General features: G+C 57.0%; 49 protein-coding genes (2 of these 49 running past the window's edge). 23 read left to right on the plus strand and 26 right to left on the minus strand.

Annotated features, from left to right (window positions below; genetic code table 11):
• A protein-coding gene (locus tag OHL22_RS09140) for a TonB-dependent receptor (RefSeq protein WP_263335856.1) crosses the window boundary here: on the plus strand, positions 1–1,922 show its 3' portion. Its footprint begins 1,735 nt before the window's first position; the window shows 1,922 of its 3,657 coding nt (coding positions 1,736–3,657); the start codon falls outside the window, past its left edge; the stop codon is at positions 1,920–1,922.
• Here the strand turns inward: OHL22_RS09140 and OHL22_RS09145 are convergent.
• Positions 1,913–2,431, minus strand: coding sequence for an SRPBCC family protein (locus OHL22_RS09145; RefSeq protein WP_263335859.1), 519 nt, complete (start codon positions 2,429–2,431; stop codon positions 1,913–1,915). The genes OHL22_RS09140 and OHL22_RS09145 overlap by 10 nt on opposite strands.
• Before the next feature lie 288 nt (positions 2,432–2,719).
• Between OHL22_RS09145 and OHL22_RS09150 the strand changes: the two genes are divergently transcribed.
• From OHL22_RS09150 to OHL22_RS09170, 5 genes are all read left to right on the plus strand, one after another.
• Positions 2,720–4,126, plus strand: a complete 1,407-nt coding sequence (locus OHL22_RS09150) for a serine hydrolase domain-containing protein (RefSeq protein ID WP_263335862.1) — start codon at positions 2,720–2,722, stop codon at positions 4,124–4,126.
• A 284-nt stretch (positions 4,127–4,410) separates the two neighbouring features.
• Positions 4,411–6,450 (plus strand): hypothetical protein, encoded by a 2,040-nt coding sequence (locus OHL22_RS09155; protein WP_263335865.1) that lies wholly within the window; start codon positions 4,411–4,413, stop codon positions 6,448–6,450.
• 22 nt (positions 6,451–6,472) lie between these two features.
• Positions 6,473–7,276 carry a class I SAM-dependent methyltransferase gene (locus OHL22_RS09160; RefSeq protein ID WP_263335868.1) on the plus strand — a complete coding sequence of 268 codons (804 nt, stop codon included), beginning with the start codon at positions 6,473–6,475 and terminating at the stop codon, positions 7,274–7,276.
• Between the two features lie 54 nt (positions 7,277–7,330).
• Positions 7,331–8,782 carry an amidohydrolase family protein gene (locus OHL22_RS09165; protein WP_263335871.1) on the plus strand — a complete coding sequence of 484 codons (1,452 nt, stop codon included), beginning with the start codon at positions 7,331–7,333 and terminating at the stop codon, positions 8,780–8,782.
• Positions 8,779–9,630, plus strand: coding sequence for an alpha/beta hydrolase (locus OHL22_RS09170; protein WP_263335875.1), 852 nt, complete (start codon positions 8,779–8,781; stop codon positions 9,628–9,630). Before OHL22_RS09165 ends, OHL22_RS09170 begins: the two co-directional genes overlap by 4 nt.
• Positions 9,631–9,777: 147 nt before the next feature.
• Here the strand turns inward: OHL22_RS09170 and OHL22_RS09175 are convergent, their stop codons facing one another.
• The 3 genes from OHL22_RS09175 to OHL22_RS09185 form a co-directional block, all read right to left on the minus strand.
• Positions 9,778–10,446: a hypothetical protein gene (locus tag OHL22_RS09175; RefSeq protein WP_263335878.1), complete on the minus strand. Its 669-nt coding sequence runs from the start codon at positions 10,444–10,446 to the stop codon at positions 9,778–9,780.
• Positions 10,422–10,799 (minus strand): PadR family transcriptional regulator, encoded by a 378-nt coding sequence (locus OHL22_RS09180; RefSeq protein ID WP_263335880.1) that lies wholly within the window; start codon positions 10,797–10,799, stop codon positions 10,422–10,424. The genes OHL22_RS09175 and OHL22_RS09180 overlap by 25 nt, the downstream gene beginning before the upstream one ends.
• Positions 10,800–10,954: 155 nt before the next feature.
• Complete coding sequence (locus OHL22_RS09185; RefSeq protein ID WP_263335888.1) at positions 10,955–11,638, minus strand: hypothetical protein; 684 nt, start codon at positions 11,636–11,638, stop codon at positions 10,955–10,957.
• A 579-nt stretch (positions 11,639–12,217) separates the two neighbouring features.
• Between OHL22_RS09185 and OHL22_RS09190 the strand changes: the two genes are divergently transcribed.
• The 6 genes from OHL22_RS09190 (at position 12,218) to OHL22_RS09215 (ending at position 21,176) form a co-directional block, all read left to right on the plus strand.
• Positions 12,218–13,627 (plus strand): 3' terminal RNA ribose 2'-O-methyltransferase Hen1, encoded by a 1,410-nt coding sequence (locus OHL22_RS09190; RefSeq protein ID WP_263335890.1) that lies wholly within the window; start codon positions 12,218–12,220, stop codon positions 13,625–13,627.
• Positions 13,624–16,179 carry a polynucleotide kinase-phosphatase gene (locus tag OHL22_RS09195; protein WP_263335893.1) on the plus strand — a complete coding sequence of 852 codons (2,556 nt, stop codon included), beginning with the start codon at positions 13,624–13,626 and terminating at the stop codon, positions 16,177–16,179. The genes OHL22_RS09190 and OHL22_RS09195 overlap by 4 nt, the downstream gene beginning before the upstream one ends.
• Before the next feature lie 479 nt (positions 16,180–16,658).
• On the plus strand, positions 16,659–18,578 hold the full coding sequence (gene dnaK / locus OHL22_RS09200; protein ID WP_263335896.1) for a molecular chaperone DnaK: 1,920 nt from the start codon (positions 16,659–16,661) through the stop codon (positions 18,576–18,578).
• Positions 18,579–18,882: 304 nt separating this feature from the next.
• Positions 18,883–19,176, plus strand: a complete 294-nt coding sequence (locus tag OHL22_RS09205; protein WP_263335900.1) for a helix-turn-helix domain-containing protein — start codon at positions 18,883–18,885, stop codon at positions 19,174–19,176.
• Positions 19,177–19,234: 58 nt separating this feature from the next.
• Entirely contained in the window at positions 19,235–20,233 is a 999-nt protein-coding gene (locus tag OHL22_RS09210) for a thymidylate synthase (protein WP_263335902.1), read from the plus strand.
• Position 20,234: 1 nt separating this feature from the next.
• The gene (locus OHL22_RS09215) at positions 20,235–21,176 is read left to right on the plus strand and encodes an alpha-glutamyl/putrescinyl thymine pyrophosphorylase clade 3 protein (protein WP_263335906.1); all 942 of its coding nucleotides are present in this window, start codon (positions 20,235–20,237) and stop codon (positions 21,174–21,176) included.
• Here OHL22_RS09215 and OHL22_RS09220 read toward each other — a convergent pair.
• The 3 genes from OHL22_RS09220 to OHL22_RS09230 form a co-directional block, all read right to left on the minus strand.
• The gene (locus OHL22_RS09220) at positions 21,166–22,197 is read right to left on the minus strand and encodes an ImmA/IrrE family metallo-endopeptidase (protein ID WP_263335909.1); all 1,032 of its coding nucleotides are present in this window, start codon (positions 22,195–22,197) and stop codon (positions 21,166–21,168) included. The two genes, OHL22_RS09215 and OHL22_RS09220, sit on opposite strands and share 11 nt — an antisense overlap.
• Before the next feature lie 941 nt (positions 22,198–23,138).
• Positions 23,139–24,125: a SpoIIE family protein phosphatase gene (locus OHL22_RS09225; RefSeq protein WP_263335911.1), complete on the minus strand. Its 987-nt coding sequence runs from the start codon at positions 24,123–24,125 to the stop codon at positions 23,139–23,141.
• 241 nt (positions 24,126–24,366) lie between these two features.
• Positions 24,367–25,392, minus strand: a complete 1,026-nt coding sequence (locus OHL22_RS09230; protein ID WP_263335915.1) for a sugar phosphate isomerase/epimerase family protein — start codon at positions 25,390–25,392, stop codon at positions 24,367–24,369.
• Between the two features lie 335 nt (positions 25,393–25,727).
• Here OHL22_RS09230 and OHL22_RS09235 point away from each other — a divergent pair, with 335 nt between their 5' ends.
• The gene (locus OHL22_RS09235; RefSeq protein ID WP_263335918.1) at positions 25,728–26,597 is read left to right on the plus strand and encodes a transporter; all 870 of its coding nucleotides are present in this window, start codon (positions 25,728–25,730) and stop codon (positions 26,595–26,597) included.
• Between the two features lie 274 nt (positions 26,598–26,871).
• On the opposite strand, the gene OHL22_RS09240 is transcribed toward OHL22_RS09235, so the two are convergent.
• From OHL22_RS09240 to OHL22_RS09250, 3 genes are all read right to left on the minus strand, one after another.
• On the minus strand, positions 26,872–27,306 hold the full coding sequence (locus OHL22_RS09240; protein ID WP_263335922.1) for a hypothetical protein: 435 nt from the start codon (positions 27,304–27,306) through the stop codon (positions 26,872–26,874).
• Positions 27,307–27,555: 249 nt separating this feature from the next.
• Positions 27,556–27,945 carry a type II toxin-antitoxin system VapC family toxin gene (locus tag OHL22_RS09245; protein WP_263335925.1) on the minus strand — a complete coding sequence of 130 codons (390 nt, stop codon included), beginning with the start codon at positions 27,943–27,945 and terminating at the stop codon, positions 27,556–27,558.
• Between the two features lies 1 nt (position 27,946).
• The gene (locus OHL22_RS09250) at positions 27,947–28,180 is read right to left on the minus strand and encodes a type II toxin-antitoxin system Phd/YefM family antitoxin (protein ID WP_263335928.1); all 234 of its coding nucleotides are present in this window, start codon (positions 28,178–28,180) and stop codon (positions 27,947–27,949) included.
• A gap of 166 nt (positions 28,181–28,346) precedes the next feature.
• On the opposite strand from OHL22_RS09250, the gene OHL22_RS09255 reads away from it, so the two are divergent.
• Both OHL22_RS09255 and OHL22_RS09260 read left to right on the plus strand, forming a co-directional pair.
• Positions 28,347–29,210 carry a TIGR03435 family protein gene (locus tag OHL22_RS09255; protein ID WP_263335930.1) on the plus strand — a complete coding sequence of 288 codons (864 nt, stop codon included), beginning with the start codon at positions 28,347–28,349 and terminating at the stop codon, positions 29,208–29,210.
• 462 nt (positions 29,211–29,672) lie between these two features.
• Complete coding sequence (locus OHL22_RS09260) at positions 29,673–30,887, plus strand: M24 family metallopeptidase (RefSeq protein WP_263335932.1); 1,215 nt, start codon at positions 29,673–29,675, stop codon at positions 30,885–30,887.
• Positions 30,888–31,388: 501 nt separating this feature from the next.
• Here the strand turns inward: OHL22_RS09260 and OHL22_RS09265 are convergent.
• Positions 31,389–34,031, minus strand: coding sequence for a protein kinase domain-containing protein (locus tag OHL22_RS09265; protein WP_263335934.1), 2,643 nt, complete (start codon positions 34,029–34,031; stop codon positions 31,389–31,391).
• Positions 34,032–34,420: 389 nt separating this feature from the next.
• On the opposite strand from OHL22_RS09265, the gene OHL22_RS09270 reads away from it, so the two are divergent.
• Positions 34,421–34,816: a DUF6677 family protein gene (locus OHL22_RS09270; RefSeq protein WP_263335937.1), complete on the plus strand. Its 396-nt coding sequence runs from the start codon at positions 34,421–34,423 to the stop codon at positions 34,814–34,816.
• A complete protein-coding gene (locus OHL22_RS09275) occupies positions 34,813–34,995 on the plus strand; it encodes a hypothetical protein (RefSeq protein ID WP_263335940.1) in 183 nt (60 codons plus the stop codon). The genes OHL22_RS09270 and OHL22_RS09275 overlap by 4 nt, the downstream gene beginning before the upstream one ends.
• Positions 34,996–35,045: 50 nt before the next feature.
• Here OHL22_RS09275 and OHL22_RS09280 read toward each other — a convergent pair whose 3' ends face one another.
• Positions 35,046–36,596, minus strand: coding sequence for a TolB family protein (locus tag OHL22_RS09280; protein ID WP_263335943.1), 1,551 nt, complete (start codon positions 36,594–36,596; stop codon positions 35,046–35,048).
• A 100-nt stretch (positions 36,597–36,696) separates the two neighbouring features.
• Between OHL22_RS09280 and OHL22_RS09285 the strand changes: the two genes are divergently transcribed.
• On the plus strand, positions 36,697–39,615 hold the full coding sequence (locus tag OHL22_RS09285) for a glycosyl hydrolase 115 family protein (RefSeq protein ID WP_263335947.1): 2,919 nt from the start codon (positions 36,697–36,699) through the stop codon (positions 39,613–39,615).
• An 18-nt stretch (positions 39,616–39,633) separates the two neighbouring features.
• On the opposite strand, the gene pcaD is transcribed toward OHL22_RS09285, so the two are convergent.
• Complete coding sequence (gene pcaD / locus OHL22_RS09290; RefSeq protein ID WP_263335949.1) at positions 39,634–40,413, minus strand: 3-oxoadipate enol-lactonase; 780 nt, start codon at positions 40,411–40,413, stop codon at positions 39,634–39,636.
• Between the two features lie 76 nt (positions 40,414–40,489).
• Between pcaD and OHL22_RS09295 the strand changes: the two genes are divergently transcribed.
• Together OHL22_RS09295 and OHL22_RS09300 are read left to right on the plus strand one after the other, a co-directional pair.
• Positions 40,490–41,386 carry a nucleotidyltransferase family protein gene (locus OHL22_RS09295; RefSeq protein ID WP_263335951.1) on the plus strand — a complete coding sequence of 299 codons (897 nt, stop codon included), beginning with the start codon at positions 40,490–40,492 and terminating at the stop codon, positions 41,384–41,386.
• Positions 41,383–42,483 (plus strand): phosphotransferase enzyme family protein, encoded by a 1,101-nt coding sequence (locus OHL22_RS09300; RefSeq protein ID WP_263335953.1) that lies wholly within the window; start codon positions 41,383–41,385, stop codon positions 42,481–42,483. Before OHL22_RS09295 ends, OHL22_RS09300 begins: the two co-directional genes overlap by 4 nt.
• Before the next feature lie 17 nt (positions 42,484–42,500).
• Here the strand turns inward: OHL22_RS09300 and OHL22_RS09305 are convergent, their stop codons facing one another.
• The 5 genes from OHL22_RS09305 to mce all read right to left on the minus strand — a co-directional run bounded on the left by OHL22_RS09305 (position 42,501) and on the right by mce (position 47,168).
• On the minus strand, positions 42,501–44,213 hold the full coding sequence (locus OHL22_RS09305) for a hypothetical protein (protein ID WP_263335955.1): 1,713 nt from the start codon (positions 44,211–44,213) through the stop codon (positions 42,501–42,503).
• A 148-nt stretch (positions 44,214–44,361) separates the two neighbouring features.
• Positions 44,362–45,237, minus strand: a complete 876-nt coding sequence (locus OHL22_RS09310; RefSeq protein WP_377819391.1) for a GNAT family N-acetyltransferase — start codon at positions 45,235–45,237, stop codon at positions 44,362–44,364.
• Positions 45,238–45,333: 96 nt separating this feature from the next.
• Positions 45,334–45,813: a ribosomal protein S18-alanine N-acetyltransferase gene (gene rimI / locus OHL22_RS09315; RefSeq protein ID WP_263335965.1), complete on the minus strand. Its 480-nt coding sequence runs from the start codon at positions 45,811–45,813 to the stop codon at positions 45,334–45,336.
• Positions 45,810–46,484, minus strand: coding sequence for a tRNA (adenosine(37)-N6)-threonylcarbamoyltransferase complex dimerization subunit type 1 TsaB (gene tsaB / locus OHL22_RS09320; protein WP_263335968.1), 675 nt, complete (start codon positions 46,482–46,484; stop codon positions 45,810–45,812). The genes rimI and tsaB overlap by 4 nt, the downstream gene beginning before the upstream one ends.
• Positions 46,485–47,168 carry a methylmalonyl-CoA epimerase gene (gene mce / locus OHL22_RS09325; protein ID WP_263335971.1) on the minus strand — a complete coding sequence of 228 codons (684 nt, stop codon included), beginning with the start codon at positions 47,166–47,168 and terminating at the stop codon, positions 46,485–46,487. It abuts the gene before it with no gap.
• Positions 47,169–47,282: 114 nt separating this feature from the next.
• On the opposite strand from mce, the gene OHL22_RS09330 reads away from it, so the two are divergent.
• On the plus strand, positions 47,283–48,020 hold the full coding sequence (locus OHL22_RS09330; protein WP_263335974.1) for a PIG-L deacetylase family protein: 738 nt from the start codon (positions 47,283–47,285) through the stop codon (positions 48,018–48,020).
• Between the two features lie 19 nt (positions 48,021–48,039).
• On the opposite strand, the gene OHL22_RS09335 is transcribed toward OHL22_RS09330, so the two are convergent.
• The 8 genes from OHL22_RS09335 to OHL22_RS09370 form a co-directional block, all read right to left on the minus strand.
• The gene (locus tag OHL22_RS09335; RefSeq protein WP_263335977.1) at positions 48,040–48,234 is read right to left on the minus strand and encodes a hypothetical protein; all 195 of its coding nucleotides are present in this window, start codon (positions 48,232–48,234) and stop codon (positions 48,040–48,042) included.
• Positions 48,235–48,362: 128 nt separating this feature from the next.
• Positions 48,363–49,823, minus strand: coding sequence for a glycoside hydrolase family 30 protein (locus tag OHL22_RS09340; RefSeq protein ID WP_263335980.1), 1,461 nt, complete (start codon positions 49,821–49,823; stop codon positions 48,363–48,365).
• 115 nt (positions 49,824–49,938) lie between these two features.
• Entirely contained in the window at positions 49,939–50,967 is a 1,029-nt protein-coding gene (locus OHL22_RS09345; protein ID WP_263335983.1) for a peptidoglycan-binding domain-containing protein, read from the minus strand.
• A 125-nt stretch (positions 50,968–51,092) separates the two neighbouring features.
• Positions 51,093–52,157, minus strand: a complete 1,065-nt coding sequence (locus OHL22_RS09350) for an NAD(P)H-dependent flavin oxidoreductase (RefSeq protein WP_263335987.1) — start codon at positions 52,155–52,157, stop codon at positions 51,093–51,095.
• A gap of 86 nt (positions 52,158–52,243) precedes the next feature.
• Entirely contained in the window at positions 52,244–53,011 is a 768-nt protein-coding gene (locus OHL22_RS09355; RefSeq protein WP_263336878.1) for an enoyl-ACP reductase FabI, read from the minus strand.
• A 182-nt stretch (positions 53,012–53,193) separates the two neighbouring features.
• The gene (murI, locus tag OHL22_RS09360; RefSeq protein ID WP_263335989.1) at positions 53,194–54,063 is read right to left on the minus strand and encodes a glutamate racemase; all 870 of its coding nucleotides are present in this window, start codon (positions 54,061–54,063) and stop codon (positions 53,194–53,196) included.
• Positions 54,060–54,695 (minus strand): GerMN domain-containing protein, encoded by a 636-nt coding sequence (locus OHL22_RS09365; RefSeq protein WP_263335991.1) that lies wholly within the window; start codon positions 54,693–54,695, stop codon positions 54,060–54,062. Before OHL22_RS09365 ends, murI begins: the two co-directional genes overlap by 4 nt.
• Entirely contained in the window at positions 54,692–55,513 is an 822-nt protein-coding gene (locus tag OHL22_RS09370) for an N-acetylmuramoyl-L-alanine amidase family protein (protein ID WP_263335993.1), read from the minus strand. The genes OHL22_RS09365 and OHL22_RS09370 overlap by 4 nt, the downstream gene beginning before the upstream one ends.
• A 442-nt stretch (positions 55,514–55,955) precedes the next feature.
• Here OHL22_RS09370 and OHL22_RS09375 point away from each other — a divergent pair, with 442 nt between their 5' ends.
• Complete coding sequence (locus OHL22_RS09375) at positions 55,956–56,981, plus strand: VWA domain-containing protein (protein ID WP_263335995.1); 1,026 nt, start codon at positions 55,956–55,958, stop codon at positions 56,979–56,981.
• Positions 56,947–57,671, plus strand: the 5' portion of a protein-coding gene (locus OHL22_RS09380) for a VWA domain-containing protein (protein ID WP_263335997.1). The gene runs 406 nt beyond the window's last position; 725 of the gene's 1,131 nt are visible here — the first part of the coding sequence; the start codon lies at positions 56,947–56,949; its stop codon lies beyond the right edge, outside the window. Before OHL22_RS09375 ends, OHL22_RS09380 begins: the two co-directional genes overlap by 35 nt.

Consider the following 57,671-nt stretch of genomic DNA (forward strand, 5'->3'; position numbering starts at 1 on the left):
GCATCGGCGGCGATCCGTATGGCAACTACAAGCAGGGGCAGGATACGGGGCAGATCACGGTGGCTATCGACAAGGTGATCGGGCCGCACGATCTGAAGATTGGATTTGAAGGCCGCCAGCACCAGATGAACTACATCCAAACGAATGCGCCCAACGGCATCTTCAACTTTGACCGGACGGGATCGGAAGGCTGCCCGTATGACTTCGGAGATTGCGGCGGCGACGGCATGGCCAGCTTCATGATGGGGCAGACGAGTGTATCGAATGTGAGCTATTACGAGATTCAGGATCAACCTGCTACCGAGGACCGCCAATATGCGTGGTATGCGCAGGAAAACTGGAAGGCGACTCGCAGACTGACCGTGAATATTGGGCTGCGGTATGACATTTCTGATCCGCGCACGGATCGTCATAATCGGCAGAACTGGTTCGATCCGAATGCGACGCTGCCGCTTCAGGTGCCCGGGCTGACGCTGAAGGGCGGCGAGGTCTTTGCAAGCTCGGGTAACCGACACATTGTGAACACAGACTGGCGCGATATTCAGCCGCGCTTTGGCTTTGCTTATCTGCTGACGCCGAAGATGGTGGTGCGCGGCGGGTATGGCATTTACTATTCGCAGTCGCGTGCGGGTGCGACGGGTGTGGCTCCGTATGGCGCGCAGGGATTTAACCAGTACACCAATATGATTCCGACGTACAACAACGATGGTGCTACGCCGTATCTGCATCTGAGCAATCCGTATCCGAATGGGCTGATTCAGCCGCCGGGCAATACCCTGGGAGTGATGAACGATGTGGGCCAAGGCGCGACGGGGCCGCTGCGCTCGATGACCGATACGCCGTATGAGCAGAGCTGGAGCTTTGGATTTGAACAGCAGTGGCCATCGAACATACTCTTCAGCCTGACTTACATTGGCAAGAAGGGCACGCATCTCTACTTCTCGGGCGCAAACTACATCAATCATCTTGGGCCGCAGATTGAAAGCTACAACTCGGACCAGATCAATAACCTGACCAACTATGTGAATAATCCGTTCTACGGCATCATTACGGACCCGACGAGCACGCTCTCTTCACCGCAGGTGCAGGAATACACGCTGGAGATACCGTATCCGCAGTTTCCGGGCGGGGTTTCGACGGAAGCGTGGCCGATAGCGAACTCGATCTATCACGGGATGCAGGCCGTGGTGGAGAAGCGCTACTCGAATGGGCTGCAGTTTCTGGCGACGTATACGTGGTCGAAGTCGATCGACGACGCATCTGCTCCGGATGACAACACGACATGGCTGGGCAGCTTTACGAGTTTGCAGGATCCGAACAAACCGTGGCTGGAGCATAGCCTTTCGACGTTCGATATTCCCCAGGTGTTCCAGTTGAGCTACACGTACGATCTGCCAATCGGGCGCGGTAAGATGCTAGGCCACGATATGCCTAAGTGGGCCGATGTGGTGATTGGCGGCTGGAAGACGAACGGCGTGTGGCGTGTCTCCGAGGGACGGCCGCTGGCTTTCTCGATGTATGACGGCGTCTCGCTGCCGACGTATGGAGGGCAGCGCCCGAACTGGGTTGAAACGCCGCAGAGGGCCGGGGGTAAGGACTCGGATTGGATCAACGGATACATTGCGAACCCGGGGTCGGTTGTGAGACCTGTGCCGTATACGTTGGGCAATGTGGAGCGTGCTGTTGGGGCGATTCGTACTCCCACTGCATTTAACACAAGCGCCAGCGTGGAGAAGGAGTTTGCGCTCTCGGCGATTCACGAGGGCATGCGGCTGGAGCTGAGGCTTGAGGCGCAGAATGCTCTGAACCATCCGGTGTTTGGAACGCCGGATACTGCGGTGGATGACCCTAATTTTGGTGTGATCGGGTATACGTCGAACTCGCCGCGGCAGATGCAGCTTGGGGCGAAGATTTATTTCTGAGTGGAGGTTTCAGAGATGGGAACGGCGCCGGGTAGATACCGGCGCCATTCTTCGCTTTCCGCGATGGTTTTGAGCATCTGAAAGCGGCGATGCAGGACGTCATGGATGTAGGGTGTGAGGATGCGCTTGCCTGCGGCGTAGCCCGCTGATCCCCAGGGCAAGGAGAAGCGGATTTCATCCTGAAGCAGAGTTTGGTTGTCGGGCTGGGATTCGAAGCGATGGTCGTGTTCGAAGATGGCGAAGCGGCCGGAGAGCATGCGGTCGCGCAAGAAGCTATTGGGTTTGAGGGCTTCTATGATGCTCTCGTGATATTGGGGGAATCCGAATTTCCAGCCGCGCCATAGGATCGTGTCACCGCTTTGCACGAAGCCCGTGGTGCGACCGCGGATGGGCTTCATGTGAAGCTCGCGCTGAACCAACTCGACACAGGTGGAGAGCTGGAAGCAGCGATCGATGGGGGCGTTGATTTGGATCTGACCGCGGACGGTGAACTGATGGGTTGCGGGCATAGGGAATATTTCTACGATAGAGGCGCGGACGGCGGCAGTTGCGCGAAGCGACCGCTTTGCATTCGATGGGGTCAAAGCCGGGGCTATTTTGGGCGCAGGTTCGGAGTGCTTGCAAATATCAAAAACTCACCTCAGGGGCTGAAGCCCTGAGTATGGCGTTGGTTTTGTGCCGGGGATAAATCCCCGGCACACCATTTCGATGAGTTTGTCTTCGACGGGTTTGTCTGGATCGTTGATCGCACTTAATGACGCGGCTGGTAGAGTGAGTTGTCTGGAGGGTCTGCAGAGATGAAAGGTTCTTGTCTTGTGCCGTTAGCTGCGGGGGTGTTGACGGTTGTGCTGTGCCAGGCAGTGGTGGCTCAGGATGCAGTCGATACGATTACGCCGGAGCTGAAGGGGCGTGTGGATCGGATTGCGGCGCAGGTGATGGAGATGCGTGGCGTGCCTTCGGTGTCGGTGTCGGTGGTCGAGGGCGGGAAGCTTGTTTACACGCATGCGTATGGGCTGGCGCATATTGCTCCAGATAAGGCGGCGACGCCGGAGATGCGGTACTCGATCGGGTCGGTGTCGAAGCAGTTTACGGCTGCGGCGATTTTGTTGCTGCAGGAGCAGGGGAAGTTATCGCTGGATGATGCGGTAGGGAAGTATGTGCCGGGGCTGACGCGCGGGGATGAGGTGACGATCCGGCAGATATTGAGCCATACGTCGGGGTATCAGGACTACTGGCCGGAAGACTACCTGATGACTCCGATGATGAAGGCGACGACGGCGCAGCAGATATTGGATACGTGGGCGAAGAAGCCGCTGGATTTTGAGCCGGGGACGAAGTGGCAGTACTCGAATACGAACTTTGTGATTGCCGGGCTGATTGTGGAGAAGGTCAGCGGTGAGAAGCTGATGGATTTTCTAGGGGAGCATATCTTTCATCCGCTTGGGATGAGGTCGGTGTGGGATTCGGATGAGACAAAGCTGACATCGACGGATGCGACGCCGTATATTCGCGCGGCGCTGGGGCCGTTGCGGGCTGCTCCGAAGGAAGGGCGCGGGTGGATGTTTGCCGCAGGTGAGCTGGCGATGACGGCGCACGACCTGGCGCTGTGGGATGAGAGCCTGATTCACCAGACGGTGCTGAAGCCGGAGAGCTACAAAGAGATGTTCACCGAGGTGAAGCTGAAGGATGGCAGCGGCACGCATTATGGGCTGGGCGTAGAGGTGACGGATCTGAATGGACATCGGGAGATTGAGCATAGCGGCGAGGTGACGGGGTTTGTCTCGGAAAATATTATGCTGCCGGATGATGGGATTGCTGTAGCGGTGTTGACGAATCACATGGCGAATGGGGCGGGTGAGATTGGGCGGCTGGATGCCGATGCGGTGCTGGGGCCGGAGTCGCTGAGTGGACCGGCTAAGCAGGCGCTGGAGATTTATCGGGGATTGCAGAAGGGGCAGATTGATCGCAGCTTGCTGGCTCCGAATCTCAGCGATTACTTTGATGCGCAGACGGTGAAGGATTATCAAAACAGCCTGGGGCCGCTGGGCGAGCCGATCACGATTGAGGGTGGACGTGAGTCGCTGCGGGGTGGGATGACGTTTCGGGCATTCACAATTGTGTATGCGAAGAAGAGGCTGTCGCTGACGACGTATACGTATTCGGATGGGAAGCTGGAGCAGTATTTGATTTATCCGGTGAGTTAGGAGCCGGTGTGAGTGTGATCGATTGATACCAGATTAGGGAGAAGCGGATTCCCTACGGAATGACAGACAAGAAAGGCAAATGCAAGAGCGATCTTGCAGCGCGTGGTAGCGATACCAGCGTATACTTCGTGCGTTCCCGAATTTCGTTCCCGAGCTGACTTATGCGTGTTTGTGGTTTATCTTCCTCCGCTGTTTCCTCCGCGTTTTCTTTAACGGCAATTCTGATGTGCGCGAGCGCTGCCCTGGCGCAGGCACCGTCGTGTCCGGTAGTACCGGAGCACGCTATGTCGCCGGCAGAGACGGCTTATGAAGAGGCGCATTATTCGCGGGCCGAAGACCTGTTTACGCAGGAGCTGGCAACCAAGCCTGGAGATCCAGCGCTGACGTCGAAGCTGGTGGCGGCGGAGGTACGGCTGGGGGAGACGGCGCTGGCGATAAGCCATGTAGATAAGCTGTTGGCGGCGCAACCGGATTCGGCTGCGGGACTGACTTCACGGGCGGAAATTGCGGTTCGGCGGGGTGAGCCATGGAAGGCGATGGAGACGCTGGATGAGGCCGTGAAGGCCGATCCTTGCTGGGCGAGAGAGCACTTGATTCGAAGCCGCATTTTGAGAATGCAGTCGATGTATGCCGAGGAGCGGGTGGAGCTGGACAAGGCTTACTCTATCGATCCAAATGATTCGGACATCAAGCATGCATGGCTAGGTGTGGTGCAACCCGCGCAGGAGATCAAGGGAGTCGCGGATGGACTGGCGACGATGAAAGATCTGGATGCCGACACGCGCAAGAAGGCAGAAGACCGGATGCACGACATGATGTCGCTATTGTCGGAGAATTCGGGGACATGCAAGGTGTTGCCGGCGCAGGCATCGGCGGTACTGCCGCTGCAGCGGATTGAGTCCGACCCAATGCACATTCAAGGATACCGGCTGGAGGTAAAGTTTCCGCAGACGACTACGGGTCTGCAGATTGATACAGCATCGTCGGGGATGTATATCAGTAAGGCGCTGGCGGATAAGAACGGGCTGCAGCCACAAGCGGGCGACCCGCAGGGTACGGTGCATGTGGACCATGTGCAGATTGGCCCGCTGGAATTTCACGATTGCATAGTTGGTGTGACAGAGGCGGGATTTCCAGATGGATCAGAGGGATTTATCGGGACGGATATGTTTGCACAGTACCTGATTACGCTGAATCAGCCAGCGGAGAAGATGGTGCTGGATCCGCTACCAAGCGAGACGGAACTGCTGCCAGGAGACCGGTCGAAAATTGCTGAGGCACCGGAGTTCGCGGGGTATACGCCGGTATACCACAAACAGCAGTATCTGCTGGTGCCGGTGATGCTGAACCAGAAGATGCAGCGGTTGTTTGTGCTGGACACGGGAATCAGGTTCAGCACGATGACGGCTGAGGTCGCGCATGGGATCTCGACAACCAAAATTGGATTTACAAACCCAGCCAAAACGCCATCAGGGTCAACGCTGCAGATATATCGGGATCGCTTCGCATTTCGTTATGCGAATCTCGAGGTCAGCGACGGAGGAGTGCTGGAGTATGATCCCGCTGCAATTGATCAGAACACCGGGATGGACGTGGCCGGAATGTTGGGTTTTGACATGCTCCACTCGATGGTGCTGCATCTGGATTATCGCGACGGGCTGGTGAAGCTCGAGGCGCCGAATGCGGATGTATTTGGGAGCAAGAACAAGGGCACGATGACGGCGTCAGCAGGGAGCGGAGCGGATGCGTGCAGGCCACTAAGCAGCAGCGCAGTCGGAGTCAACTCAACGATGGCGGTTTCGGTACCGCTGCTGATGGATGCCGGACATATGAAGCCGGGAAAAGAATTCTATGTGAAGGTCGTAAATGGATGGAAAGATCCGGAGTGCACGCTGGGTGACGGTGACTTCATCTATGGCAAGGTGATGGAGGCGGGAAAGTCAAGCAGTGGAAAGGTCCAACTTTCACTTAAATTTGAAAGCGCCGATTGCAAGGGGCACGCGAAGCGACCGCTGGGATTGCGGTTGATCGGAGCGGTCGGGCAGGCGGACTTTGAGGGCATGATGGATGCAATGCCATCTGAAGTGAAAGGAGGCGGACGAAGTGTCGGGCAAACAGTGGCGAGTATGAACTATCTGGATCTAAACCTAAACCCCGGCGGAATGCCGCATACCGTTCATCCGGGAATTGTATTGAGAATTCCGAAGTTACAGATTGGAGTCGGCGAAGGTCCCAGCTGCAGCGATAGGCTGACGACGACGGATTCGATTTTACGGCTCGCTCCTGGTACGGTGTTTCTGCTGGCGCGGGAATACACGCCGTAACGCTGGATGCTACGGTGAGAGAATGCGGATCGCAGCTGAGCAGCGCCTGCAACGTGCGCAGACTTTCGACGAGATTGCGGAGCTCTATGATCAGGGACGGCGCGAGCCGCCAGGCTGGCTGTACGACACGCTCTTTTCTTCCTCGGGCCTCGATCCTGCAGTTGCGCGGATTTTAGAAATCGGCTGCGGCACTGGCAAATCGACTCTGCCGCTGGCACGGCGCGGATGCTCTGTTGTGGCGCTTGAAATGGGCGCAAACCTTGCGCAAGTGGCTCAACGGAATCTGGCGGAGTTTCCGAGAGTGCGCGTTGTGCAGACGCGGTTTGAAGACTGGATCACCGACTATCCTTTCGATCTGGCATTGGCGATCACGGCATGGCACTGGATTGATCCTGCAGTGCGTTATCAGAAGGCCGCGGCTTGCCTGAAGGCGGGCGGAGTGCTTGCTTTTACGGTGACGGAGCATGCTTTTCCGCCAGGTTTCGATCCATTTTTCGAGCAGATTCAGGAGGCATATCGGGCGATCGGCGCGGACAATCTTTCGTGGCCGCCGCCGCTGCCTGAATCGATTGCAGACCAGCGCGCGGAGATTGAGCGGAGCGGCCTGTTTGGGGATGTGCATGTGATCCGGCGGGTGTGGAGTGAGGAGTTTACCGCGGAGGAGCATGTGGCGCTGATGCAGACGGCTTCGGATCACCGGTTGATGGAGCGGGAGAAGCGGGAGTGGCTGTTTGGCGAGATGCGTCGCCTGATTGAGGCGCGGCCTGGAGGGCGGATTCGCAAGCACAATTTGACGATGCTGCACCTTGCCCGGCGATTGCCTTGAGTAGCGGCTGCTCTCTGGTTTGGATTGGCGCGGTGGCTGGTGTATGGTGCTGGCATGCCTGCTCATCGTCTTGCCGCCGCTCTGGTTTTGTTCTCGCCGATTGCCCTGATTGCACAACAGAATAAAGATCCGCTGGCGCCGTATATTGCGGTTTCAGAGCCTGTTGTCGCGTTGACGCATGTGGAAGTGATCGATGGGACTGGGGCTGCTCCGGTAGAGGATCAGACGGTGGTGGTGGATCACGAAAAGATTGCGTATGTGGGGGCGGCGGATGGGGCGCAGATTCCCGCGGGTGCGAAGGTGCTGGATCTGCATGGGCGGACGGTGATTCCGGGGCTGGTGGGGATGCATGAGCATCTGTTCTATACCGAGCCTGAGAACGATGATTTGCAGGAGTTTGTTGTAGGTGAGTCGGCGCAGACGGCTCCGCGGCTGTATCTGGCGGGTGGGGTGACGACTGGGCGCACGACCGGCAGCATGGAGCCGTATACCGATCTGCAGGTGAAGAAAAGTATTGATGCGGGGCAGGAGCCGGGTCCGGATCTGGATATTACTGGACCGTATCTGGATGGGCCTGGGACGTTTTCGCCGCAGATGGTGCGGCTGAAGGATGCGGCGGATGCGCGGCAGACGGTGAACTACTGGGCTGACCAGGGTGTTACTTCATTTAAAGCGTACATGTATGTGAAGCCGGAGGCGCTGAAGGCGGCGATTGAGGCGGCGCATGCGCGCGGGATCAAGGTGACAGGGCATCTGTGCTCGGTGTCGTTTACCGAGGCTGCGGAGATGGGGATCGACAACCTGGAGCATGGGTGGGTGGAAGATTCGGACTTTACGCCGGGGCATACGCTTGGGGTTTGCGTGAGTGGCCGTGCCGGTCTCGAGAACTTTGCCAACAAGATCGATGTGAATGGACCGGAGGCGCAGAAGGTGATCCGCGATCTGGTGGAACATCATGTGGCGATTACGTCGACGCTGGCGATTTTTGAGAGTTTTGCGCCGAACAGACCACCGTTGCGCTTTCTGGAGCGCGAACATGAATCGATGATGCCAGAAGCTTGGGCGAGCGTGCTGGAGCGGCGTGCGGCGGTGGCCGCGACTGCCGGGAAATCGCTGTGGGAGCCTGCGCTGAAGAAGGAGATGGCCTTTGAGCGGGCGTTTGTAGCGGCGGGCGGAGTGTTGATGGCTGGTTGCGATCCGACGGGATATGGGGCGGTGCTGCCCGGGTTTGGCGATCAGCGTAATCTGGAATTATTGGTCGAGGCTGGATTCAGCCCTACCGAAGCGATTGAGATTGCGACGCTGAATGGGGCTAAGTACCTGGGTCGCGACAAGGAGATTGGTTCGATTGCGGCGGGGAAGCAGGCGGATCTTGTAGTGATAAACGGTGATCTTGGCAAGGACGTGAGCGCGATCGAGAAGACGGAGATTGTGTTCAAGAAGGGCGTGGGTTATGACCCGCAGAAGCTGATCGATTCGACGCGGGGAATGGTAGGAATTCGTTGATTGAGGGAAGCACAGAGAAGCGGCGAGAGTGGGAGAGGATCGATCGCTTCACGTTTGCCGCAGCGATTACGGCTGCAAGCCGCGCGACGACTCTGCATGACCGGTTGATTGCGCATGCTTGGCGTCTGGCGCGGCTGGAGATGAAGGATATTCGGGTCTCGCGGCAGCGCATTACGACAGACGCGAGCGTGCTGGATGCGGCCTATGTGGAGCCAGCGCTGAGACCAGTCGACACGGTGCTGCTGATCTGCCATGGCATTGGTGAGATTGTGGATGGGTGGCTGCCGGTGCAGCGGCTGCTGGCGGCGCATGGGTGCGCTTCGCTGGTGTTTGATTACTCGGGGTATGGACGCAGCCGGGGGCATGTGGGGGCGGCGCAGTTTGAGGATGATGCCGTAGCGGCGTTTGCTCATCTGCAGGAACTGGCGGAGGGGAAGCCGGTGGCGGTGCTGGGGTTTTCGCTCGGCACCGGAGTTGCGGCAGCTGCGATGGGCCGGATGGCGGCGAACCGGTTGGTGCTTTGTGCGGGATTTCCGTCTTTTCGGGAGGCGGCTTGCAGTTTTCTGGTGCCGAAGCGGTGGGGGCATTTGGTGCCTCCGATATGGAAGGCGGAGGAGTCGCTGCGGGATTGCCGTGTGCCGGTGCTGGTGGTGCATGGGGAGAAGGACCGGATGTTCCCCGTGGAGTTGGGCGAGGAACTGCATGCGTTGTGCGGGGATTGCGCGGAGTTTCTGGTGATTCCAGGGCAGGGGCACAATGAGCCGTTTCGGAGGCCGACGATGGAATATTGGGGGCCGATTTTGGAGTGGCTTAGAGACAGGGATCAGGGATCAGGGATCAGGGAATAGCCTGCGGTTCGCGCTACGCGCGAAGGTGGTTCTCGTTGCTGTGGGATGGCAATTGTGGTTCCCATCCTTTTCGCCAAGTGCGCGAAAAGGATGGAGGACCCTGCAGCATTGGTTTCCATGCGGCGCATGGTGGCAGTCCAGCCACGTTCAAGAATGGCTTATCAGCGTTGTCAGCAGGTGCAGGATAATCACCAGAAGGATCAGGCACGGCAGCAGAATGACTTTGAGGCTGAAGGAAGGCGGCAATAATTCCAGCTTTTGCCAGAACGCGGGAATGCTGGCTATCTGGGGCCGTTCGGCGAGTGGGGGAAACGCCAGCCGGATTGTGGACACGATCAGGACGCTAAATGCGCCTCCCCAGGCCAGAATCGGCAAAGGGAGTGCCCATCCGCGATTCAATTCCAGGACATAGGTGAGAGCAAATCCTATTGTTGGACCTAAAAGCGGTTTGAGCGGCGAATGCTTTCTGGGGTCGCTGTAAGCATCGGCGAGGATGATTGCTGCCAGAAAGATTGCGGATGGAATTGCAAGCCGCGCGAAGCCATATTCGCGAATCAGCATCGGACGATTCAACCACCACGCGGCCATTGCGTATGCCGTAAATATGGAAACCGCTTCCATCAGGGCGATGACCGCGTCCGTTGTACGCCGAATCCGGCTATAGATGACGGAGGGAACCGTAGATGCAGCTTCTACGAGATATTGAGCCGGGCCGTGATATCGTTCCCGCATATCGCCAAGAACCTCTTCCCGGCAGGCGGGCGGCACAAGCCAATACACGAAGAGCTCGGCTATTTTGGGCGGCTGGGATTCCATTTCGGGCGCCTCCGCACGCCACCAGCAATGCCGCCCCAAATCTCCTCGACCGCCTCCCAGACTCGCCTGGCTGTAGCAGCAGATTCTTCAAGCGCTTGCTCGCCCAACGCCTCCAAACGGTAGTAGCGTTTCGAGCGGCCCCCCCTCTCGGGAGTTGGGTCGGAAAGCCGCGACGAAATCAGACCTTTGTCTTCAAGGCGGTCAAGTGTGACGTAAACGGCGCCCGGCGAGATCTTTTTGGGCTCGGCAAGCTCAGCGGCTTTTTCGTGGATGGTGACGCCATAGGCCTCATCACGAAGACTCAGGATCGCGGTGAGGATGATCTGCTCGAACTGGCCAACCGATTCCGGCATATTTACCTAACAGCGTAGGGGAAATCGATGTTGGCGTCAAGAACAGATTCTCTATCGGTTGGGATGCGGTTTTCCTGACTTCCGGCTGATGGCTGAGCGGAATGAATGGGGCATCTCTTGTTGAGGGGATGGGGAGTAACTGGCGGTTCGCACAACTATGCTCGCGCGGGGCGGCGCACGAGGTAGATAGAGACGGCGATCAACCAGATGAAACCAAGAAAGCGAGCGATGGGCAGGCAGGGAGCGAAGATGATGCTCAGCAGTACCGGTGTGGCTAGCGCCGAGACGAAGCTTAGAAACAGGCCCGCGCGCTGGAGGCTACGTGGCAAAAGGTTGTGAGCGCCGATCGAGATTCCTGCGAGAAAGAGGGCGAAGAATCCGGCCCATGCCGGTCCGCCGAGCAGAAAAGGAATGAACTGAAATGAGTGGAGGGCGGGGCCGAGATCGGTAGCACCCGGCGACACGATCGACCATGAGAAGAGCGCTGAGAGCGCGAGCATGATCGCGGCGCCAAGGCCTCCGGCGAGTGTGAGCCATGAGGAACTTCGCCGATCCGACTGTGCGAAGACATCGCTGAGAAGAGGGCTGAGAGCGGCGAGACATAATGCGGACGCGAGTTGCAGGAAGTCGCTTACCCGAATTGCCGCGGATGCAGTTTGAAAAAACGTGTGCATCTCTGCGTTGTTGTCGAAGGGGTTGGGAATTCTCGACCCCGGAGCGAGGATAGGAATGGCAATCAGGCTGGCGAAGAAGAAGAGGAAGTGGAGTGAGGCCAAGATGATCAGGGTCTTCGCGGGCCGCTTTGCTGGGCTGAGTGATTGTGTTGTGTCGAGGGTCATGACGTCTCCTGTGACGCGGGATCTGATGCTTAATGCTGTGCAGCAATGATTTTTAGATATGTGCGGCCTCCTGATGACGGGCGCCATCCTTGCCGAGGTGTTCGAAGATGGCGTCGAGCGGCTCGGCGTGCGGGGATAGCTGTCCATTATCGGGTGATCTCAGTCGAACAGCGGCTGAGGACGAGTGCGATAAAGATTGATCAAGCGGTGTAAAGATTTGTTAAGTAGCGACGTAAAGATATGAGAACGGAGCTGAATTTCTGGTTCGAACGTTGTACTCGGCGCCGCGATTGTTGGCTCTTCAGTGCGAAGCGCCCGGTCTTTGCTCAAGCTGATTATCGCGGCAGCCCACGGTCGAGTACGGGGCCGATTTTGGAGTGGCTGGCGACGGACCAAGGGAATGGACTGCGGTTCGCGCTGCGCGCGAATTTGGTTCTTGGTTTCACGCGCGAAACTTAGACGCCCGGGGACGCATGTACGGCCTTCACGCGGAATCAATCATCATTTCCGATAAGCCGACTTCCCGAGATCTGCTGAGCGACCAGATGTGCCAGTCAATTCACGTAAACTTGCAAATGAATGCTCCTGACGATTTCCACGACACATCAACCCGCTTCAGACTTGGGTTACCTGCTCCACAAGAATCCCGCGCGAGTTCAGACGGAAGACGTGTCTTTTGGTACGGCGACGGTTTTCTATCCCGAAGCGTCTTCTGAGAAGTGTACGGCGGCATTGCTGCTGGAAATCGATCCTGTCGGCCTGGTGCGCGGTCGTGGGCCTTCCGGGGACGGAGGGCAATTAGAGCAATACGTGAACGACCGGCCTTATGCCGCCAATTCGTTCCTTAGCGTGGCAATTGGTCGCGTCTTCAATACAGCGATGACGGGACGAAGCAAGGAGCGGCAAGAGCTTGCCGACTCCGTAATTCCTCTGTCTGTAAGCCTCCCTGTGCTTGCAGCACGAGGCGGGCATGATCTGGTGCGCAGATTGTTCGAGCCGCTGGGATACGAAGTGACATTGACCGGCGGAAAGCTGGACGCAGAGTTTCCCGAATGGGGAGAGTCTCCCTACGTCTCGCTAACTATCGCAGGTGAAAAACGCCTGCAAGATCTTTTGACCCACCTATATGTGCTGATTCCGGTTCTTGACAACGAAAAGCACTATTGGGTCGCTGGCGATGAAATCGACAAGCTCCTGCGAAAAGGAGAAGGATGGCTAGGAGCCCACCCGGAAAAAGACTTGATCGTCTCGCGCTATCTCAAGCGCCAGCGCTCCTTGGCGCGCGAAGCGCTCGATCGCCTTATGGCGTCGGACACTCCGGTCGAACAGCTTTCGGAAACGGAGAACGCTACAGCTAATGACATGACACCAAAGCGTTCACTCCATTCGGAGCGATTGGAAGTCGTAGCGGCTACGGTGAAAGCTACCGGCGCAAAACGAGTGCTTGACCTGGGCTGCGGTGAGGGCAAACTTCTCCGTCTTCTTTTGGCTGAGCCTCAAATCGAGTTCATCCTTGGTATGGATGTCTCGTACCGCTCACTCGAAAGAGCCAAAGAGCTTCTTCGTCTTGACGGTATGCCGGAACGTCAGCGCCAACGCATCGATTTGATTCAGGGTTCACTCACGTACAGAGATAAGCGACTAAGTGGCTTTGACGTTGCTGCCATTGTCGAAGTCATCGAGCATCTTGATGCTGCAAGGTTGGCGACCTTCGAGCGGATCGTGTTTGAATTTGCGCGTCCACAGCATGTGGTGCTCACAACCCCAAACGCCGAGTACAACGCCGTATTTGAAAAGCTCCACGCTGGCGAATTCCGGCACGACGATCATCGCTTTGAATGGTCACGGAAGCAGTTTGAGGATTGGGCAAACCCTTTGGCGGAGCGGTTTGGATATCAAGTACGCTTCGAACTTGTCGGCCCTGTCGAGGAGCAATACGGAGCACCGACTCAGATGGCAGTATTCGCGAGAAAGGAGGTAACGCAGTGAACATCAGCATCCCAGAACTATCACTCGTCCTCCTGGTCGGGCCGTCAGGATCGGGCAAATCCACATTCGCGCGAAAGCACTTTCTTCCAACAGAGGTCATCTCGTCGGATTTCTGCAGAGCCCTTATCTCTGACGATGAAAACGATCAGTCAGCGACAAGCGATGCGTTTGATGTACTGCACACGTTGGTGAGGAAGCGGCTGGCTCGCGGCAAGCTCGTTGTCGTGGATGCGACGAACGTTCAGCCGGAAGCTCGAAAATCTCTAATTGCATTGGCGAAGGAGTTTCATGTCTTTGCGGAAGCAATTGTTTTTGATCTCCCGGAACGGCTCTGCCAGGATTGGAACAAGATTCGCCCGGATCGACAGTTCGGGCCTCACGTCATCCACAATCAGCTCCAACAACTGCGCAAGTCTATGCGGGGATTGGAGCGTGAAGGTATTCGGCACATTTTCAAGCTGTCCTCGCCGGAAGAAGTCGATTCTGTCACGATGGATCGCCATCTTCTTTGGAACAACAAGAAGAGCGAGAATGGACCTTTCGACATCATCGGCGATGTACATGGCTGCTTTGACGAACTCGTAGAACTGATGTCGAAGTTGGGATACGAGGTCACTGCGACGAATGAAACATACGCGGTTACATCTCCTGCTGGACGCAAGCTCGTCTTCGTAGGCGACCTCGTTGACCGTGGGCCTGGCACGGTGCAGGTTCTCCGGCTCGTGTCTGCAATGGTTGAATGGGACCAAGCATTCTGTGTGCCCGGAAACCATGACATCAAGCTCGTTCGCGCACTACGCGGTAGGGATGTGAAGCGTACTCACGGCCTGGCTGAAACGATGGAACAGCTTGAGGGGGAAACTCAGGAGTTTCGGAACCACGTTTCGAAGTTCCTCGATGGCCTGGTGAGTCACTACGTCTTTGACAATGGAAATCTTGTGGTTGCTCATGCTGGCCTGAAGGAGTCCATGCAGGGACGCGGCTCCGGAGCTGTCCGTGAGTTTGCGCTCTTCGGCGAGACGACAGGTGAGACGGATGAGTTTGGCCTTCCTGTGCGTTACAACTGGGCCGCGGACTATCGCGGTAAGGCTCTCGTCATGTACGGCCACACGCCTGTGCCGGAGCCGCTCTCACTCAACAACACGATCAACATCGATACCGGATGCGTATTTGGTGGCAAGCTCACTGCCTTTCGCTATCCCGAGCGCGAGATTGTCTCGGTCGCTGCGCATAAGACGTATTACGAACCCGCACGCCCTTTCTTGCCAGAGATAACACAACAGGAACGTGACACGCAGCAGATTCATGATGACGTGCTCGATATCGAAGATGTTGTCGGCAAGCGGCTAATCGACACGCGGCTGCTTCCGAAGATTACGATCCGCGAAGAGAATGCGATTGCAGCTCTCGAAGTCATGAGCCGTTTCGCCTGCGATCCGAAGTGGCTTATCTACCTACCACCCACCATGTCTCCGTCTGAGACAAGCCAGCGTACTGACCTTTTGGAGCATCCCGACGAAGCATTCGCTTTCTATCGCAAGGAAGGTATTTCCACGGTGGTCTGCGAACAGAAGCACATGGGCTCCCGCGCGGTAGTTGTGGTTTGCAAGGATGAGAGCGTGTCGTTGAAGCGCTTCGGTGTCGTGGAGCCTTCACTCGGTGTGGTCTACACGCGCACCGGACGTAGGTTCTTCGAGGACGCTGCGCTTGAGAAGGCATTCCTTGAACGAGTGCGTGATGCTGCATCAGGTGCAGATTTGTGGAACCGCCTGGGTACGGACTGGCTTTGCCTAGATTGTGAACTCATGCCTTGGTCTGCGAAAGCTCAGGAACTCCTCCAGAAGCAATACGCTCCAGTAGGCAATGCTGGTGTGAAGACGCTCCACGCTGAGGTGGAATCTCTGCAAACAGCCAATGGCCGGATACCAGGCCTGGAAACACTGATGCAAAGAACGCGAGACCGGCTTGGAGCGGTTAAGAGTTACGTCCGCGAATATAGGCAGTATTGCTGGCCTGTAAAGGGATTAGCTGATCTCAAGCTGGCCCCGTTTCATTTGCTGGCAAGCGAAGGCGCTGTCCATACAGATAAGCCGCACACATGGCACATGGAAACTTTGGCTGATCTCTGCAAGCAGGACTCTGAGGTTCTGCTTACGACTCCATATCGGGTTGTCGATCTGGCCGATACTGCAAGCTGTGACGATGCTGTCGCGTGGTGGACTGAAATGACTTCCCATGGTCGTGAAGGAATGGTGGTGAAGCCCTTGGACTTCATCAGTAGGGGCCGTCGAGGTGTCACGCAGCCCGCGATGAAGTGCCGTGGCCCGGAATACCTGGGAATCATATACGGCCCCGAATACCTCTTGCCCGGCAATCTTGAACGTCTGCGTTCGCGAGCCGTCGGAGCTAAACGCTCTCTCGCTTTCCGTGAGTTCTCACTAGGTATAGAAGCGCTGGAGCGCTTCGTCCGACGTGAGCCACTCAGGAAGACTCACGAATGTGTGTTTGGAGTTTTGGCTCTCGAAAGTGAGCCCATCGATCCACGTCTATAGACGGAAAGCCTAACGTTTCCAGTAAGCCCGATTTTGTTGGAGCCAGTTGGCGGATTACTCCCTATAAACGCCGTTCAGTTCACCAATGAGTCCACGTTCCCGCCAAAGTCACATTTTTGGAAACTTCGCGCTGGCCCCAAAACTTACGCTTAGTGAGGCAGATTGGGGGAATAAGGGTGCGTCACTTGAAAGAGCACGGCTTCAGCCGTGCCGTTAAATCCAATCAAATCCATGGGGCTTCAGTCCCAGAGAAACGCCTCTAATCCGGTTGATAACCAGCTCCTCCACTGCTCACGGGTGCCCCCGGTCTAGCCCTTGAGACCGGGGAATCACCCCCTCACCCCAAAATCCCTCCCAAAACGGTTCGCCAGACCCTCCTATGATCGAAATAAACTAAAGCATCCTTGACAACAACTCACTCATCTATAACACTGGAACCGTATAAAAAGTTCGAAATCTACAGGCAGGTAACCCCCAACATGGCAAAAATCATCGGTATCGACCTCGGCACCACCAATTCTTGCGTCGCCGTCCTCGAAGGTGGCGAGCCTAAAGTCATTCCAAATGAAGAGGGTGCGCGTACTACCCCCTCCATCGTCGCTTTTACCAAAAACGGCGAGCGGCTGGTCGGCCAGGTCGCCAAGCGTCAGGCCATCACCAACCCCGAAAACACCATTTACTCCATCAAACGCTTCATGGGCCGCCGCTTCAATGAAGTCAACGACGAAATGAAGATGGTCCCCTATAAGGTCAAGCAGGCCGGCGACCACATCGTCGTCGAAGCTCAGGGCAAGGACTACACCCCGCCCGAGATCTCGGCCATGATCCTTCAGAAGCTCAAGAAGGCCGCAGAAGCCTACCTCGGCGAGACCGTTACCGAAGCCGTCATCACCGTTCCGGCCTACTTCAATGACGCACAGCGCCAGGCCACCAAGGACGCTGGCAAAATTGCCGGCCTTGAGGTCAAGCGCATCGTCAACGAGCCCACGGCTGCCGCGCTCGCCTACGGCCTCGACAAGAAGAAGGACGAAACCATCGCCGTATACGACTTCGGCGGCGGCACCTTCGATATCTCCATCCTCGAAGTCGGCGAAGGCGTCATCGAAGTTAAGTCCACCAACGGCGACACGCACCTCGGCGGCGACAACCTCGATCAGCGCATCGTCGATTGGCTGATCTCCGAGTTCAAAGCCGAGGAAGGCCTCGACTTGAGCTCCAAGGGCAATGAAATGGCTCTGCAGCGCCTCAAGGACGCAGCGGAAAAAGCCAAGATCGAGCTCTCGACCACCATCGAGACCGAGATCAATCTGCCCTTCATCACGGCAAATGCCAGCGGGCCGAAGCACCTGGTCCGCAAGCTGACCCGCGCCAAGCTTGAGCAGCTCGTCGAAGACCTGCTGGAGCGCTCCCTTGAGCCCACGAAAAAGGCTCTCTCAGACGCCGGTGTCGCAGCGAAGGACATTGACGAGGTCATCCTCGTCGGTGGCCAGACACGTATGCCGCGAATTCAAGAGCTGGTAAAGCAGCTTTTCGGCAAAGAGCCTCACCGCGGCGTAAATCCCGACGAAGTTGTCGCGATTGGCGCAGCAGTACAGGCTGGCGTGCTAGCAGGTGACGTAAAAGATCTGCTACTGCTCGACGTAACTCCGTTGACGCTGTCAATAGAAACCCTGGGCGGCGTGGCCACAGCCATGATCCCGCGCAACACCACAATCCCGACCAAAAAGTCGGAAACGTTCTCCACCGCGGCCGACAACCAGACCGAAGTAGAAGTACACGTGCTGCAAGGCGAGCGCCCGATGGCTGGGCAGAACCGGACGCTGGGCAAGTTCAAGCTGGCCGGCATTCCGCCTGCTCCACGTGGCGTGCCGCAGATCGAGGTCACTTTCGACATCGACGCCAACGGCATTCTGAACGTGAACGCCAAGGACACGGCAACCGGCAAGGATCAGCGCATCACCATTACCTCCAGCTCAGGTCTGAGCAAAGAGGAAGTGGAGCGAATGGCCAAGGAAGCCGATGCGCACGCGGCTGAGGATAAGGAGCAGCGCGAGCAGATCGAAGCCCGCAACGGACTGGACTCGCTGACCTACAACATCGACAAGATGCTGAAGGAGTCCGGCGACAAAGTGCAGGGACCGGAGCGCGCTGAAGTGGAGTCCGCACTGGCCGATGCACGCAAGACTCTGGAGAGCGGAGCGAGTGCTGCGGAGCTGAAGACTGCACAGGAGAAACTGACTGCTGCGAGCCACAAGATGGCCGAGGTGCTGTATAAGGCCAACGCTGCTGGTCCGGCTCCGTCCAATGTGACGGGCCAGGGTACGGAGCCGCAGGCGGAAGCGAAGAAGGACGAAGGCGTGATCGACGCCGAGTATGTGGACGTCGATGAGAAGAAGTAAGCGGAACCGGCGCAGTTAGTGGCGCTGGCTAAGTTAGAGAGGGCGGATTGCGAAAGCAGTCCGCCTTTTTGTTTTGCTCCACGTGGAGCAATTTTTCTTCCGCCATCCTGCATGATCGCGGATTGCTCCTCGTGGAACATTCTGCTTCTGGGCGATGAGGGCTGAGAGGCTGTGTCAAGGGACGCTTCCTGCAAGTTACTAACTCGGTTAGTGATGTTTTTGCGTGGAATTATGGGTGTTTGTGCATAGGTTTACGTGTTGCGTTGAATTTATAGCTGTTGTGTTATGTTCACACACGATGACGATGACAAAGCAGGAACGGGATGAGCGGGATGCGGCCTTTGAACAACTGATAGAAGAGATGCGGCAGGAGCACTTGCAGCGGCGCAAAGCTCCTGACAGCGCGCTGTATCGAGAGCTGCGCGAAAGGCGAAAGAGGCTGGGATGGACGCAGGCTGAGCTGGCTCGGCGGGTTGGGACGACGCAAACTGGGATTGCGCGGCTGGAGCGCGGGCAAATTATGCCTCGATTACGAACACTGCATAAGCTGGCTGAGGTGATGGGAGTGAAGCTAGTCGTCCGGTTAGAAGTGGATTGAAGTCGCGCCGCACTGTGGGTAGAATGCTTTGCAAACCGCTGAACATGCTGAGGCCAGCTTGAAAGTAGTAGCAGCTACACTGGACGATCTATTACATGAAGTATTCCGCCGGTTACTGGCTACCGGCAGACCTGTGGTAGCATCCAGAGGCCCAAACTTAGAAAAGACTGGGGCGCTCCTTGAACTGATCAATCCTCGCGCCCGGATGAGCAGGACTGAGTCTCGCTGCCTGCTTTTCAGCGCTCTAGGTGAGCTTCTTTGGTATTTGTCAGGTAGTAACGATCTAGCTTTTATTAAATATTACATTCCAGACTATCCCGAAGATGGTCCTGGCATTTCGACTGTTCGCGCGGCTTATGGACCACGTTTCGAAGAGAAGATCGACTGGGTGATTGATGCCCTACGAGCCAAGCCCAATTCAAGGCGAATCGTAATTCCAATCTACGAACCCATAGATTGCAATCTGGATCACGCGGAGGTTCCTTGCACATGTACGCTCCAGTTTCTTTTGCATGATGACCGTCTGGAGTTGCTCGCACATATGCGTTCCAATGACGCATTCAAAGGGTTGCCGGGGGATATATTTTCATTCACAATGATTCAGGAATTGGTCGGGCGTGCGTTAGGTGTTGAGATCGGGAGGTACAAGCATTTTGTGGGAAGCCTTCATCTCTACGACGAGGATCAACAAAAAGCACGAAACTTCATCGATGAAGGCTGGCAGAGCAAGGCCTCGATGCCTCTCATGCCTCTCGGAGATCAGCGACCTAATCTCGGGCAGTTATTGATACTAGAGGAGGGAATTCGGAACGGTCTAAACCCGGAAACTCCAACCGCACTGCCTGACTACTGGAAAAATTTGGCATATTTACTAAAGATCTATCGTGCTGACAGGGATAAAGCTCCAGCACAAAGAGTGAGGACCTTACGGGCAAAGATGAGCAATTTGGTTTTTGCGCCGTATATCGACAAGCGCCAGCGAAGCGCGGAAAAACGAGATGCGGAATTGCCGCGTCCAACACCGACGCAGCTTTTTACTAATCCAACGAATGAATGACATGAGAACTGAAGACAGAGCCCTTGGAAAGCAACTATCGACTGATCTGCGAAGGTATTCAGAGGAAATCGAAAGGCTTCCTGGCATCGAAGACGATGCTGCGCTAAACACGTTTATCTTCCAAGTCATCGAGAGCATCAGGAGAATTCGCTTCATCGAAGAAGTTGCGAAACGAGATATTTCTTCCGAACGAAGGAATCCAGCCAGTGAGCTCTTCGATCCTATTCGTGCCGCAATATTAGAGAAACGGGCGGGCAATTTCGAAGAGGCATGCTGGTTGGTCTTCCTGTTTACTCACTTCGGCAAGAATCTCAGGAGCGGATATAGGCTATTAAGGGATGTGTATGGAAGGTTAGGCGAGTATCCTCGATGGACTTGGGATGAAACTAGAAACGACGCTTTCGGTTTTCGTCGTTGGTTGGATGCGAATTTGACTGAATTGCGTTCCGGAGCTGTGCATCGTGCTTTTGGTAATCACCGTAAGTATCAGAGCCTTGATCCTTGGAAAGCAAATGGGACTGGAGCAGCGATAGAGAGCTATGTCATATGGGTGATGGGTTACGGTTCACATCAGGAACTTTTTCAGGTTGCTGCTAAAACCACTCACGATGATTCTGAGAAAAGCTTCCGGTATCTTTATGAATCGATGACCGCGGTAATCTCTTTCGGGAGGACGGCACGATTTGACTATCTCTCAATGATCGGCAAGCTAAAGTTAGCGAATATACGCCCAGATTCGGTGCATTTAGGATCAGCGACTGGACCGGTTGATGGCGCCAGCCTGCTCTTCGGCGGTTCGCAAAAAATGGATATCACCAGAAAACAGCTTGAAACATCTGCAGATCAACTCTCTGAATATCTCCACCTTGACAAACAGATAATGGAGGACAGTCTATGCAATTGGCAAAAAAGTCCCACTGTTCCTATCGCATTTAGAGGTTAAGCTCTTCTGCCAAATAGCGAACCTTCATCAGATTGTATGAGCCGTGATTAATTTTTTTATTATGTTGAAGCTGGCCAACAATTAGCCCGGCGGATACGCGACAACGGCGGGCAAAGCGAGCTATTGAGAACTTGTTTGGATGGAGTGCCATTAATTCACCGCGACCGAGCGGATCTAGAATGACGTCCTGAGCAAACGCGTTGGCTTCCTCTTCAATAGCTGACGATTCAGCTTCTTTTTCTTCCACGCAAGCTTCATTTGTATGCAGAACAAGATGCCCAGCCTCATGAAAAAACGAGAACCAAAACTGGTCATCCGACAAGAATCTCGCGCTCAACAAAAGGAGCGCGGTACCGCTTTCGAGTAGATGAGTTGCTCCACTGGCCGCGCACCCTGACACGCAACGAGCGACAACAACTGCAACACCGTGTTTTGCGCACTCTTGCTGTAGAACCGGAATGAAGTGGCGAGGGCTCTTTTCAGGAGTAAGGTTTTTTATTTCTTGTAGGCTCTTTCTGAAGCCGACTTTGTCAAAGGCACCACAGTTCATCTCTTCTGCAATAATTTCACCGTGTCGAATCCAAGCCGTTGTCGAGCCGACACTATTCTCAAAGCTTGCCGACGTTCGGAATTTGGTATGCCCCAATCTGGCTTGATAGTTTTCCCGCCATTCAGTCAAATTTGAAACACCGAAAAACTCAAGTAGCTCTTCTGCTACTTCACCCGACGAAGGCCTTACAAGCCAACCGGCCTTGACCATTTGATTTAGCGGAAAGGAACGAGACCAGCGCGTGAGTTCCGGCGTGGCAAGTTCAATCGCTTTCAGACTTGCATGATACTGCTTATCTCGCTCAAGCCAGAAGCGAGGCGTCGATCCCATCACAGCCGCAAGGCGCTTCGCTAATTCTGAGGAGATATGGAGTTTTCCCGCAAGAAGACCTTTTAGTTCATCCTCGCGTATCGCGAGTGAATCTTGAACATATGCCGATGACAAGCCCCGAGCGCTGATGATGGCCCGCATTGTTTCTCCAGGAGCCGATGCCCAGTTCGGTTGGAAAGTCCCGTCAGTCATTGTTCACCACGACGTCAATCATTTTGATTCTGCTCACCCCATGCCACTTTGTAGTCTGATGCGGCGGTGCTTGCCGATCACGTAGGTGGTTTGATTCGAATAGTGCATATCCTGAGGCACCCAATGGTATTAAAAAGCGCTTTGGATGATCGTCCAGAAGCGTGAAGCCAAGAGGCAGTTCTGTTGGGCTTCTTGCGGCCAAAAGATCAGCCAAACGAGCGTGAAGGGCTGCAGCAACTAAAACGCCTAGCTTGCGAACCGCATGACGCTTGCTCTCCGACAATCTCCGCAACGCTTTTGTAGAGAAGGAAATGATCAAGGTTCTTCGGCAACATGCGTGGGTACATCCGTGTTCTAGCAGTCTATGAAATTCTCTTGCAAGAGCAATCGCAAATGACGTGCAAAAGCTGGTACCAAACTAAAAATCCATTATAGCGAACAAAAGGCGAATAAGCGGAGGTTGCGGCAAGATTTTTCGTCAAATCTAGTCATGCGAAAGGGTTGCCGGAAGGTTGGTCATCAAACATGAGGACTTGGGCCAAGAATGTACGGTGTTTTTCCAACGGCCCATGGCTAAAGTCACTTCTATGTTCAGCCTTGACTTCAGCAGCCTGAAGGCTGCAGCTCCCTCCGGTTCGTGCTGCGCACGAATAGGGTGTTTGAACTGCGGGCATTTGCTATCCCACTCTTTCTACTAAGAACATAGAAAGGATGGGGCACCCGTAAAGTTTTGGTGATTTGAAAATGGAACGACGACAGGGTGCGACTGGCATTGGTGGTACCCACATCTGCGCAAAAACGTGCGTAGATAGGGGGCACCCGCATTTGTGGTGGATTCTGGTGAGTGAGACTTAGGCCACCCGGCAAATGGAGTAGAGAATTGCGCTGCGCTACACGCGCTTACGTACAACTAGCACGGTCATATCGTCGGATGCGGGATGGGTTTCGCGGAATCGAGCTATGTCGTGCAGGACTCCGTCTGCCATTGCTTCCGGTCCGTGTTCGAATCGATCGCGTAGAGAGCTGACGAGGCGTTCTTCCTGATAATCCTCGCCTGCGGGACACTGAGCCTCGGTAATGCCGTCGGAATATAGGACGAGACTTTCGCCTGCGCCGAGAGAGCGATGCGTTATCGTGTATTGGCCACCGCTGAAAAGACCCAGCGGCAGGCCGTTTGAATCGAGCCGCTCGGTTCCCTCCTGCCGCAGAAGCAGCGGAGGGCAATGGCCTGCGTTACAAACTTCAACTCCTGTGAGGGTCGTGCGACCGCATACCAGGGTTGCGTAGTGAGCGGGTCCGGTGCTTTCGCAAAAGAGCCGGTTGGCGCGCGAAACCATCTCCTCCAGAGGCAGATCCATCAACGACAGACTACGAAGGATAGCGCTCAGGTGCGTCATCAATAAGGAAGCCGCGACTCCCTTGCCGGCTACGTCACCGACGGCAAAAAAAAGGGATTGGTGATTGCTTGAATCGGCTGTCTTGACTATCAAATCGCAGTAGTCGCCTCCGACCGCGCCTACGGGCTCATAGCGATATTGCGTTTCCCAGTTATCGAGGGCGATGTTGCGGCATGGCAGAAGCTGAGACTGGATTTGCGTTGCTAAATCGAGATCCTGCTGATGGCTCTTCCGTTCTGCCTGGTTGAGGTGATCGAGACAAAATCGGCAGAGCGGGTTGTGCTTCAACCGGTCTGCCTCGATCGTGTCGTGGCAGCTCTCGCAGATGCCGAACGAGCCAAGCTCGATCCTTTCGAGAGCCGCATCGACCTCGGCGATCAACTCGCTGAGATAGTCATCGGAAACTGTGCCGGAAGCAGCCTGCAGCCGCGAGCGCCGCTCGAGGAGTTGAGGCCGGAATGTGTCAGCTGCGATCGCCATGACCGAATTCATTTTGAGAACTCCTTTCCAGATCTGCGGAAGCGAATCTTCTTTATGCCGTTCCCCTATGGATGCCTCTGGGATCGATCAGGCTCAGAAAATCCTTTGGATGGCGATTGGGTTGAGGGTACAGGGTGGACAAGTCTGACTGGCAACTCGGGGCGGGCAATTTGTGGCTCAGTGATGAGTATGGCGGACGCTCCCGACATCCCATTACACGCATCCGCAACACGCAAATCTCCTAACCGGTGATGTCGACCTGGGGCCAGGTGCCGGGGACTGGGGAGGGTGCGGCGGCGCCGGCTTTGACCAGGGCTTCGTGCATGCCGGTCCAGCTGATGCGGGTGGAGGCTTCTGGTGAGCCGCCGCCTCGCCAGTGGGTTTCGAGGCTGACGGCGTGGCGGTACTTGATCTTCTTGAGAGCTTTGAACTGCCCAACCCAATCCGGAGAGCCTTTGCCTACCGGGGCCCATTCGAATCCTGCTTTGGTATCCGGTTCGGCGATGGCGCACTTCACGTGGCAGTGGCCGATGCGGTCTTTGGGCAGCAGGTCCCAGCCGGCGGGGAAGGCGTCGAGCTCGCCGCGTGCGACGGCGTTGCCGGGGTCCCAGTTGAGCTGGAGCCAAGGTGATTGCACGGCGGCGAGGGTTTGCGCGGCTTCGCGGCCAGTGGCGGTGTTGCACTCGAATTCGTTTTCGAGGACGAGGATCAGATGCTCTTTGCCGACGCGGTTGGCGGCTTCGAGCAGCTTGGCGTTGACGGCGGCGCGGTAGGGCGTGGGGTCGTCGAGACGCCAGAAGTCGAAGCAGCGGATGCGGTCGGTCTTGAAGCGTTTGGCGAGGGCGATGGATTTTTCGAGGAGTTCATCCTGCTCTTTGAGATCTGCGCTTGCGCCGTGCGTATCGGTGCGCGGGCTGGATTTGGAGATGGGCGCGCCGGGGAAGTCGGTCTTGAAGAGCGGACTGGCGATGTCGGTCACTTGCAGCTTGTATTTGCGCAGGGTGGCTTCGGCGCGGGCAAGATCGTCGTCGCCCATGCTGGTGATGTTTTTGCTCCACATGGTGCGGAGCTCGGCGTGGCGCATGCCGAAATCATTGGCGATGACAGAGCAGGCGTGATCGAAGTCGGGCGAGATTTCGTCGGTGATGACGGCCAGCTTGAATTCACAGCTGGTGACGGTGGCGGCGTGGAGTATTTGCGGAAGCGCTGCGGCGATAGCGGCGGCACTCGAGGTCTGCAGGAAGGTACGGCGCGAGAGAGTAGACACTGGAAACTCCGAAATAAGTAAACAGCTAATAGTTGGAAAAACGAGCTGTTGGAGAAGACGAGCCCAAACGGGATTGGGACCAATACACCATAGCAGGCTGAACTTGTCTTGCACCTCTGCGGCGCAAATTCCAATTTGACGAGACTGGAACAGCCACGAATATGCAGGTTGATCCGATGCGGTGAAGGGCAAATTTGCCTGGTCGATATCTCCATCTCTAGATTGAATTCATACCCAACCTTACGGTGGATGCGCCAGGCTATTCACGGACCTAAGCTGTGGTTTAGTTCTTTCCAACTATCAGTATTGAGCGCTTTTTTCAGGAGACCATTCCCTTGCATCTTTTACAGCTTCGTCCTTCGGGGCGCCGCTCCCTCTCTATCGGCAGCTTGTTTTCTGCCCTTCTTCTTGCTTCGACGGTTGTTCAGGCACAAGACAATTTCTTCTCACGCTGGCAGGCGCGCGCAACGGCCACACTTGCGCAGCAGCCCAAGTGGGCTCCGCCAGTGGTTTCGCCGTATCCACAGCTCATCCAGGTTGTGCGTGCGGATTTCTACCGGACAGTCTCGCCCACTCATGTGACCACATGGAACTATGGAGACAGCCGGGGCATCAATCTTATTCCGCTGAAGAATACGGAAGTTGATATCTTCTATCCGGATTACTTTCAGCACAGCAATGCCACAGTCGATGGTTTTGGCGACCTCGGCTTTTCTGGAAAATACCGGTTCCTGTCGCGGAATGAAAAGGAAGGCAATTACGTCGTCAGCGCCTTCATCAACGCGACGGTGCCCACCGGCGATCATAAGAACGGTGCGGCACACCCGACCATTGGACCCTTTGTAGGAGCGGGAAAAGGCTTTGGAAAATTCAACGTCACCTCCTGCTTTGGCGCAGCCATTCCAACGGAGCAAGCGGATACACTGGGCCGCACGTTGTCCTCTAATACCAACGCTCAATACCATTTCGCCAAACAGGGGTGGGTTGAGGTGGAAGATAATGCCTCCTTTTTCAATGGTGGCCCGAATGACGGCAAGAAGCAGAACTTCATTACGCCGGGCGTGCTGGCAGGACCGTTTAAGTTTTATCCAAGCGATCCGAAGCGTCGTGAGGGTCTGATGTTCGGCGCGGCGATACAGATTGCGACTTCGTCGTTCCACACCACCAACCACAATGTCAATTTCACGGCGCGTTATACCTTCTAGCAGGCTGCTGAAAAACGAACTGATTCAGGCATAACCTGCCTCCTGTGGGTCTCTTCAAGCACTCCGTCGCCTGAATTGAGGTTGCAACTCACACAACGCCTTGTCGGCCATAACGCGCAGGGGGCGAAGCGGATGGTCTTGAGGGATTCGCTGCTCAGGGCTTACATAGCTGAATACTTCCAGCTGCTGCCCGTCGTCTCCACGCATCCCTTCTTCTTACCAGCTTGGACCGTGGAAATAGCTAACTTTCTGATTTCAGGAAGCGGTGCGCATCCTACGGAGCACTAGTATTCAGCGGTCCCCCGGTTAGGTTCGCCTGCGCAATCGCCTCTTTACCGCTACTCTGGTAATGTACGCGAAGCTCGGCTGGCTCTTGAAAAGTCTTCTTTACGTTATCGTGGAGGTCGAACCAAATGTCTAGAGCTTCTGTTTTTCCCGGTGGCACTATCAGCGGATACGTTCCGGGCCGTCGAGGCTTGTTTGCGTAAATGACGCTTCGCGCAGCCAGCTCGACACCAGTAACGGCAATCGACGAATCGGACGAATTGGTGACCTTAACTTCCGGCGCATACCAAGTCTCGCCAATTAATGGATGGCTTGTCTTGACGTAAACGGCTACACTCGCTCCTTTTGCCGCTCCAATCGATGAGGTCTGCCGGATCATCATTCCGGGGTCGCATCCAATCGTCAGAACCATCACCGCAGTCAAGAATGCTCCTTCAGCCTTTTTCACTCTCCGTCCCCTCGCACCTACTGCTGCCCTGGGTGATTGTAGCGACTCCCCAAGAAACTCAACCGGGTTTTTCAGCAGCCTGTTAGAGCGATTCCTGAGTCACTGTGTCTTTTTGAGTGCTGCCCTAGATTGCCGATCCCTGATGATGTCGCAGCTTCGGGATACAGCAACTCAGGAGTCTCTGTAGTTTTCGTGCTTTGCACGGTTCTACCGCACGCTTTGACGCTAGGTGATGCTCTTCAATCCGGCATTCGCATACGTGACGATTTCTCGATCAGCGGTAATCAATGTAAGGCCCTCTGCTATGGCCTGCGCGATCAGCAGCCGGTCAAACGGATTTTTATGCAAGGACGGCAGTGAGTAGACTCCGGTGACGTGATTGGGACGCACCGGAAGCACTGTAGCGGAAAGCTGTTCCAGAGCATTGCTCCACCAGACGCGCGGATCACCTACGTCGAGAGACCCTTTCATGCTCTTGATGGTGACTTCCCAGTACGACAGGACGCTCAGGGCATTGTTGCCGGAAAGAATGGCCTTACGAGCCGCGCTGGTGAGCCTTGCCGGATCTCCGGTTGCGAAGAGTGCGATGTTGGTGTCCAGCAGATGGGCAGGCAATCTAAAGTCTCGATCCGAGCAAATCTTCTTCGGTTATCGCCTCATCCCATCCAGGCTTGAATCGAATCTGCCCTTCCATGCCACCCAGAATGACCTTGCGCTTTGTTGGGGGCGGCGGAGCAATCTGCGCCACTGGAACGCCATGACGAGTGATAACGACCTGTTCCCCTGCTTCCACCGCGCGGATCAGTTCGGGCAGCATATTTTTGGCTTCGGCGATGCCAACCGTGGTCATCTATTCATTATAGCCATAAATTATGGCCATAATGCATGGGTAAGGGGAAACAGAGTTCGGGGTTCATGTTGCGTACGAATTAGGTTTGTGGTGGTGGTACGATTTCAGGTTGGACCGCACGGCCAAAACAGTCCGGCGTGAAATTGACGTTAGGCAAGAAGCTTCCGTGAGATCGACTGCAATGACGATGTTTGCCTTTCCAATTCTCCTGGCATCTTTGTTGGTCCCAGGCGTGCACGCTCAATTAGTTCATCCAATCGCTGGACCAACACCTTCGTTTGAGGTAGCCACAGTCAAACCTTCGCCTAACGACTCTCCAAGCACCAACTTCGGAATTGCGCCAGGGAGATTCAGCGCAAGGAGTGCGACGGTCGAAGAGCTAATCAAACTCGCTTACAACGTGAAGGCGAGCAACGGAATTGAGGGAGAGCCGAAGTGGGCGACTTCGGAGAAATTCGATATCCAAGCGAAGATCGACGATACGGAGGCGGAAGCGATGCAGAAGCTTCAGCCTGCACAAAGGCTCGATCAATATCGCCTGATGATGCAATCGCTGCTAACAGATCGCTTTGGCTTAACTACGAGTACGCGCACCAAAATGCTTCCGGTATATGCACTGGTTGTGGCGAAGAACGGACCGAAACTCGAGGTGGTTGAGCACGGGAAAGCGCATATGCCCTCGCTCTGGGGCGGATCGAGAGGAGAGTTGCATGCATCAAGCGTGTCAATGGGTATGTTTGCTGATTGGCTTTCAGGCAACGTCGACGTTGGTGGGCGCCCCATAATCGACCAAACTGGATTAAAGGACAGCTATGACTTCACGCTAAAGTGGACGCGGAATGAAAGCGGAGCAAACGCAATGGCTGGGCTGGGTACAAGCCATCCAGTCACAAGCGTAGTTCCTACAGAACAAGGAGGACCGTCACTATATACGGCACTCCAAGAACAGCTTGGCTTGAAACTGGAATCACGAAAGGGACCCGTTGAGGTACTCGTGATCGATCAACTGAAGCGACCGACGCCGAACTGAAAGATGAATGATTGGCTGGTCGTGCTCAGGATCAGGAAGCACACGAACCAATTCCGGCAATTTTATCTCGGCGTTGGTCAATCATCTTTTACGATCTACGCGGTAGCCGCGATTGACGGATGGCGCAGGTTTCGCATTTGAGACCTGGAGTACTGGGCATCCGTATCCGATCATCTTTCCAGGCCTACGGCTGAAGCATCCACGTGAGGACTTCGACCAAGAGGTGTGGATGCGCGTCAAACGGCCCGCGGCTAAAGCCACTTTCATGTTCAGCCTTGAATTCAGCAGCCTTAAGGCTGCTGCTCCCTCCGGTTCGTGCTGCGCACGAAGTTGGTTTAATGGTGGCGCGAGTGGTGGTGTCCCGGGTCTCAAAATCGAGATCTGGGGCACCTAGCTGAAGCACGTTTTGCCTGCGTCCTGCCCGATACCGCTGAGGCCATTGAAATCGCGTATTCTGTCCCCATGCAATTGGATGCTATTCAGGCCGCGCTGCAGGCCGCTTCGCTGGACGGCTGGCTGTTTTACGACCATCATCATCGCGATCCCATCGGGGAACGCATTCTTGGGCTTGATCCTCATGCGCATGTGACGCGGCGCTGGTATTACCTGGTGCCTGCCGTGGGCGAGCCGCGGAAGCTAGTGCATCGCATCGAGTCACAGCGGCTGGACAGTCTGCCAGGGAGCAAGGGGCTTTACTCAGGCTGGCAGGAGCTGGAAACGACGCTCGACACGATGCTGACGGGCACGCGGCGGCTGGCGATGCAGTATTCGCCGCGCAACGCGATCATGTATGTCTCGATGGTGGATGCTGGGACGGTGGAGTTTTTACGGTCGCTGGGTAAGGAGATCGTGAGCTCGGCAGACCTGGTGAGTCAGTTTGAGGCGGTGCTGACGGCGGAGCAGATGGCGAGCCACACGGTAGCCCAGCGGAAGATTGATGCGATTCTGGCGCAGGCTTTTCGCGAGGTAGGCCGGGTGTTGCGGCCGGCGTCGGGACGACCGGGGAGCATTTCGGAGTTTGACCTGGTGGAATGGTTCTCCGACGCGATGCGCCGCGAGGGGCTGACGTGGGAGAACGGGCCGAATGTGAGCGTGGGGGCGAATGCTGCCGATTCACATTATGAGCCGACGCGGGAGAGATCTCAGCCAATCCGCAACGGCGACTTTCTACTGATCGATATCTGGGCCAAAACCGAAGCGCTGGCGAGCGGCAGGCCGAGCATTCATTACGACATTACGTGGACGGGCGTGATTGGACGCGAGCCGACGGAGCTGGAGCAGCGGGTGTTTGTGGCTGTTCGCGATGCGCGGGATGCAGCTATCAAGAAGATCGAAGATGCTTTTGCAGCGGGGATTCCGATTCGTGGGTTTGAGGCGGATGACGCTGCGCGTGAAGTGATCCGGCGGACCGGGTTTGGCGACTACTTTACGCATCGCACAGGGCATAGCATTGCCACCGATCTGCATGGAGCGGGGGCGCATCTGGACAATCTGGAGACGCATGACGAGCGGCTGATTTTGCCGAATACGTGCTTCTCGGTTGAGCCGGGGGTGTATCTGCCGCCGGGGTATGCCGCGCAGCCGCAGTTTGGGGTGCGGAGCGAGGTGGACATGATGACGGCTCCGGGGAAGGCCTGGGTTACGGGACCGCGGCAGCAGGAGTTGGTGAGGATCTGAGTCTGGCGCGAAAGCCCTGGCTGGCGGTTCTTGTCGACTGGAAAACCGTTCACTATCCTGAAACCCTTTGAACTGCTGCAACAATCAAAACTCGCCTCAGGGGCTGAAGCCCCGATGTGTGTATTGGCTTGATGCCGGGGATAAATCCCCGGCCTACCCTTTTCCTGCCTATCCCTTTTTATGAGTCCGCCCGTACTCCATTGTCGAAGACACCATCGTTGCCGACCGCGGCAACGGAAGCGTGTGCGAATTCGCAAGAGAGCCCGCGGCTGAAGCCGCTTTCTTTTATCGCCGCCATTCAGGGGCATAAATGCCCCTCGGGCTGCCAGCAAAGTCCAGCAGGAGTTGAACTACATCCCTCGGCGGCTGAAGCCGCCTTCTATTTGCAGCTTTTTACGGCACGAGTAAACTCGTGCCCTTTCAAAACAGTAGGTTTTTCAGCAATCTAAGGGCATAATTGCCCTGTTCTCTTCATTTTCCAGCCGGCTTTCGGAGCAGCCTCTATCCACCGCTGGAGTGGACCCAGACTTCTACGCGGCGGTTCTTGGCCTGACCGTCGGGGGTGACGTTGCTGGCTACGGGCATTTCGTCGCCGAGAGCGTAGACCTGCGCGTTGATGCCGTTCTGTTCCAGCTCGCGAGAGACGCTGTTGGCGCGGTCCATGGCGAGCTCCTTGTTGGATTTGAGGCGGCTGGGGCGGCTGTCGGTGAAACCGAGGAGCGTGATCTGGTCGTTGGGGTGCTCCTGAATGTAGTTCTTGAGGCGCAGAACATTGTCTTCGGCAAGGCTGTCGAGCGAGTACTGATTGCCGCCAGCGAGGTTGGCGTTGCCACTGGTGAAGCGGAAGCTGATGCCGAGGCGGCCTTTGCCGTTGACGGCTTCACGGTAGTCCGGCGGGGCGTCGAGCGATACCTCGAAGGGATGCACCTTGGGGATGAGCGAGACGAAGTCGTTGGAGGCTACGACGTTTTGGCCGTCTGCGCCCTGAGCGAAGGCGATGAAATCTGCAGCTTGCTTGCTGGAGTCGCGCGGCTGGTAGAGATAGAGGCGGCGGGTGAGAACGTAGTCCTCTGTGGAGACGGTGAGGGCGTTGGCGTAGAGCGGCATCGTTCCCTGGTCGGAGACAGCGACTGAACGAACGCCGCCAGCCTGAGTGAAGGTAACGTAGCCGATGCCGTCGGGATCGGAGAGCACTTTGTCTACGACGGACTGGCCGTTGGAGAACTGGTCGGCTGAGTCGATGGCGGTGAGCTTGCCTTTGCTGCCGACGAGCTTATTGCGGAACATCTCGTAGGTGCCGGAGGTGAGTTCGCGGCCGTAGCAGTGGATGTGTCCGCCGGTGCCGCCGATCTCAGACCATTGGCTCGTGGAACCGGTGAAGATGCCGCGCAGCTGGCTGATGGACAAGGATGCGATGTGGTTGGCGGGATTCACGATGACGGCGATGCCATCGAGGGCGACTACGTGCTCGTTGGCGTTGGATGAGGGCAGATAGCTCAGATCGGGCGAGTCGCTGCTGGAGTAAGGACGCGACGCCATGCCGAGATCGGCGGTCTGTCCGGCCAGCGCGGTGAAGGCGTTGCCGGAACCGTTGGAGACGATGTGGATGATCTTCTTTGCGCCGTTGACGCGGCCGGAGATCTCGAAGATCTTGTAGTCTTTGCCGTCCTTGTCCTTGGCGGTCTTTACATCGGTATGGATGCCGGAGGCGTGAAGCACGCGGTCCATATAGGTCGAGGCGAGAGCGGGTGCTAGCTTGTCGCCGACAGAAGTGGAGCCCTCGAGACGCAGAATGACGTCGCCGCGCATGAACCACCAGACACCTCCGCCGATTGCGGCCAGGAGCAGCACGGCGGCGAGGATCATCAAAGGCTTGGACAGGCCGCCTCGTTTCGGTTGTGGTGCGGGATTTAGGGTTGCGGACTGCACGGCGTAGGGATGCTGCGAGGGCGGAGGTTGGATGGGCGGAGCACTGTGCGGTCCGGATGGCTGCTGATAGACGCCAGATCCCGAAACAACACCGGGGGCTGAGGAGTTCGTGCCTGCCTGCCATGGGGTTTGCGGATACTGCGGCTGCGGCCACGGCTGCTGTGGCAGAGGTTGCTGCTGCGGCCATGACTGCTGTTGAGGCCATGATTGTTGTGCGGGGGCTTGAGGCTGCGGCGTGACCGGTCCTTGATATGGAGCCTGCGGATAAGGCTGCACGACGGTTGGCGGATGGGCCGGTTGCTGCGCTGGATATGGATTGGCCCAGGAGGAGGTGAGGCCGCCGCGATAAGAACGCAGCATCTCCATTGGCAGATTTTCTTCGCGGTAGGCGGCCAGCAGCGCCTGAGCCATCTCGTGGCAGCTCTGGAAGCGGTTTGCAGGGTCTTTCGCCATTGCCTTCCAGACGATCCACTCCAGACGCGCGGGGACATTCGGGTTGCGCGAGTGCAACGGGTCGGGCATGCGGTTTACATGGTCGGTCTGGATGGTGAAATCGGTATCGGTTGCGGTTCCGAATGGCGGCGCGCCTGTGAGCATCTCATAGAGCACGCAGGCGAAGCTGTAGATATCGCTGCCGGCGCCGACACGCGCCGGGGCGGTGATCTGCTCGGGGCTCATGTAGAGCGAGGTGCCGAGAACCTGCCCAGTCATGGTCTTACGCGCTTCGCGCGTGGCGAGAGCGATGCCGAAATCGGTAAGCCGTACCGCTCCGTCTGACTTAATGAGAATGTTGGAAGGCTTGATGTCGCGATGGATCAACGCTCCATCGGAAAGGGAGTGCGTGTATTCAAGCGCATCAAGCACCTGCAGCGCGATATCGATCGATTCGGGAACCGGCATGGGTCGGCCGTTTAACGTGGCGAGATGCCGGTCCAGGCTGCTCTCGACGTACTCCATGACGATGTAGTTCTGCTCGGCCTCGGTGACCACGGTGAAGATCTGCACAATGTTGGGGTGGTGCAGTCCGGACTGACGCCACGCCTCGTCGCGGAAGCGCGATTGAATTTCGCGGTTGGCGGCCAGATGCGGCAAGATGAACTTCACCGCAAACTGCCGGTTCATGTGAGGATTGCGCGCCAGCCAAACCTCGGCCATACCGCCTGTGCCGAGTTGCCGGATCATCTCGAAGTCACCGATTCGTGTACCCGCCTGCATAATTCCCTCGTAACCAACTCAGCGAGTTTTTTCGCAGCATCTGCTCAAAAAGCCGGAATGAAATGCCCGAGGGGGAATGCTGCGGCGCGAGGCGACGGGCGCAGAAAGCACCTACGCGAGCCTCAGTACGCAGTTCGGATGTGCTGCGAGCTTACTTAATGTTTGTAGCGGGATAAGTGTTTCGATTGTGTTAATTCCAGCGGATTTTCTGTGAGAAGCTGGCGGCTGAGTTAGTAACTCGGAAGATAGGCAGATTGTCAGCGGCTGATCCCGTCGAGCACCGGGAGACTGAATCTTGCTGTGCCGGGATTTCGTATGGACTTGAGTGCATACGCTGCAAGCGCCGCCCCCAAAGCAGGCGCGGGACGTCTATACGATAGAATGGGTCGATGAGCACTGTAGCCAGCAAGAGCTCCGCTGCGAGCGGATTCAAATATGGGCCTCTGATCGCGGGGTGGCTCATCCCCGGCGCGGGGCACCTGATGCAGAAGAAGTGGATTCGCGGGGCGTTGCTGTTTGTCGCCATCGGCAGCATGTTTGTGCTGGGCGTGGCGATGCAGGGCAAGCTGTTTACCAGCGCGCAGGGCATTCTGGATATGCTGGGACTGGCCGGCGACCTGGGGAGCGGGCTGTTTTACGTGGTGACGCGCCAGCTTGGCCTGGGAGCGGATGCCATTCAGGTGACGACGGCGGATTACGGCACGCGGTTTATCGTGATCGCGGGACTGCTGAACATTATTGCAGCGGTGGATGCGCACAACCTGTACATAGGCAGGAAACGATGACCCTTCATCCATCGCACTTTTCGGCTGTGCTGCTGTTCTCCTTCTTTGTCTCGATCGTGCTGGGCATTACGCAGCGCGATGAGGCGAAGCGCATGTTCAAGTATGGCGCGGCGGCGTTTGGGCTCTTCGTTGGGTCGGCGATTGTGCTGAGCTGGCTGATGTACTTCATGGCGCGTTGAGCACGACTTTCTGTACTTACAGAGCAACGCGGCGCGATTGCCCGCGGTTTCTATTCCGGATCTACAAGCTCGTAGTTGACGAAGGCCAGGTGCTGGCTGTCGGGAGCCCAGTTGGGCGTGTTCATGGTGCCTGAGCCGCCGAAGACATCGACAAGATCGCGAATTTTGCGGTCGCTTAGCGACATGAGACGCAGCGAAATGTCCTTGTTTGCTGGGTGGCCGGTTACGTCTTTGGGATAGCTCAGGAAGACGATCCATTTGCCGTCGGGCGAGGGATGCGGCGTCCAGTTGTTCCAGTCGTCTGAGGTGATCTGCTCGGCGCCTGTGCCGTCTGCACGCATGCGCCAGATCTGCATGGTGCCACCGCCACGGTCGGAGTTGAAGTAGATGTATTGGCCGTCAGGCGAATAGTCGGGGTCGTCGCTGATGCCTGCTGTGGTGGTGATGCGCGTTTCAGCACCACCTTGTGCGGGGATGCTCCAGATGTCTCCGCCGCCGGGATGGGGGCGGGTGAAGGCGATGGTTTTGCCGTCGGGCGACCAGCTATGGAAGTACGAAGATGGATTCTGCGTGATGATGCGTGGTGTGCCTCCGTCGATGGGCACTGCGTAGACGTGCGATCCGGACGCGTCGGGCATGCTGCAACTGATGGCCAGCTCTTTGCCGTCGGGCGAGGTTCCATGGCTGCCGTTGCATGCGGTGGCTGAGCCTATCTCAAGCGCTGTGGGCGCGCCGTCTCCCGCAGTCGCGGCGGGCACCGACATGATGCGACCGCTCATGTCTAAGAAGAGCGACTTGCCATCGCGCGACCAGTTGGGCGCCTGGAAGCGGCCTGCCTGCGAGGAGACGACTCTTGAGACGGGCGCATCGGGACTGATGGAGATGGTGGTGAGCGTGCTGTAAAGCGTCGGCGCTGAGGCCATCGGTTTCATATCTGAGAGCTGGTGAATTTCGACGTTGGAGAAGATGGCTGTTTCCGACAGATCTTTGTCATGCGAGCAAACACCGAGGCCGATATAGAAGGGTCCGTCAAGATGCACGCGGGCGGCTGCGCCCGAGAAATGCAATGGCTCGCCATGAAAGCTGACGAACATGAGAATGTGGTCGCCGTGCTTCTCGATGCGGAAGCGCGTTGGCGCGTCGGTGATCTTTGTGAAGTTCAACTCAACATCGGAAGTCATGGCGCCTATTTGCGGACGATATTGCAGCGCTGTCAGTCCAACCCCGTGCAGTGCCACGTCGGCATAAACTGAGTCGGCAGCGAGGCTCTGCCGCATGATCAGCACAGCTTTGCGATGAGGATTGCTGCCCACTTTGGGAAAGCGGATATCCGCCGTGACTGAAACATCTCCGGAGATTTTCTTCCATGCGAACTGGAAGGCATCTTCAGTGGTCCACATATTTGCGCCGGAGCCGGTGATGGTGTATGTCCTGTTTGCTGCGTCATAAGTTGTGATGCCGGGATGCAGCACTGTTCCAACGTCTGCATGGCTCTCGAACTCGCCGACGGCAGTGGAAGAAGCAGCGGCAAAAGATGCAGCAGAATCAGCCGCAAGGCACAGCGCGGCACAGAGAACGAGAGAAGAGCCAAAGCATCGCATGGGCGAACTGTAAGCTGCGACGGAGTGGGTGTCAAGATGGCTGGCGATTTATTTCGGGACTTGCAATATATCGATTTACCACTGTATAAAGATTGCGCCCATGGACCCTCTTCCCTTTCGCTGCGAGGCTGCCGTGGCCCGTATCGCGCGGGCCCTGGTGACGGTTTCTCTTTTGCTGTTTGCGGTCTGCTGCACGCTGCAAGCGCGGGCGCTTGGAGAAAAGAAATATGCCGGCGTTACGCCAACTCCAGGCAGCTTTGCGCTCGCGGTGAACGGCAAGACGGCAACTATCTTTGTCGATCCGCAGGAATATCCGGGAGTGACGCGCGCAGCGCATGATCTGCAGGCGGATGTGCAACGGGTTACTTCTCTTACGCCGCAGCTTGAAGAACGGAAGCCGTCGGGCGATGCGGTGATTATCGGCACCATCGGCAAAAGTGCGCTGATCGATGAGTTGATTCACAGACACAAAATCGATGTGGCGGAGATTCGCGGCAAGTGGGAGTGCACGCTGGTGCAGGTGGTGGAGCGTCCGATGCCGGGTGTTGCGCGAGCGCTGGTGATTGCGGGTAGCGATAAACGCGGGACGATTTACGGCATCTACGATATCTCGGAACAGATTGGCGTTTCGCCGTGGTATTGGTGGGCGGATGTGCCGGTGCACCACAAGGATGCGCTGTATATCGACGCGGGACGTTATGTGCATGGTGAGCCGGCGGTGAAGTATCGCGGCATCTTTCTCAATGACGAAGCGCCTGCGCTGACGGGCTGGGCGCATGAAAAGTTTGGCGGGCTGAATCATCAGTTCTATGCGAAGGTCTTTGAGCTGCTGTTGCGATTGCGCGCAAATTATCTGTGGCCTGCAATGTGGGGCAATGCGTTCAACGAAGACGATCCGGAGAATCCGAAGCTGGCGAATGAATACGGCATTGCGATGGGAACGAGTCATCATGAGCCGATGATTCGTGCGCAGCAGGAGTGGAAGCGGCATGGAACGGGTCCGTGGGACTACTCGGCAAACGGTGAAGAGCTACGCAAATTCTGGACCGAGGGGATTGAACGCAACAAGAATTACGAGAGCACGATCACGATTGGCATTCGCGGCGATGGCGATATGCCGATGACCGAAGGGCAAAATATTGCGCTGCTGGAAAAGATTGTCTCGGACCAGCGCAAGATCATCGCGGATCATCTTACGCCGACGCTGGCTTCCGATCCGCAGGTGTGGGCGCTCTACAAAGAGGTGCAGGCTTATTACGAAAAAGGCATGCGTGTGCCGGATGATGTGACGCTGCTGTGGTGTGACGATAACTGGGGCAACATTCGGCGGCTGCCGACGCCGGAGGAGCGCAAGCGGGCGGGCGGAGCGGGCATCTACTACCACTTTGATTATGTGGGCGATCCGCGCAACTACAAGTGGATCAATACGAACCCGATTCCGAAGGTGTGGGAGCAGATGAATCTTGCGCTGCATTATGGCGCGACGAAGATCTGGGTGGTGAATGTCGGCGACCTGAAGCCGATGGAGTTTCCGATTGAGTTTTTTCTTGATTTTGCGCGCGATCCGCAACGATGGGACAAGGATCATTTGCAGGAGTTCACGCGATTGTGGGCGGCGCGCGAGTTTGGCCCGGAGCATGCGGATGAGATCGCGGATCTTGTATCAACGGAGCTGAAATATCAGGGCCGCCGCAAGCCTGAGTTGCTGGAGCCGGATACTTACAGCCTGACGAATTACGACGAAGCCGACCGCGTGGAGCAGGAGTGGAAGGATCTGCTAGCGAGAGCAGAGGCGTTGCAGAAGGAGATTCCTGCGGATGAACAGGATGCTTACTTTGAGCTGGTGCTGCATCCAATCAAGGCTCCAACGATTGTGAATGAGATGTACATTGCGGCGGGCCGCAATCATCTATACGCACGCGAAGGCCGCGCCGATGCGAACGATTATGCGGATCAGGTGCGCTCGCTCTTCAAGGCCGATGCTGATTTGACGGACCAGTACAACCATGTGCTGGCGAACGGCAAGTGGGACCACATGATGGACCAGACGCATCTGGGCTACTGGTACTGGCAGCAGCCTCCGGTGAATGCGATGCCTGCAGTCACTGAAATGCAACCGCTGGCCGAGCCGCAGATGGCGGTGAATGCGGAAGGAGCATTCAGCTCTGAGGGAGCGTCAGGATACGCGCCGCCGCATTTGAGCTTTGATAACTACGAACGTGAGACTCGCTACGTCGATGTCTTCAATCGCGGAACAGGGTCGTTTCACTTCACCGCATCGGCTTCCGATCCGTGGATCGTGCTTAGCACTAACGGCGCTGAGGTTAGTAAATCTGTGCGCCTGCACATCAGCGTTGATTGGGATAAGGTTCCTTCCGAACAGGCCGAGGGAACCGTTACGATCGCATCTGGAAACGGTATGCCGATTAAGGTTCGCATTTCTGCGACAAAACCGGCAATGCCTTCGCGGGCAGCGCCGGGTGGCTTTGTTGAAAGCGACGGATATGTTTCGATGGATGCCGCACACTACACGGGCATCTCGGCGAGCGGCGATCTGCACTGGGATCGCATACCCGATTATGGATTGACCGGCTCGGCTATGAGCGTGTTTCCTGTGATCGCGGCGAGTGTGCTGCCTCCGCAGCCGACAGCGGCGCTCGATTACAAGGTGTATCTCTTCGACAAGGGCGACTTCACATTGCAGACGATCATCGGGCCTTCGCTCAACTTTGTGCCGGGTCGCGGATTACGCTATTCGGTTGCGGTGGACGATCAGCCTGCAATCGTTGTCGATGCGCTGGAGCGCAATACCGATCAGGACTGGGCAAAGTCAGTGAGCGATGAATGCCGCAAGATCGAGACGAAGCTGCACATCGATCAGTCCGGCTATCACACGCTCAGGATCGGTGTTGTTGATCCTGGTGTGGTACTGGAAAAGCTGGTGCTGAGTTATGGCGCGCTGAAGCCCAGCTATCTTGGACCGCCGGAGAGCTTCCACGGCGTGCTGGCGCAGAAGTGAGGCTGGCGTAGCGTAGCGTTATATTGTGAGAAACTCCGTCGCTGCTTCGTTGAAAGCATCGACTGCTTCGACATTGCAGAGATGTGCTGCATCCAACTCCACGAAATGCGCGTGTGGTATCTCATCAGCCAGGAATCGCCCGTCGTCAATGGTGGTGCTGACGTCGTGCTTGCCGGAGATGACCAGTGTTGGCGCCTTGATGCGGTGCAGCTCGTCGCGAAAATCGGCATCGCGCACGGCGGCGCAGTTGGCGGCATAACCCTCTGGAGACACAGAACGAAGCATATTCTCAACGATGGCAACGGAGCCGAAGGATCGAGCGCGGAAATCGGCAGTGAACCAGCGCTCCACCGTTCCAGGTATGACGGGGGCTAATCCTTCGGATTGAACCGTGGCTATACGCGCATTCCATGATTCGTCAGTGCCGATCTTTGCCGCCGTGGATGCGACGACGATCCGGCGAATCCGATCTGGTGCATGGATGCCGAGCCACTGGCCGATCTGTCCGCCCATGGAGACGCCGCAGAACAATGCTTCTTTGATCTCAAGTGAGTCGAGCAGGTTGAGAACATCGCCGCCGAGCTGATCGACCAGGTATGGGCCAACGGGTACAGATGAGCCGCCGAGGCCGCGCGTATCGTAACGAAGCACGCGAAAATGCTTTGCAAATGCGGTCATTTGCGAGTCCCACATCTCGAGCGAAACGCCGAGAGAGTTAGACAAGACCAGGACTGGGGAAGCATCGCTTCCTTCCAGCTCGTAGCGCAGGCGGACGTCCTTCAAGTCAGCAAACGGCATCGCAGTTCTCCTCTCGCATCTTAGCAACCCTCAACGTGCCACAGCGTGAGCCACACCTGATTTAATAGAACGAATGATGTCTCCAACATTGGTGATTCTGGCCGCGGGCATGGGCAGCCGCTACGGCGGCCTTAAGCAAACTGTACCCGTCGGCCCCGGCGGCGAATCAATCATGGACTACTCGGTGTTTGATGCTCTGCGCGCCGGTTTCGGCACGATTGTTTTTGTAATACGCAGGCAGATGCAGAATCTCTTTCACGAGAGCTACGGTGCGAAGATTGAGCAGCGCGTACCGGTGTTGTATGCATTTCAAGAGCTCGACATGCTGCCTGCCGGATTTGCAGTGCCCGAGGGGCGCACAAAGCCATGGGGTACTGCGCATGCGCTGCTGTCTGCTGAATCATGCGTGTGTGAGCCATTTGCGGTGATTAATGCCGATGATTTTTATGGAGCGGATGGTTTTCAGAAACTCGCCGCACATTTGCGCTCTGGCTCGCCTGACTACGCGATGGCAGGTTTTACTCTGGAGCAGACTTTATCTGAGCATGGCAGCGTGGCGCGGGGTGTCTGCGAGGTGACGGAGGCGGGCTACCTGAAGAGCATTGCCGAGTTGACAGGTATCATTCGCGAAGGCGATGGGATTATCAACATCGATGCTGCCGGACGACGGACCACGCTCACAGGCAAGGAAGCTGTCTCGATGAATATGTGGGCTTTTACGCCTGCCGTGTTTGCGCAGCTGAACGCAGTGTTTCTGCGCTTCCTTGCGAAGAGTGGGACGAGCTTGAGCGCGGAATGCTATCTTCCTACTTCTATCAACGAACTGATCGCTCTGGGTGAGGCGCGTGTGAAGGTGATCCCGTCCAGTGCGAATTGGTTTGGCGTAACCTATCGTGCGGACCATGGGCGTGTCGCTCGGAGCATCGCGCAACTTGTCAGCTCGGGAGAATATCCGGCGAGGCTGTGGGCATGAGCGTCAGTGCGGTTGTGCATGAGGCGGCACGGTCTTTCGATATTGAAGGCGATCTGGTTTCGATCGAGCGATATGGCAGCGGACATATCAATGATTCTTATTGCGCGGCATTTGATCGTGGCGGCGCGACGACACGCTTTCTTATGCAACGTATCAATCACCGGATATTCAAGCAGCCGCTATTGCTGATGGAGAATATTCACCGCGTTACGACGCACGTTGCGGAGCAGCTGAGCGATGATCCGGATAGCGACCGCCGCGTGTTGACGTTGATTCCTGATCGCGATGGACTGTTATGCCATGTGGATCGCGAGGGTGAGTTTTGGCGGGCGTACAAGTTCATTGAGCGTGCGCATACATACGACACGATTCAATCGCCGGCGCAGGCTTTTCAGGCGGCCAAAGCCTTCGGGCAGTTTCAACGCATGCTGGTGACGCTGCCCGCTCCGCGCCTGCATGAGACGATTCCCGATTTTCACAATACACCGAAGCGGCTTGAGGCGTTTCTTCGCGCGCTGGGGGCTGACCCATGCAATCGCGCCGCTGAGGCTCGCGACGAGATTGCTTATGCGCTGGAGTACCAGGCGTTGGCAAGCATCCTTACAGATGCCGACCTGCCCGAGAGAACGATTCATGCTGACACGAAGATCAACAACGTGCTGCTTGACGATGCGTCGGGCGAAGGCTTGTGCGTGATTGATCTGGACACTGTGATGCCGGGCTTGTCGCTCCATGACTTTGGCGATATGGTGCGCACGGCGACGAGTCCTGCAGCGGAAGATGAGTTGAATCTGTCGAAGGTGAGGATGCAGATGCCGATGTTTGAGGCGCTTGTGCGCGGCTATTTGGGCTCGACTGCGGACTTTCTCAGCGCGGGGGAGAAAACGCTGCTGGTGGACGCGGGCAAGCTCATTACCTACGAACAGGCTCTGCGATTTCTGACTGACTTTATCCTCGGCGATCCGTATTACAAGATTGCGCGCGAAAAGCACAATCTCGATCGCACGCGCACCCAGATTGCTTTACTGAAGTCAATCAACGAGCAAGAGGATGCAATGCAGCGATTTGTGGATCGCATTGCTGCTTCGCCAAGTTGAGCTCTCATGTACACGCGTTAATTTTCCGCTGATGCTAATGCGTTATGCTGCTCCACCAGCCAGCGCACCAGTTCTGTTGCGGCGGCAAAGTTATCGAACTGGCCATAGATCGCATGATTCTTCCGGCCGTCGGTGTACTCGTTGTAGGCCCATGGATCAACCATGGCGAAGACCATGCCCTTGCCGTACCGCACGGTTGCCATGACGACATCTCCGCGATCGTTGAGCAACGATTGCGCTGAACCGCTGAGGGTGATGGCGCAGGTGTCTTTCAAATAAATGGTGTGTGGATCGTGAAAGACAGGGCCTCCGCCGGGCAGATGGATTGTGCCATCTTCGATATGATCGCCGCGTACTTTGTCATTGACGATGTGATGATGCAGCACGTCATCGAAGTGGATGCCAAACTTGTCCGCAAGCAAGTTGAGATGGGCGATGTCGGCGTTTGGTGGATCGTTTTCAAGCATGACCAGGACTCCGCCCTTGCCGACCCATGCAGCGACTTCATCGGCGTCTTGCGCGGTCATGTAGTGCGGAGTGGGATTCTTGGCGGGATTATCGGGCGAGACGATTACGTAGTACTGCGCTTGGGCGAGATTTGCCTGCGTTGGCGCTGAGTACAACGCATCCGTATTGACTCCATCGCCTCGAAAGATATGACCGAGAAGTGAATCGCCGCTGTCGCTATAGTCGTTCCATTTGTAATGAAAATATTCTCGCTGGCCTGCGGCATTCGTGCGCTGCTGACTGTTGAACCATGCGTCGACGAGAACAGTCTGCCCTCGACCTAATGCTGCTGATTTCGCCAGATCCATCTCGGTTGCTGCAAGTACCAGAGCACCATCTTCTGCATCCGGCCTTAGCGGCTGGGCAATCAGTTTCTTCCATTCTCCCTCGGCGTGGTTTGACGCCTCCACGGGCAAATAACCGAAGCGCACTGCTTTCAATACCGCATACATATGGAGCAGTTTTGCTGAGAGGGGGGTATCGTTGTCCGGATGCCATTTGTCCGCTTCGCTTCGGAAGGCCTTGAGCAGGCGCTGCTCATCGACCTTATCGTGCTGGAAGTTTGGCAGAGCATCGGCTAATGCAGCCAGAAACCGCGCATGTGAGATTGCTGCTGGTTGCTTTGCGGCACTATCTTTCCGTGAAGGCTGTACATCTTTTTGCCAGCGCAGAAACTGGTCGGCGATAGCGCCTAGATCGGCATCGTGCTGAAAAGCGGTTGCATAAGCAGCGAGAAAGGGCTCGGCCATGCACGGCGATGTACTGGACTCTGTGCAATCCTTTGTGAGCTGCGAATCGAGAGACGTTGCTGCGTTGTAGTAGGCAGGTTGGCGTGTTATCTCATACATGCGCAGAAATTCGCCGCCAAGCAAGCCTGCATTCCAACTATCCTGTGGGCCCGTTGCAGCCTGCGTACTCGCCAATGTCATGCATTTATCCAGCGTGTTCTTCTCATAGGTAAAGAGGGCGCCATTTGCAGAGTTGTACCATGCTGCACGCATTCCCTTGAGCAACAGGCCCTGCGAGCAGTTGGGGATGCCCTGTTGCGACTGCTGCATAATCTGGCTGGCGAGCGGTGCTGAATAAACAGACGTTTGAGCCGCAGCCCCAGTGGCGCTGCATACACCTGCCAGGATGAGGACCATTTGCACTGCTGACCATATCTTTTGCGAGAGTTGCATCGTGGAGTATGCGCGAAGCTCTATTCGGACTCGTATCCTCATCTAAGCCTTCTGTTCCATTGGTAGAGCGATTCAGGCTCTATGGTCTCGCCCCATTGTAGTGTGACGATTTGCCGATGCCCCTTGCGTCCGCAGCTATGATTCCGTTTCACAGCCGCTGAGGCACCAGCTTTCGAAACTGTTGCAGCATTTAGAAGAGCACAGAAGGCAGCCATGCACCTTCAGGCTCGCTGTAAAGCCCCATGCTCATCAGCGTCATCGGCTGCACGACGCGAAGGCCCTGGTTGAGACACCAGCGCACCAGCTCTGTGTTGCGCGAGGGAACAAGAATTCCGGGACCTGCCAGGGACTCGGCGCCAGCAATGAGAGCCTGCAGGTCGAGATTCGACTCGGCTACGGTATGGCCTAAGAACCCCAAGTGCGATGTGTAACCCGTGATGTGTCCGTTGCTCTCTACAACACGCGCCAGGCCGCGTTCGATTCCTGTGGAGAGTTCCAGCTCTCGCGCATAACCATGCAACCGGTAGGCCAGAGTATTGCACGCTTGCGCATCCGCGGGAGTCGCATTGCGAACGGTGCGGCCAGGAATGCTTTGAGAGAGCGCGTGGCCCTGCATGCACGACAAGGGCTCGCGAACGTCGAAGCCCAGTGAAGCATAGAGGGAGAATGAGCGGTTATGAAATGCGGCCTGGACGAGCCGAATGCCGGCGGCGCCACGCTGTTGCGCTCGTTCAATGGCTACCTGCATCAGCTTGCGGCCTACGCCTCGATTCTGAATTGTGGGATCGACGGTGATGGGGCCTACACCGCAGATGATGGAGCGCTCATCGAGCGCATTGCTGCCGACGACGCGTCCATCAATCTCCGCCACGACACTATAGATTCCTGAATTTTCAAATATCCTGGAAAGCAGCTTCGTGCAATGCTCTTCCGATGGAAAGTCGCAGGGGAAGTTGTGCGCGGCATTGATGGCGCAGAATGCGGCGTAGCAGATCGGTCCGCACACGGCGCTGTCATCTGGCCTGGCGATGCGCACGATAACTTCGGATTTTTCGCTCACTGACATTCAGCCTCCTGGTATGTCGGATATCTCTAATCGGATAGCTTTGTAAGGATCACTGGAGTATAGCAAGCAGTTGCGAACGAGAGATACCAGACAAGCCTAAGAAATGCGAAGCTCGAAGATCAGTGCATCTTCATCGGGTGAATGATAGTAACCTCGGCGGAGACCTGTTTGCTCGAAGCCGGCGATTGCGTAGAGCCGCTGCGCGCCCGCATTCGATGCGCGCACTTCTAGGATAAGGCGGCCGACTCTGGAGCTCCGCAGATCGGCGATGAGAGAGCGCAGCAGGTTAGCCGCGACGCCCCGACGCTGGAAGGTCGGGGCAACCGCAATCGACTCGAGTTCGGCCTCGCCTGCGATGATATTCGCGATTGCGAAGCCTTCGATGCGCCCTTGAATCTCCGCCACTCGCGCCAAACGCTGCATGGGTGCATCCTGCGCAAGAGCTTTCTCATAGCTCTCACGAGACCAATGAGGCGCCATGGTCAACTGTGCTGCGATGTCCATCACACGATCGATATCGCTGGCCGTCATTGGCCGCGATATCGGCTCGGGCATGGAAGAGGATGCGCCGATCATGCTCTTCCTGCACGCGTGCTCATCTTCACTTCTGCGCCACGGAGATAATGTCCGTCGAGCGCGGCGACATCGGCAAACTGATGCGCGCGCCATTGGTTGAGAGCCATGCCGATTGCGTCCGAGGCGCGTGGAGCGCGGCTGCGCTTAAGGTTGACATCGGTCGCGACTGTCTCCAGCAGATGCGCTACGCTTTCTTCACAGAAGGCGACTGGGCCCGGTAGCTTACCAAGATTGGAAAACTCTCCAGCGGTCACGAGCATCTCGCGAGCTTGGGCGTTGTCTTCGAAGACGCCGAGAAAGACCTGTCCGCGATAGGCATCGAGCACGGCGCAAGGGACGCCTGCGACATGCGCCAGTACCGCAAGACGTGAGACTGTAACGACAGGAATCTCCGCAGCCTCGGCCATCGCCTTTACCGTTGCCAGGCCGACGCGAATTCCAGTGAAGCTGCCGGGGCCGTAGACAGCGACGATTCCAGCGAGATCATGAACCTTGATATTCGCGGCCAACAGCAACTCTGCAGTCGTGGAGACGATTGCGGCGGAGAACTCTCCGCTTGCAAGCTCTATCTCCTGCAATAGTGAAACAGTGTTTTCCTCAACACACGACAGCGCAACATAGCCCACGCTGCCGCAGGTGTCGATGCCTAACAGCCACTTACGTTCAGTCACTCAGTGCGATCCTCCGTCGACCAGCTCCAGCAGCACGCCATTCGCACTGGCGGGATGGATGAATACATAGCGATGGCCGCCTGCACCGATCTGGATCGTGTCCGACACCAGCTTTACTCCGGTCTGGCGAAGGCGCTTCACGGTTTCTTCCAGATTAGCGACGCGCAGCGCGATGTGATGCAGGCCCTCGCCACGTTTCGCGATATAGCGGCCGATGACGGAGTCTTCCGTGGTGGATTCGAGCAGCTCGATGCGGCTTTGACCGGTGGCGAGCATGGCAACGCGCACCTGCTCGTGTGCGATCTCTTCGACCGAAGAGATCGAAACGCCGAGAGCCTCGTACATTGCACATGCCGCGCTTAGCGAGCGGACTGCTATGCCGAGATGATCGAGCACCGGAGCTGAATTTGATTGTTCGATCCCGGGCTTTTGCTTCACAGGCATCGTCTCTATCGTTTTGCCTGCCCCGGCTGGCCCGGTAATGCCGACGTGCAGGGCACGCGGGCCGTTGCGCAATCCATCATTGCAGAGGCTGAGCATGCCGGTGCTTCCGGGTGCGCCATCTTCCACGAGCGAAATGGCGCGGGCTAGCGATCTGGAATCGCCTGCGCGCATGCTCGCAAAAAGCTGCTCGACGCCGGCGCGGGCCGTCTGCATCTCCGTTTTCTGGTTCCGGTCGCTCATTTCCGCCGTATTCGCTTCCCTCTTTTGCCGCCGGAAAGACGTTCCTCATCCACGATACATGTTTACGCCGCGACAGAGTGACGGGGCTGCAATAGAGTGATTGCAGCCATGTCCATGCCATCCATGACTCGCCGACAGCTATTGCAGAGCGCAGCCGCTTCTGCGCTTGCGCAACCCTTACTGATGCAATCTCAACCTGAGACCTCGCGTCGATTGAAAGCTGTCGTCTGCGGCGGCCATCCCGGCGACCCGGAGTATGGCTGCGGCGGATTTATCAGCCTCTGGACAGCTGCCGGGAATGACGCTGTAATGCTCTATCTCAATGATGGAGCGTGGCCTCCGACGCCTGCAGCTACGCGGCTTGCGGAGGCGGCAAAGGCTTGCGAAATTCTAAAAGCCAGGCCGCTCTATGCGAGGCAGGTCAACGGACATGCCGTTGTTGACAACGCGCATTACGAGGCTTTTGCACAATTGATTGCAGAGGGAAAACCGGATCTGTTGCTGACGCAATGGCCCATCGACAATCATCGCGATCACCGCGCAATGGCAATGCTGGCCTTTGATGCGTGGCAGGCTTCCAAGCATGCTTTTGCTTTGTATTACTACGAGGTTTCGAACGGCGAAGATACGCTGCAGTTTTCACCGACACACTATGTCGACATCACGGTACAAGAGCCCGCAAAGCGCGCCGCTTGCTACGCGCACGCCAGCCAGACGCCCGACCGCTATTACAAACTACAGGACGATGTGGCCGCTTTTCGCGGACTGGAAAGCGGCTACTCGCGCGCGGAGGCATTTCTCCTGCAACAGCGAAGCCCGTCGGATCCGCTGCGTGCATTTGTCTCTCGCTGACATAGATAACGGCGACGAATTATGCGTTTTCAGTTTTGACGCGGACGCGGCCTGCCTGGAATTTTGCGGTGATCTCTTCCTGGCGGGCGCGTTCGAGCTGCGACGCGGACTCTCTTACCTCCTGCCCGCAACTTGGGCAGACGAGGACTATCGTCAGCTTCGGATCAAACTCCAGTTTTGCGCCCGCGGCAACAGTGCAAACGGGCACCCGCATATAACATCCCGGCGTCGGACAATGTGCAACCAGGCAATCCATGCCAAACCTCACCGCTCATCATCGCGCCTGCGGCCTCGAAGCGCAAGCGGAGGTGGAAAATCTAACTCCAGCTCTGATTCCAGGCCCTAACTCCAGGCCAGCGTGACCAGCGAATCCGCGGGCATCTGGACATCGAGCCCCATGCTGCCCAGCACAAGCTGTGCGCGGCGCGATTCGCCACGATTCGCGAGAATCACGGCATGGCTACCGTCGGGATTGCGGAAGCCTGCATGCGTAAGAGCCTTCGACTGGCGATTTTCGATGAGGCCGCCGGTATCCGGCACGTCGGGGCCGTTGGTCGCAATGACACGTGCGCCGCGACGGACGTGGCGGGAGAAGTGCGCAAAGGCCCAGTACTGGCCGCTTTTGGTGATCGCGTGCGAACCGCTCTCGACGGTGATGACACCGCCGCATGGGAAAGGGCCGATATTGGGCTTGCCGTGCTCATCGAGAGCGATGTTCCAGGCGGTGATGGAGCGCGCCCAGTTGTTCAGCGCACCGTTGAAGATTTCGCCCCACTTGGCCCAGTCGGTCTTATAGTCAGGAGCTGTCACATCAGGACCGCCTTCGGTCCAGTAAGCGCTCCTTTTGGGATAGGCCTCGTGCACGCGGGTCATCGCTGTGGCGTCGCCTACGTAGGGATGCCACGCGATGCCGTCGATGAACTCGTAGGCCTTCGGGTCGGCAAGCTCGGCCATAGCGCGGCCCCAGAGATTGTAGTTATGGTCGAGCACCCAGATCTTCGTTTTGAGACCGGCATCACGCAGAGTTGGCCCAAGGTGATCCTTGACGAACTCGATCTCGTACTCCTGCCCCCACAGGCATGCGGGCATGCGGCCATCCTGATCGGCATCGACTTCGTTCTGCACCGTCACCGCATCGATGCGGACTCCGTCAGCCTCATAGCCTTGCAGGAATTTCAGAAAATACTTTGCGTATGGATCGTAGCTGGCCTTGCGCATGGAGCCGCCCATCATCGATCCGCCAGCCTTCATCCATCCGGGTGGCGACCACGGCGACGAGAAGAGAAACAGCTCGGGATTGACTTTGCGGGCCTCGCGCAGGATGGGCAGGATGTATTCCTTGTCGTGATCGATGGAGAACTTCTTGAGCTCGGGATCAGGCTCGCTGGACTCGTCAAAGGTGTAGGCAGTGCGCGAATAATCGCTGGCTCCGATGCAGGTGCGGCAGACGTTCATGCCCATCTCACGCGGGGCAAAGAGGTCGTGCATCGCCGATGATCGCTCATCGGCCTTCATCTGGCTCAACACCCAGCAGGTGGCGTCGGTCAATGCTCCGCCGAAGCCCAGCACTTCCTGGTTTTCAGTTGCGGGGTCGATCACGATCGCTTCCGCGCCTATTTCCGTGACGGGCTGCCATGCAAGAGGCTCTGCGGTTGCGTAACGCTTGTCGGCATAGGTCTGCCATACTTTTACGGAATGCGACTCGTCTGCTGTAGCCCATGCGGGCAATGCTGCGCTCATCGCGGCTGCGGCAGCGGTGCCGGCAGCCCCTTTCAAAAACTTCCGACGCGAACCAGCGATCATTGCCGTCTCCGATTTCAAAGATTGGCTCAAGCGATTTTGCAGGGAGGATGATAGCAGTCCGGGCGCATCTATGGGCAAGCGGATAGCCGTGAAATTCGCTGCTCAGGGATGCCGTTCAGCCCTGAGCAGCGAGCTTCTGCAGGAACTCTGCCTGATAGCTGTAGGAGTCTGGTCCGCTGCCGTTGTAGCGGCGCACAGCGTAGGCCCAGTCACAAGGAATCTTCGAACGGTCCGGGACATTGGAGTAACTGCCGATGTGGTAGATCGTCTTCTGGTAAACGTCATTCGCTGCGGCGCCGGTATACCAGAGCGTCGTACCCGCGGTGATCTGCAGCAACGGCGTAGCGGCTGCCTTGCAGTTGACGCAGTCGGTAAGGCGGCGCGCATCTCCGTCCGTATATTGGCATGGCCGTAGCGGTCCACTGCCTGCCTCGGCCATGCGATCGTCCGCACCGGCTCTGCCGATTACTTCGTTGTTGAATTTGTCCTGCAGCACCGCGATGGTCGTTCCCAGATTTCCAATCGGATCGAGAATGAACGCGGGAACGTCAGCCGGCTTCACGGGATGGTATTTCAGCGTGTACTGCCCGATGCCGTAGCCGCGCGAGGTAATGCGAAATGGGTTGTCTTGGTCGCCATGATCCAGCCCACTGACAACGAAGTTGTCGATGTTGCCGCGCGACGGAACCTGGAAGTGCATCTGGCTGCTCTCCTGCTGCAGGATTGCGAGCAGATATGGCATAGGCACCGGGCAATTCTGCATTGCCTTGACGGCGGCCAGAGTCCTCACATTATCGCCGTGCGGATCGTTCGATGAAGGCACCTTGGGGAAGTTACCGTCATCGAGCATGGCTCCGATGCACGCAACCAGGCCCTGATCCACAGCGCCGGTGATTTGCGCAACACTGCCGTTGTTGTAGCTCTTGAGAGCGACGGGTGCGCCCAGCGCGGTATCGTCTTTGTTGATCAGGTCCCACTGCAGTGCTTTAACTCCGTTGATCGTGCCGCCGCCGTATAGGCCGTCCAGCGGTCCTTTCACATATCCCAGCGAACGAAGATCACGCTGCAGATCCTGTACCTGCTGTGAGAAATCAGCGCTTTGCTGCAACACCAGTCCATCGACTGCATAGCTTTGATTTGCCATCGTTCCCTCCCCAGTTCTTCCCCGTTTTCTTCAGTTGTTCAGGTGGCAGTTCAGCATCCCACGCCGGACAGCGCCAGTCTATGAAATTCCCCCGCGAAAATAGCCAAGTGCCGCTTTTCAGCTTTCTAGGTTTCCAGCATTTCCTGTGTTTCACGCGCGAGGATGCGAACCAGTTCGCCAGCGGGGACTTCGCGGCATAATCCTACGCCCTGTCCGGCCCACAACGAAAGAAATTCCGGACGGTTGGCCTGCGCTGCCGCTCGGCGAATCGGGCCGCTCAGCGCATTCTGGATGGGATAGGGTGCAATCTCATGCTCATGTGGCGACAGGCGCAGCATGAACTCGTTCACCAGCCCGCGCGCGGCTCTGCCGGAGTAGACTCGCGAGACGCGCGTCGGATGCTCCGCACCGTTGCGCAGTGCATCGCGCCATAGTTGCGATGTTCCTGCTTCCGGGCAGAGCATGAAGGCCGTACCCATCTGCACGCCGAAAGCTCCGAGCATGCGTGCCGCGGCGATTCCCCGGCCATCCATGATGCCGCCCGCGGCAATGACGGGGATTTTCACCGCATCGCAAACCAACGGAATAAGAGCCATTGTGCCAATCAGCGAATTTTCGTAGCTGTCGAGAAAGGTTCCGCGATGCGCTCCTGCGTCTGCGCCCTGGGCACACACCATATCAGCGCCAACAGCCTGCCATGCGCGTGCCTCGGCGACGGTTGTTGCGGTGCCGCTGACGAGTATGCGGCGACGATGCAGCGCCTCGACTTGCGACTCGCTGAGGATGCCGAAAGTAAAGCTGGCTACTGCAGGCTCCGACTCAAGCAGCGCCTCGAACTGTTCGTCGAAGCTCTCGCAGAATTTGGTGATCGGAGGTTGCGGCGGAAGGCCTAGCTCATCGCGCAGCGGCTGCAGCAGCTTTACCGCATGCTCGACGACTTCAGGCGCGGGATGCGGCGTTTCCAGCACGAAGAGGTTCATTGCAAACGGCCGCTCGGTAAGCCGCCGCGTGGCCGCTATCTCTTCGCGAATCCTGTCCGGAGACGACATGCCACCGGCGAGTGAACCCATGCCTCCGGCATTCGAAACCGAAGCAGCCAACTTGGGTGTACTTGGGCCACCGGCCATGGGAGCCTGCAGAATGGGCAGCTCAATACCCAATAACCCGGCGAGGCGCGAATCGTGAGGCATGATCTCCTGTCCATGGAGCGCGCGATGCGTCAGCTATTGGCGGGATGAATCGCGCGTTTCGAAAGGAGGCTTTGGAAGCCTCCGACTTAGAAGCCCATGATGTTGTAGCCGCAATCGACGTAAATGGTCTCGCCAGTGATGGCGCCGGAGAGATCGCTGGCGAGGAATGCTGCCGCGCCGCCAACCTCGATCTGCTCTACGTTCTTGCGCAGCGGGGACTTTTCCGCATGCACCTTGAGCATCTCTCCCAAGGCGCCGACGCCGCGCGCAGCCAGCGTCTTGATGGGCCCAGCAGAAATGGCGTTGACGCGAATTCTGCGCGGACCAAGACTAGCCGCAAGATAACGCACCGTGGCCTCAAGCGCCGCTTTCGCTACGCCCATCACGTTGTAGTTGGGCACCACCTTCTCGGCGCCGTAGTAGGTGAGCGTGATGATGCTACCGCCATCGGTCATCAACGGAGCCGCAGCACGCGAGAGCGCGATCAGCGAATACACGCTGACATCGTGCGCTACGCGGAAACCTTCGCGGCTGGTGTTAACGAAGTCGCCGCGCAGATCCTCGGGCGGGGCAAAAGCAACGGCATGCACAAGCACATCGACCTTGCCGTAACGCTCCTTGATCTGTCCGAAGAGCGTATCGATCTCGGCATCATTCGAGACATCGCACTGGAAGCCTTCTGCTCCGGCCAACTCATCGATCAGACCCTGCGCCTCGGCCTTCATGCGCTCGTTCTGGTAGCAGATGGCGAGCTGTGCGCCCGCTTCCTGCAGCTTCAAGGCAATCGACCACGCGATGGACCGCTTGTTTGCGAGTCCAAACACAATCGCTACTTTGCCTTCCAGATCAATCAAATCCGCCATAGTTCATCCTCTTTCTTCTAGGCTCAGGCCCTTCCCTCTGAACGCAAACGCAAGACAGAATAGCAGTCCAAAGGGGGAAACGTTTCGCAATTGAGTATTCGCGTACCGCGATAGCAAATCCCTGCGCGATTGCAAATTTTTACGCGATTACAAATTCTTCTCCGTCACTACACTCAGCCGCCTAGATCCACCAGTTCCACGCGGCCTACAGGAACCCCGAGAAACCGTGAGCCGAGGCGCTCGAACTTCTCGACCGAATCGGTGGCAAAGCAACGAATCTGCGGGACATGGCCAAGTGCAGATGCATCGCCGCGCACAAGCTGCTGAACCTGCCTCGCAGCTTCCGCTGCTGTCGCTTCCGCTGAATCGATAACGCGCACGACACCAGCGCCCGTCAGTTCGTTGATTGTCCGTTCCAGTAATGGTCTCAGTAATGGATAGTGTGTACAACCCAGCACGAGCGTATCCGGATTTTGTCCCGCATCGTGTGCTTCTTTGAGTACTTCGGTCAGGTAGATCTTTGCGACCTCGGCTGTTACAGGGTGATCGATCCATCCCTCCTCGACCAGCGGCACCAGCAACGGACAGGCTTTTTCGACTCCATGCAGCCCGCGCCGCTGGCATGCAGCGGCGTAGGCATGGCTTGCAACCGTAGCCTCGGTCGCGATCACCAACACATTTTTTGTTGCTGTGCTTGCGTGGGCCGCGGCTGCTCCCGGCTCAATCACGCCCAGTACCGGTACCGTAACCGCAGCCTCAATTGCATCGATCGCCAGTGCGCTGGCCGTGTTGCAGGCGATCACCAGAAACTCCGCGCCCTGCTCGCGAACGAGAAACTGCGCGCTTTCCGCAGCATATTTCGCAATGGTGCGCCGCGACTTCGAGCCGTAGGGCAGCCGCGCCGTATCGCCCAGAAAGACGTATCGCGCCTGCGGCAGATGCTGTAGCAGCGCCTTGAGCACCGTCAAGCCACCAAAACCAGAGTCGAAAACCCCAATTACCGGCCCTGTCTGATTGGCCGTTCCTGCACTCTCATTCCTCAAGGCTTCGATCCCTCACTGGCCGCCGTGCCGGGCAGCTCTGCTGTTAGATAGGTGCGCGTGAGATCGGCGTGGCCTGCGAGCGTAGGCCGCTGCTGCCCATCCACGAGAAAGCGCACCTCACTCACGTTGGGCAGATTCGCATGCAACGTTGCGCAGATTGATTCCACCGTCAGCGACTCGGTGAGAATTCCTGAAGGATGCCCGTCGGCGAATGCGCCGGAAAGATTCACCACCGCCAGTTCGCCTGCAGAGTTGGGCGCGCCCTTCGCCACCGGGGCTGGCAGCAGAAACACCTGTTGCACCGCGCGGGCAACGCCCGGCACCGGATGTGTTGCGCCGGAAGCCGCATAAATCTCCAGCAGTTTTGCAAGAATTGCTCGCGCACTCGCCTCCGAGTCTTTGGGCAGAGGCAGCGAATGAGCCTCGGAGACCAGCGTTCCGTCGGAGTCGTTGGCTACCATCAACGTCACCTGCTCTTCAGGAGCGACCGCTGGAGCCACGGTCGGCGCGAGGTCTTCGCCCTTGAGCATCTGTTGATGATTTTTCTCGCGCAGCCGCACCAGCACCACCGCCATCGCAATGGAGGCAATCAGCAGCACGCCGAACAATATTTTTTGATAGCGGGGGATCACGGCGTCTGGCCTCCGCCCGATGCGGATGCGCCGCGTCCGGTATCCGCACCACCGTCTGTCTCGGACTTCCACTCGACGAGCGCGTTCACCAGCGCCTGTACCACCTGCATCTGATAATCGGCGTCAGTCACGTCGGCGATGACTTTGCCGTTAGCGGTGCGAACCGGCGCAATCTCAATCGCGAGCGCCGGGCAGGTCATGCTGTCGATTCCCGGCAGCGAGGCGCGGCCCAGAGTCGCCGGCACCGGTCCCGATCCGCCACCCTGGCCGCTCTGCTCGAAGGCGCTGTTGACCACGCCGGCAAATTTGGTGCTTCGCTCTACGTAGCCTGCCTGAGCCGTCTTCCAGGCGGCGAAGCGCGTTGGCGCTGTTGGTGCAAGAGACGAAACGAAGATGTGCGCTCCCGAGCCTGCTTCGCTGGCGTGCAGGCTCAAGCAGGCTGATCCAGCAGCAGATGCAACGGCGCGATTTGCAATCTGCGCCCGGGCGTCGCTATCGAGGGTGACGTTGCTCTCGCGGGTCGTCACCACGGTAAACCCACGCGCGGCAAGCAGCGACCGCAGACGAACGCTCATTGCCAGCGTTATGGACTTTTCGGAGGCCTGGCCTCCCTGCTGCCCGCCGGCAGCATCGCCCAGGCGCGCGCCATTGTCGTCGCCGCCATGCGCAGCGTCAATGACAACCACGAATCGCCCTGAGTTTCGGCCATTCGGCGTCTGCGCCATTGCGGGTCGAGCGACGAAAGGAAAAGCGGCGAGCAGGCAGATCAAAACGCCAGCAGCGCTGGCCCCCGTAGCACGGGGTTCAGACGTGTGCATGCCTCTCAATCGGAGGTTGCCAAGAGCCCTCAATGCGACGTCACTCCAGTCCTATCGGCAGCGTTAACCGCAACCGTTGTCAGCGGATAGCTTCTTCGGACTCGAAGTGGATATGTAACCAGCGTTGCGGTAGACCTATGTTGCATGCCAGGGGCCGTCAATCTTCGCTCGATTGTATCTTACGGCTCGTGCGCTCATTGGACGGTCAAGGCCGCCGGTCATTCCCGATGGCTACGAATGAGCAAAAGCTGTTGCTACGTAACGCGAATTCCGCAGGGTGAAACCAAATGACAATTCAATGACAGCCAACCGAAATAGGATCGTGCTAACATCCACAACACGCAGGAAGACTATGACTCGACTCCTACGTACGACACCGGCTTGTCTCCTTGCCCACTGCTGTAATGTGTTTTCCATCATTCCGGGGGCGAGTAGAGGCTGCTTGCGTGCCGTTTTTCTGTTCCTTTTCATCCTGCCGGTCTTCGCCTCCTCGCAGCTTCTCGCGCAGGATGATCCGCTGAACAAGGTGCATGTACCGGTACCTGCCTCTGCCGCAACGCCGGAGGTAGGCGCTCCGAAAGGCGCTGAAGCTCCAGCGGTTACGGGCCCGGGCGCACTACATGCCCTTCCGGGAGCACGCATCGCCGTCAACGTCGATCTGGTTCTGGTTCCCGTAACCGTCACCGATCCGATGAACCGGCTGGTGACTGGTCTTGAAGAGTCCGACTTCTTCCTCTTCGAAAACAACAACAAACAGTCGATCAAGACCTTCTCCTGTGAAGATGCTCCGGTTTCGATCGGCATCATCATGGATCTCTCCGGCTCAATGACCTCGAAATTGATCCGGGCGCGGGATTCGGTCCTTCAGTTCATGAAAACAGCAAATCCGCAGGATGAATTCTTTGTCATCGGCTTCAACGACCGGCCTGAGCTGATCGAGGACTTTACCAGTTCGGTCGACCAGATTGAATCTCGCCTGCAAACGGTGCATGCCGGGCACCGGACTGCGCTGCTAGATGCCATCTATTACGGCCTGGACAAAATGAAGACCGCCAAGAATGAGAGGAAAGCACTTCTGGTTGTCTCCGATGGAGGCGACAACCGATCCCGCTACACGGAGAGCGAGGTCAAGGCGCAGGTTCGAGAATCCGACACCGAGATTTACTCTATCGGCATCTTCGACCCCTACGCGCCGACGACCGAGGAGCGCATGGGCCCGGTTTTGCTGAACGATATCAGCGAAGAAACCGGCGGACGCATGTTCCGGGTTGACGATCTGTCGGAGATGGGTGACATTGCCGTCAAGATTTCTACCGAGCTGCGTAACCAGTATGTAATTGGTTATAACCCTTCCGCTCTGCAACGTGACGGTAAGTGGCGTAAAGTGAAGGTGAAGCTGGTGCCTCCTCAGGGCCTGCCTCCCCTGACTGTTCATGCCCGTACCGGTTACTATGCGCCTCTTCACTAGTCAAACTCTGGTGATTTTTCAAGCCAAACCTGCCGCGAAAGCGCGGATTCATGCAGGACGGACGCTTTTTTTTGCCGCCGTCGCGGCTCTCCTATGTTCGATTCCAGGCATCACGCAGACTCCTAAACAGCCTCCGCCGCTCACCGTAGACCGCGATCCGGTCCGGTCGCCAGATGCCTCTTCTGTGCCGACCTCGGGCCAGACGGCAACCAAGGAGGGCAGCGGCTACGTCGTTCACACGGACGTGGAAGAGGTCTCGCTCAATGTGACGGTTCTGGATAATCACGGCGTGGTGATCCAGGACCTCAAGGAGGGCGATTTCAAGGTGTTGGAGGATGGCGTGCAGCAGACGCTGCTCAGCTTCCAGCACGCCGATCTACCTGTCTCGATCGGACTGGTCATCGATAACTCCGGCTCCATGTATAAGAAGCGTCCCTCGGTCAACAAGGCTGCGCTGGATTTGGTGCTCGCTTCGAATCCGCAGGATGAAGCCTTCGTCGTCAATTTTGCGGACGACGCCTACATCGACCAGGACCTGACTTCGGACCCGAACAAACTGCGCGATGGCCTGGCGCATATCGAGTCGCGCGGCGGCACGGCTCTCTATGATGCCGTCGTCGCCTCCGCCGACAAACTGGCCGCCGACGCCCACCGTGCCAAGCAGGTTATCGTCATCATCACCGATGGCGA

The organism is Acidicapsa dinghuensis, assembly GCF_025685685.1.
GTDB classification, from domain to species: Bacteria; Acidobacteriota; Terriglobia; order Terriglobales; family Acidobacteriaceae; genus Acidicapsa; species Acidicapsa dinghuensis.

What these genes read in the sequence shown, in the direction of transcription:
- OHL22_RS09145 (WP_263335859.1), bottom strand. Translation starts at nt 2,431, where the DNA reads ATGCCCGCAACCCATCAGTTCACCGTCCGCGGTCAGATCCAAATCAAC.
- OHL22_RS09150 (WP_263335862.1), top strand. Translation starts at nt 2,720, where the DNA reads ATGAAAGGTTCTTGTCTTGTGCCGTTAGCTGCGGGGGTGTTGACGGTT.
- OHL22_RS09155 (WP_263335865.1), top strand. Translation starts at nt 4,411, where the DNA reads ATGTCGCCGGCAGAGACGGCTTATGAAGAGGCGCATTATTCGCGGGCC.
- OHL22_RS09160 (WP_263335868.1), top strand. Translation starts at nt 6,473, where the DNA reads ATGCGGATCGCAGCTGAGCAGCGCCTGCAACGTGCGCAGACTTTCGAC.
- OHL22_RS09165 (WP_263335871.1), top strand. Translation starts at nt 7,331, where the DNA reads ATGCCTGCTCATCGTCTTGCCGCCGCTCTGGTTTTGTTCTCGCCGATT.
- OHL22_RS09175 (WP_263335878.1), bottom strand. Translation starts at nt 10,446, where the DNA reads ATGGAATCCCAGCCGCCCAAAATAGCCGAGCTCTTCGTGTATTGGCTT.
- OHL22_RS09180 (WP_263335880.1), bottom strand. Translation starts at nt 10,799, where the DNA reads ATGCCGGAATCGGTTGGCCAGTTCGAGCAGATCATCCTCACCGCGATC.
- OHL22_RS09185 (WP_263335888.1), bottom strand. Translation starts at nt 11,638, where the DNA reads ATGACCCTCGACACAACACAATCACTCAGCCCAGCAAAGCGGCCCGCG.
- OHL22_RS09190 (WP_263335890.1), top strand. Translation starts at nt 12,218, where the DNA reads ATGCTCCTGACGATTTCCACGACACATCAACCCGCTTCAGACTTGGGT.
- dnaK (WP_263335896.1), top strand. Translation starts at nt 16,659, where the DNA reads ATGGCAAAAATCATCGGTATCGACCTCGGCACCACCAATTCTTGCGTC.
- OHL22_RS09205 (WP_263335900.1), top strand. Translation starts at nt 18,883, where the DNA reads ATGACAAAGCAGGAACGGGATGAGCGGGATGCGGCCTTTGAACAACTG.
- OHL22_RS09215 (WP_263335906.1), top strand. Translation starts at nt 20,235, where the DNA reads ATGAGAACTGAAGACAGAGCCCTTGGAAAGCAACTATCGACTGATCTG.
- OHL22_RS09220 (WP_263335909.1), bottom strand. Translation starts at nt 22,197, where the DNA reads ATGCGGGCCATCATCAGCGCTCGGGGCTTGTCATCGGCATATGTTCAA.
- OHL22_RS09225 (WP_263335911.1), bottom strand. Translation starts at nt 24,125, where the DNA reads ATGGCGATCGCAGCTGACACATTCCGGCCTCAACTCCTCGAGCGGCGC.
- OHL22_RS09250 (WP_263335928.1), bottom strand. Translation starts at nt 28,180, where the DNA reads ATGACCACGGTTGGCATCGCCGAAGCCAAAAATATGCTGCCCGAACTG.
- OHL22_RS09260 (WP_263335932.1), top strand. Translation starts at nt 29,673, where the DNA reads ATGCAATTGGATGCTATTCAGGCCGCGCTGCAGGCCGCTTCGCTGGAC.
- OHL22_RS09265 (WP_263335934.1), bottom strand. Translation starts at nt 34,031, where the DNA reads ATGCAGGCGGGTACACGAATCGGTGACTTCGAGATGATCCGGCAACTC.
- OHL22_RS09270 (WP_263335937.1), top strand. Translation starts at nt 34,421, where the DNA reads ATGAGCACTGTAGCCAGCAAGAGCTCCGCTGCGAGCGGATTCAAATAT.
- OHL22_RS09275 (WP_263335940.1), top strand. Translation starts at nt 34,813, where the DNA reads ATGACCCTTCATCCATCGCACTTTTCGGCTGTGCTGCTGTTCTCCTTC.
- OHL22_RS09280 (WP_263335943.1), bottom strand. Translation starts at nt 36,596, where the DNA reads ATGCGATGCTTTGGCTCTTCTCTCGTTCTCTGTGCCGCGCTGTGCCTT.
- OHL22_RS09285 (WP_263335947.1), top strand. Translation starts at nt 36,697, where the DNA reads ATGGACCCTCTTCCCTTTCGCTGCGAGGCTGCCGTGGCCCGTATCGCG.
- pcaD (WP_263335949.1), bottom strand. Translation starts at nt 40,413, where the DNA reads ATGCCGTTTGCTGACTTGAAGGACGTCCGCCTGCGCTACGAGCTGGAA.
- OHL22_RS09295 (WP_263335951.1), top strand. Translation starts at nt 40,490, where the DNA reads ATGTCTCCAACATTGGTGATTCTGGCCGCGGGCATGGGCAGCCGCTAC.
- OHL22_RS09300 (WP_263335953.1), top strand. Translation starts at nt 41,383, where the DNA reads ATGAGCGTCAGTGCGGTTGTGCATGAGGCGGCACGGTCTTTCGATATT.
- OHL22_RS09305 (WP_263335955.1), bottom strand. Translation starts at nt 44,213, where the DNA reads ATGAGGATACGAGTCCGAATAGAGCTTCGCGCATACTCCACGATGCAA.
- OHL22_RS09310 (WP_377819391.1), bottom strand. Translation starts at nt 45,237, where the DNA reads ATGTCAGTGAGCGAAAAATCCGAAGTTATCGTGCGCATCGCCAGGCCA.
- rimI (WP_263335965.1), bottom strand. Translation starts at nt 45,813, where the DNA reads ATGATCGGCGCATCCTCTTCCATGCCCGAGCCGATATCGCGGCCAATG.
- mce (WP_263335971.1), bottom strand. Translation starts at nt 47,168, where the DNA reads ATGAGCGACCGGAACCAGAAAACGGAGATGCAGACGGCCCGCGCCGGC.
- OHL22_RS09330 (WP_263335974.1), top strand. Translation starts at nt 47,283, where the DNA reads ATGCCATCCATGACTCGCCGACAGCTATTGCAGAGCGCAGCCGCTTCT.
- OHL22_RS09335 (WP_263335977.1), bottom strand. Translation starts at nt 48,234, where the DNA reads ATGCGGGTGCCCGTTTGCACTGTTGCCGCGGGCGCAAAACTGGAGTTT.
- OHL22_RS09340 (WP_263335980.1), bottom strand. Translation starts at nt 49,823, where the DNA reads ATGATCGCTGGTTCGCGTCGGAAGTTTTTGAAAGGGGCTGCCGGCACC.
- OHL22_RS09345 (WP_263335983.1), bottom strand. Translation starts at nt 50,967, where the DNA reads ATGGCAAATCAAAGCTATGCAGTCGATGGACTGGTGTTGCAGCAAAGC.
- OHL22_RS09350 (WP_263335987.1), bottom strand. Translation starts at nt 52,157, where the DNA reads ATGCCTCACGATTCGCGCCTCGCCGGGTTATTGGGTATTGAGCTGCCC.
- OHL22_RS09370 (WP_263335993.1), bottom strand. Translation starts at nt 55,513, where the DNA reads ATGCACACGTCTGAACCCCGTGCTACGGGGGCCAGCGCTGCTGGCGTT.